Annotated in this window: 43 protein-coding genes and 2 tRNA genes (1 of these 45 running past the window's edge); 16 read left to right on the plus strand and 29 right to left on the minus strand. The window is 63.4% G+C overall.

What is annotated here, in order from left to right; translation table 11 throughout:
- Positions 1-79 precede the first annotated feature (79 nt).
- Complete coding sequence (locus GEV02_RS08035) at positions 80-2,116, minus strand: HAMP domain-containing sensor histidine kinase (protein ID WP_328595755.1); 2,037 nt, start codon at positions 2,114-2,116, stop codon at positions 80-82.
- Between the two features lie 281 nt (positions 2,117-2,397).
- Here GEV02_RS08035 and GEV02_RS08040 point away from each other — a divergent pair, with 281 nt between their 5' ends.
- On the plus strand, positions 2,398-3,051 hold the full coding sequence (locus tag GEV02_RS08040; protein ID WP_152837560.1) for a hydrolase: 654 nt from the start codon (positions 2,398-2,400) through the stop codon (positions 3,049-3,051).
- An 86-nt stretch (positions 3,052-3,137) separates the two neighbouring features.
- On the opposite strand, the gene GEV02_RS08045 is transcribed toward GEV02_RS08040, so the two are convergent.
- From GEV02_RS08045 to ssb, 3 genes are all read right to left on the minus strand, one after another.
- Entirely contained in the window at positions 3,138-3,491 is a 354-nt protein-coding gene (locus GEV02_RS08045) for a hypothetical protein (protein ID WP_152837561.1), read from the minus strand.
- Positions 3,488-4,309 (minus strand): hypothetical protein, encoded by an 822-nt coding sequence (locus GEV02_RS08050; RefSeq protein WP_152837562.1) that lies wholly within the window; start codon positions 4,307-4,309, stop codon positions 3,488-3,490. Before GEV02_RS08050 ends, GEV02_RS08045 begins: the two co-directional genes overlap by 4 nt.
- Positions 4,310-4,618: 309 nt before the next feature.
- Positions 4,619-5,128, minus strand: a complete 510-nt coding sequence (gene ssb, locus GEV02_RS08055; protein WP_008442904.1) for a single-stranded DNA-binding protein — start codon at positions 5,126-5,128, stop codon at positions 4,619-4,621.
- Positions 5,129-5,359: 231 nt separating this feature from the next.
- On the opposite strand from ssb, the gene uvrA reads away from it, so the two are divergent.
- Together uvrA and GEV02_RS08065 are read left to right on the plus strand one after the other, a co-directional pair.
- Positions 5,360-8,206, plus strand: coding sequence for an excinuclease ABC subunit UvrA (gene uvrA / locus GEV02_RS08060; RefSeq protein ID WP_152837563.1), 2,847 nt, complete (start codon positions 5,360-5,362; stop codon positions 8,204-8,206).
- 90 nt (positions 8,207-8,296) lie between these two features.
- Positions 8,297-8,899 (plus strand): hypothetical protein, encoded by a 603-nt coding sequence (locus GEV02_RS08065; RefSeq protein WP_152837564.1) that lies wholly within the window; start codon positions 8,297-8,299, stop codon positions 8,897-8,899.
- 22 nt (positions 8,900-8,921) lie between these two features.
- Here GEV02_RS08065 and GEV02_RS08070 read toward each other — a convergent pair whose 3' ends face one another.
- From GEV02_RS08070 to GEV02_RS08090, 5 genes are all read right to left on the minus strand, one after another.
- Positions 8,922-10,739, minus strand: a complete 1,818-nt coding sequence (locus GEV02_RS08070) for a DUF885 domain-containing protein (protein ID WP_152837565.1) — start codon at positions 10,737-10,739, stop codon at positions 8,922-8,924.
- 125 nt (positions 10,740-10,864) lie between these two features.
- Positions 10,865-11,485, minus strand: a complete 621-nt coding sequence (locus tag GEV02_RS08075; RefSeq protein WP_152837566.1) for an HAD hydrolase-like protein — start codon at positions 11,483-11,485, stop codon at positions 10,865-10,867.
- Positions 11,486-11,674: 189 nt separating this feature from the next.
- On the minus strand, positions 11,675-12,292 hold the full coding sequence (locus tag GEV02_RS08080; RefSeq protein WP_152837567.1) for a TetR/AcrR family transcriptional regulator: 618 nt from the start codon (positions 12,290-12,292) through the stop codon (positions 11,675-11,677).
- A 38-nt stretch (positions 12,293-12,330) separates the two neighbouring features.
- Positions 12,331-13,581 (minus strand): dipeptidase, encoded by a 1,251-nt coding sequence (locus tag GEV02_RS08085; RefSeq protein ID WP_152837568.1) that lies wholly within the window; start codon positions 13,579-13,581, stop codon positions 12,331-12,333.
- A gap of 116 nt (positions 13,582-13,697) precedes the next feature.
- Complete coding sequence (locus GEV02_RS08090; protein ID WP_152837569.1) at positions 13,698-15,566, minus strand: phosphoenolpyruvate carboxykinase (GTP); 1,869 nt, start codon at positions 15,564-15,566, stop codon at positions 13,698-13,700.
- A 287-nt stretch (positions 15,567-15,853) separates the two neighbouring features.
- Between GEV02_RS08090 and GEV02_RS08095 the strand changes: the two genes are divergently transcribed.
- Positions 15,854-16,861: a D-2-hydroxyacid dehydrogenase family protein gene (locus GEV02_RS08095; protein WP_152837570.1), complete on the plus strand. Its 1,008-nt coding sequence runs from the start codon at positions 15,854-15,856 to the stop codon at positions 16,859-16,861.
- Between the two features lie 84 nt (positions 16,862-16,945).
- On the opposite strand, the gene GEV02_RS08100 is transcribed toward GEV02_RS08095, so the two are convergent.
- Positions 16,946-17,713, minus strand: a complete 768-nt coding sequence (locus GEV02_RS08100) for an L-asparaginase (RefSeq protein ID WP_152837571.1) — start codon at positions 17,711-17,713, stop codon at positions 16,946-16,948.
- A gap of 139 nt (positions 17,714-17,852) precedes the next feature.
- Between GEV02_RS08100 and GEV02_RS08105 the strand changes: the two genes are divergently transcribed.
- The gene (locus tag GEV02_RS08105; protein WP_152837572.1) at positions 17,853-18,338 is read left to right on the plus strand and encodes an asparaginase domain-containing protein; all 486 of its coding nucleotides are present in this window, start codon (positions 17,853-17,855) and stop codon (positions 18,336-18,338) included.
- Positions 18,339-18,347: 9 nt separating this feature from the next.
- Here GEV02_RS08105 and GEV02_RS08110 read toward each other — a convergent pair whose 3' ends face one another.
- The 4 genes from GEV02_RS08110 to dinB form a co-directional block, all read right to left on the minus strand.
- Positions 18,348-21,560, minus strand: coding sequence for a hypothetical protein (locus GEV02_RS08110; protein WP_152837573.1), 3,213 nt, complete (start codon positions 21,558-21,560; stop codon positions 18,348-18,350).
- Between the two features lie 127 nt (positions 21,561-21,687).
- On the minus strand, positions 21,688-29,502 hold the full coding sequence (locus GEV02_RS08115) for a hypothetical protein (RefSeq protein WP_152837574.1): 7,815 nt from the start codon (positions 29,500-29,502) through the stop codon (positions 21,688-21,690).
- Positions 29,503-29,674: 172 nt separating this feature from the next.
- On the minus strand, positions 29,675-30,571 hold the full coding sequence (locus tag GEV02_RS08120) for a recombination-associated protein RdgC (RefSeq protein ID WP_070267724.1): 897 nt from the start codon (positions 30,569-30,571) through the stop codon (positions 29,675-29,677).
- An 81-nt stretch (positions 30,572-30,652) separates the two neighbouring features.
- Positions 30,653-31,804, minus strand: coding sequence for a DNA polymerase IV (gene dinB, locus GEV02_RS08125; protein ID WP_152837575.1), 1,152 nt, complete (start codon positions 31,802-31,804; stop codon positions 30,653-30,655).
- 124 nt (positions 31,805-31,928) lie between these two features.
- Here dinB and GEV02_RS08130 point away from each other — a divergent pair, with 124 nt between their 5' ends.
- Positions 31,929-32,762, plus strand: coding sequence for a substrate-binding periplasmic protein (locus tag GEV02_RS08130; protein WP_152837576.1), 834 nt, complete (start codon positions 31,929-31,931; stop codon positions 32,760-32,762).
- Here the strand turns inward: GEV02_RS08130 and GEV02_RS08135 are convergent.
- The 3 genes from GEV02_RS08135 to GEV02_RS08145 form a co-directional block, all read right to left on the minus strand.
- Positions 32,759-33,595, minus strand: coding sequence for a helix-turn-helix domain-containing protein (locus tag GEV02_RS08135; RefSeq protein ID WP_152837577.1), 837 nt, complete (start codon positions 33,593-33,595; stop codon positions 32,759-32,761). The genes GEV02_RS08130 and GEV02_RS08135 overlap by 4 nt on opposite strands.
- Before the next feature lie 88 nt (positions 33,596-33,683).
- Entirely contained in the window at positions 33,684-34,040 is a 357-nt protein-coding gene (locus tag GEV02_RS08140) for a nuclear transport factor 2 family protein (protein ID WP_070267730.1), read from the minus strand.
- 70 nt (positions 34,041-34,110) lie between these two features.
- Positions 34,111-35,391, minus strand: a complete 1,281-nt coding sequence (locus GEV02_RS08145) for an MFS transporter (RefSeq protein WP_235922712.1) — start codon at positions 35,389-35,391, stop codon at positions 34,111-34,113.
- Positions 35,392-35,441: 50 nt separating this feature from the next.
- On the opposite strand from GEV02_RS08145, the gene GEV02_RS08150 reads away from it, so the two are divergent.
- The 9 genes from GEV02_RS08150 (at position 35,442) to GEV02_RS08190 (ending at position 42,160) form a co-directional block, all read left to right on the plus strand.
- A complete protein-coding gene (locus GEV02_RS08150) occupies positions 35,442-37,544 on the plus strand; it encodes a S9 family peptidase (protein WP_152837578.1) in 2,103 nt (700 codons plus the stop codon).
- A gap of 110 nt (positions 37,545-37,654) precedes the next feature.
- A tRNA-Val gene (locus GEV02_RS08155) sits at positions 37,655-37,730 on the plus strand.
- A gap of 23 nt (positions 37,731-37,753) precedes the next feature.
- Positions 37,754-37,830, plus strand: a tRNA-Asp gene (locus GEV02_RS08160).
- Positions 37,831-37,951: 121 nt separating this feature from the next.
- The gene (locus GEV02_RS08165) at positions 37,952-39,112 is read left to right on the plus strand and encodes a hypothetical protein (RefSeq protein ID WP_152837579.1); all 1,161 of its coding nucleotides are present in this window, start codon (positions 37,952-37,954) and stop codon (positions 39,110-39,112) included.
- Complete coding sequence (locus tag GEV02_RS08170) at positions 39,103-39,720, plus strand: ABC transporter ATP-binding protein (protein WP_152837580.1); 618 nt, start codon at positions 39,103-39,105, stop codon at positions 39,718-39,720. Before GEV02_RS08165 ends, GEV02_RS08170 begins: the two co-directional genes overlap by 10 nt.
- Before the next feature lie 64 nt (positions 39,721-39,784).
- Positions 39,785-40,267 carry a cyclic nucleotide-binding domain-containing protein gene (locus GEV02_RS08175; protein ID WP_008442934.1) on the plus strand — a complete coding sequence of 161 codons (483 nt, stop codon included), beginning with the start codon at positions 39,785-39,787 and terminating at the stop codon, positions 40,265-40,267.
- Positions 40,264-41,391 (plus strand): AI-2E family transporter, encoded by a 1,128-nt coding sequence (locus GEV02_RS08180; RefSeq protein WP_152837581.1) that lies wholly within the window; start codon positions 40,264-40,266, stop codon positions 41,389-41,391. Before GEV02_RS08175 ends, GEV02_RS08180 begins: the two co-directional genes overlap by 4 nt.
- A gap of 81 nt (positions 41,392-41,472) precedes the next feature.
- Positions 41,473-41,670, plus strand: coding sequence for a hypothetical protein (locus tag GEV02_RS08185; RefSeq protein WP_152837582.1), 198 nt, complete (start codon positions 41,473-41,475; stop codon positions 41,668-41,670).
- 7 nt (positions 41,671-41,677) lie between these two features.
- Complete coding sequence (locus GEV02_RS08190) at positions 41,678-42,160, plus strand: hypothetical protein (RefSeq protein WP_152837583.1); 483 nt, start codon at positions 41,678-41,680, stop codon at positions 42,158-42,160.
- 46 nt (positions 42,161-42,206) lie between these two features.
- Here GEV02_RS08190 and ahpF read toward each other — a convergent pair whose 3' ends face one another.
- Complete coding sequence (ahpF, locus tag GEV02_RS08195) at positions 42,207-43,802, minus strand: alkyl hydroperoxide reductase subunit F (protein WP_152837584.1); 1,596 nt, start codon at positions 43,800-43,802, stop codon at positions 42,207-42,209.
- Positions 43,803-43,910: 108 nt separating this feature from the next.
- On the minus strand, positions 43,911-44,474 hold the full coding sequence (gene ahpC / locus GEV02_RS08200) for an alkyl hydroperoxide reductase subunit C (RefSeq protein WP_008442943.1): 564 nt from the start codon (positions 44,472-44,474) through the stop codon (positions 43,911-43,913).
- A 256-nt stretch (positions 44,475-44,730) separates the two neighbouring features.
- Here ahpC and GEV02_RS08205 point away from each other — a divergent pair, with 256 nt between their 5' ends.
- Complete coding sequence (locus GEV02_RS08205) at positions 44,731-45,939, plus strand: cation:proton antiporter (RefSeq protein ID WP_152837585.1); 1,209 nt, start codon at positions 44,731-44,733, stop codon at positions 45,937-45,939.
- 37 nt (positions 45,940-45,976) lie between these two features.
- Here the strand turns inward: GEV02_RS08205 and GEV02_RS08210 are convergent, their stop codons facing one another.
- The 10 genes from GEV02_RS08210 to GEV02_RS08255 all read right to left on the minus strand — a co-directional run.
- Positions 45,977-46,963, minus strand: coding sequence for a DUF6708 domain-containing protein (locus GEV02_RS08210; protein ID WP_152837586.1), 987 nt, complete (start codon positions 46,961-46,963; stop codon positions 45,977-45,979).
- Positions 46,964-46,971: 8 nt separating this feature from the next.
- Entirely contained in the window at positions 46,972-48,441 is a 1,470-nt protein-coding gene (locus GEV02_RS08215) for an Imm72 family immunity protein (RefSeq protein WP_174999026.1), read from the minus strand.
- Between the two features lies 1 nt (position 48,442).
- Positions 48,443-48,964: a hypothetical protein gene (locus tag GEV02_RS08220; protein ID WP_152837588.1), complete on the minus strand. Its 522-nt coding sequence runs from the start codon at positions 48,962-48,964 to the stop codon at positions 48,443-48,445.
- 146 nt (positions 48,965-49,110) lie between these two features.
- A complete protein-coding gene (locus GEV02_RS32795; RefSeq protein ID WP_174999027.1) occupies positions 49,111-50,115 on the minus strand; it encodes a PoNe immunity protein domain-containing protein in 1,005 nt (334 codons plus the stop codon).
- Positions 50,116-50,169: 54 nt separating this feature from the next.
- Positions 50,170-51,174 (minus strand): PoNe immunity protein domain-containing protein, encoded by a 1,005-nt coding sequence (locus tag GEV02_RS32800; protein WP_174999028.1) that lies wholly within the window; start codon positions 51,172-51,174, stop codon positions 50,170-50,172.
- Between the two features lie 157 nt (positions 51,175-51,331).
- Positions 51,332-52,336 carry a PoNe immunity protein domain-containing protein gene (locus tag GEV02_RS32805; protein ID WP_174999029.1) on the minus strand — a complete coding sequence of 335 codons (1,005 nt, stop codon included), beginning with the start codon at positions 52,334-52,336 and terminating at the stop codon, positions 51,332-51,334.
- A gap of 104 nt (positions 52,337-52,440) precedes the next feature.
- Entirely contained in the window at positions 52,441-53,445 is a 1,005-nt protein-coding gene (locus GEV02_RS32810; protein ID WP_174999030.1) for a PoNe immunity protein domain-containing protein, read from the minus strand.
- 54 nt (positions 53,446-53,499) lie between these two features.
- A complete protein-coding gene (locus GEV02_RS32815) occupies positions 53,500-54,504 on the minus strand; it encodes a PoNe immunity protein domain-containing protein (protein WP_174999031.1) in 1,005 nt (334 codons plus the stop codon).
- A 1-nt stretch (position 54,505) separates the two neighbouring features.
- Positions 54,506-56,044, minus strand: coding sequence for a hypothetical protein (locus tag GEV02_RS08250; protein WP_152837589.1), 1,539 nt, complete (start codon positions 56,042-56,044; stop codon positions 54,506-54,508).
- Positions 56,041-57,671: the 3' portion of a type VI secretion system Vgr family protein gene (locus tag GEV02_RS08255; RefSeq protein WP_328595756.1), read on the minus strand. It continues 1,570 nt past the right edge of the window; only the last 1,631 of its 3,201 coding nucleotides appear in the window; its start codon lies off the right edge, out of view; its stop codon occupies positions 56,041-56,043. The genes GEV02_RS08250 and GEV02_RS08255 overlap by 4 nt, the downstream gene beginning before the upstream one ends.

Here is a 57,671-nt window from a genome sequence, read left to right on the forward strand (position 1 = left end):
GGCGCGGCGCGCGCGCTGGCCGGCAGCACGGCCGGCCACAGCGCGGCCGGCAGCATCGCCAGCAAGCGGCGACGCCGGTTCATGACGCCTCGCCGTAGGGCAGGCTCAGCGACACGCGCGTGCCGTGCTGCGGCACGCTGTCCAGCGTGACTTGCCCCTTCATCAGCCCGACCACCATGCTGTGCACGCTGGCCAGGCCGAGGCCGGTGCCGGTCCGGCCCAGCTGGGTGGTGTAGAACGGTTCGAACACCTGCGACAGGTGCTCGGGCGCGATGCCGGCGCCATCGTCGATCCAGTCGATGACCACCGCGTCGACGCCGGCGCGCGCCTCGACCACGATGGCGCCGCCGTCGTGGCGGGCGAAGGCGTGCAGCAGGCAGTTGTCCATCAGGTGCTGGAACACCACCTGGCAAGTGCCCGGATAGCCGTGCAGCCACAGCTGCTCCGGCATCTTCAGCGTCAGCGTGATGCCGCGCGCCTGCAGGCCGCGGCGCCAGTTGCCGGCGCAAAAGCGCAGGCGGTCGGCCAGGTCGAACAGGGTGGCCGGCTCCTGGGTCGTCTGGCCGGACAAGCCCTTGAAGCGCTCGACCAGCTGGCCGATCTGGCGCAGCGCGCGGTCGACCAGTTCGCCGCCCTGGGTGACGTTGTCGAGCAAGCCTTCGAGCTGGCTGCGGCGCAGCGCGCCGGCGTCCAGGCCGCGCCGCAATTCCTCGGCCTGGGCCGTGATGGCGCTGGCCGCGACCCGCGCGTTGCCCAGCGGCGTATTGAGTTCGTGCGCCATGCCGACCACCATGCGCGACAGGCCCAGCTGCTTCTCCTGCTGCATCAGCGAGCGCATCGCCTCGCCCAGGTCGGCGGTGCGCTCGCGCACCTGCTGCTCCAGGCGGTCGTGCGCCAGCTGCAGCGCTTCCTCGGTGGCCTGGCGCACCGCGACTTCCTGGCGCAGCGTCGCCAGCGCGCTGTTGAGTTCCTGGTTGCGCTGCACCAGCGAGTTTTCCAGCACCGTGCCGTGCTGCGCCAGCAGGGCGTTCTGGTACAGCAGCTGCGGGCGCTCCATCACCGCGCTCAGCGTCTCGCCCAGCGAGGTGGCCAGCTCGCGCTTGTGGCGGCGCTCCATCGCCACCTGGCGGATGGTCGCCTGCAAGGCTTGCTCCAGATAGCCCCAGCGGCGGCCGTAGCGGCGGATCGCCTGCAGGGTGATCTCGCGCAGGCGCGCGCTGCTCAGCGTGTCGCCGGCCAGGCCGGCGTCGTAGGCCAGCAGCGCCTGCCAGGCGGGCTCGCGCGCGCCGGCCTCAACGTTCGCGTCCGCGTCCGCGCAGTCCGCCAGCAGCGTGCACAGCACCAGCCACGGTTCCCAGTAGCCGTCGCGGCCGAACTTGGCGCGCAGCTGCCGCATGTAGTCGCGGCAGTCGGCGGCGCGCTCGCAGGTGGCCGTCACCATGGACAGGTTCAGCAGCGCCAGGCATTCCTGCGAATCGAGGCCGTGCTCGCGCGCGCGCTGCAACACCAGCTCGCGCCGCGCCAGACAGTCGCGCCACAGCGCGGCGGCGCCGTCGTCGTCGCCCTCTTCCAGCGCCAGGTAGTAGGCGGCCGAGGCCGCGTAATCGAGCAGCATCACGTGGATGGGCGGCGTCAGCTCGGCGGGCTGGGCCAGCATCTGCGTGCAGAACTGCTGCAGCTCCAGATGCATCTCCGCGCTCAGCATGACGCGGCAGCGGGCCGCGCGCATCTGCGTGACCAGGCGCGGCAATGCGCAGCGTTCGTACAGCTCGGCGGCCTTGGCCAGGCTGTCGAGCGCCGCGTGGTGCAGGCGCATGCGCATCTGCACCCAGTGCAGCGCGCGCAGCGCGGCGGCCTGGGCCAGCGGATGCTGTTCGGTCTGGGCCTGCAGCTGCAGGCTCTTGGCCGGCATCAGCAGCTCGTCGGGCACCAGCGTGACATCGGCCGCGCGCGCCAGCAGCTGGAACGCTTCGAGCTCCAGCGCCTGCGAGGCGTTGAGCCGGGCCGACGCCAGCTGTTGCAGGATGGAGGAAAAGTGCGCCATTTCGTGCGCCATCAGGCACTCGCGCAGCGTTTGCAGCTGCTGCTCGGCCCCGGCCACTTCGCCGGCGGTCACGGCATATGAACGTGTTTCAGATGCAGACATCACCCTGCCCCCATAGCGAACTCGCGCGTCGGACCAGTATTACACGAAGTCGCTTTCAGCTGAACAGCCGGCCGGTGAGTGTTGCAAATAGGTAGCGCGGCGGCGAATGATCGAAATTTTCGAAAATACGCCGCAAAGTTTTCCGTTTTAATTTTTGGCGCGGCTGATGGATACTTGATTCCAGCAGCAAGAAACACCGAGATTCGCGCACACAACCCCATCGAAATTATTGAACATCAAGGATGATTACCATGCCAACCGCGATCGCCCAACCAGGCCCTACCCTGCTGGACCCCAGCAACCACACGCTGATCATGATTGACCATCAGTCGCAGATGGCGTTCGCCACCAAGTCGATCGACCCGGTGCAGCTGCGCAACAACGCCGCGCTGGTGGCCAGGGCGGCCAAGGGGTTCCAGGTGCCGACCATCCTGACCACGGTGGCGGAGAAATCGTTCTCCGGCCCGATCTTCGATGAAATCCAGTCGGTCTTCCCCGGCCAGGCCGCCATCGACCGCAGCACCATGAACACCTGGGAAGACCCGCGCATCGCCGCGCGCGTCAACGCCATCGGCAGGGGCAAGATCGTGCTGGCCGGCCTGTGGACGTCGGTGTGCATCGTCGGCCCGGCGCTGTCGGCGCTGGACCAGGGCTTCGAGGTCTACGTCATCACCGACGCCAGCGGCGACGTCTCCGACGAAGCCCACGAGCGCGCCGTGGAACGCATGGTGCAGCTGGGCGCCCGCCCGATGACCTCGCTGCAATATTTACTGGAACTGCAGCGCGACTGGGCGCGCGCCGACAGCTACAACGAGACGGTGGCCACCGCCATCGCCCACGGCGGCGGCTACGGCCTCGGCCTGGTCTACGCCAAGACCATGTTCGGCGCCGCCGAAGGGCATTGATCCGCCATCGGCCCGCCTTATCTGGCGGGCTGGCGTTCGCGCAGCCACGGCGTCGCCGCGCGGCGTCTGCATCTGCGCCGCGCCGCCTACTTGTCGCGCACCTGGTATTTCTTGACGAAGCCGGACGGATCGAACAGCACCGACACTTCGCGTGCATTGTCGCTGCTGCTCATCACCAGACTGAGCCACGGCAGCGAATCGACGATCTTGGGCACGCCCACTTCGTACAGCCACAGCTCGTAGCCATTGTCGAAGCGGGTGATGTGGGCGTCGCCGAGCGCGGCGCGGACGTCGGCCCGGGTCGCCTTGCCGATCACCAGCGTGTGCGCCGCTTCCTCCGTGGTCAGCGACCTGGCCTTGCCGTTGCCGGTGGTGGCGCAGGCCGTCAGCGCCAGCGCGCACCAGGCCGCCATGCCGTAACGCCGCAGCGGCGCCATCACAGCGCCGCTCCCGGCGGGTCGTCGTCCATGTAGTCGAACTGCAGCAGCGTGTCGTCCTGCCAGCCTTGTTCGTACAGGGGCTTGAACTGCATCATGAAGGCCTTGTCGCGCAAAAAATACCAGTCCTGCAAGTCGGTCAGCATGGGCGCGTCCGGCCCGTGCAACTGGGCGGCGGGCAGTATCACGCGCCGCGCGCCTTGCATGAGGGCGATGCTGAACAGGGGGCGCTCCGTAAAATAGAACATATTGATCGACAGCGTGCGGCACGGGTCGGGCAGCTTGGTGATCAGGAGATTGACCGGCGAGGGCACGTAAGCCACCAGGTCCGCCACCATGCCGACCTTACATTCCAGCAGCAGGTCGCCGAGGCGCCGCGTCTTGGCCGGCGTGCCGGGGCTGCGGATCTCGGCCCGCCAGGTCAGGCTGCCGGCCTTGCGGTTGCTCGTCACCATGGCGTCGTCCTGCGCGGCGGCGGCGTCCCTGGGCAGCTCGAAGCTCAGGTCCGCGTCCAGCGGAATGGCGATCCTGGTGTGCGCGCCGCGCAGCTGCATGGTCAAGCCCTGCAGGCTGACGCCGGCCCGGCGCGGCAGCACCTTGAAGCGCAGCGTCGCGCCGGGCGCCAGCGGGCGGTTCCGCTCGAAGACTTCCATGCCTTCGAAGATCTTGCGATAGGATTTTTCATCGCGGTCGCCGCGCGCGCCCGGCACTTCCACGACCGCGGCGGCGGCCTGGCCGTGGTCCTGGCCCGCCGCCGCCACGGGCGGGAATGGACACAGCAGCAGCGCCACCAGCACGGCGCGGGGAATGAAGTGGTTCATCTTGCCCTTAGGTCATACGGAGGCTTGATTGTATGACGCTCAACCTTCTGCCCAGCTTAATATGCGGCCGGGTATCAGCGCCGGCGCGCGGCCGCGTGCAACCGGGGCGCGCTGCGGGCGGCGGCGCCCGGCAGGCAGGCCATCAACAGCAAGTGTCCGCGCATCGTCATCACAATCACAGGCCCGGCAAGGAAGGGGTTCGATATTACGACAGGAGAAAATGATCGATTCGGCGAGCCAAAAAAAAATCCCTGCAACGTCCATGAAGTGCAGGGATTTTTTTACTCACATCGGCGACGTGGCGGATGCTTAGAACGGAATGTCGTCATCCATGTCCGAGAAGTTCGGCGCCGGGCGCGGGGCCGGGCGCGGCGCTGGGGCCGGTGGCGCCATCTGCGGACGCGGCGCCGGTGCCTGGCGCTGCTGCTGTGGCGGGGCGTCGTAGCCGCCGCCGTCGTCCATGCCGGCGTCGCCGCCCATGCCTTGACGGCCGCCCAGCATTTGCATCTGCTCGGCGATGATGTCGGTCGCGTACTTCTCGACGCCATCCTTATCGGTGTACTTGCGGGTTTGCAGGCGGCCTTCGACGTAGACCGACGAACCTTTTTTCAGGTATTGACCAACGATCTCGGCCAGACGGCCGAAGAAGGAAATACGGTGCCATTCGGTGAGCTCTTTCTGCTCGCCGGTGTTGCGGTCCTTCGATTTGTACGATGTCGCCACAGCAATGTTGGCGATCGCGTCACCGCTAGGCATGTAGCGAATTTCCGGATCGCGACCCAGATTGCCGACGATGATGACTTTGTTGACTGATGCCATGTATGAAACTCCTGAGTAACGGCGGCCGCCTCAAGCGGGCTGTTTATGTGATGCGCAAACAGCGATTATAGTCGAACGGGCCAGCCACCCGCCAAAATTTCCATTGCGGCCCTTCAAGAAAATACTGGTATTATATACAGTGCCGCGACGCCCAAGTTCGATCTGGCGCAAGGTCGGCGCATATATTCAAACCCAGCTATAGTAGCGGGTTGACCCGAAAGGCAAAAATCCATGGAACAGATCCGCATCCGCGGCGCACGCACGCACAACCTCAAAAACATCAACCTCGACCTGCCGCGCAACAAGCTCATCGTGATTACCGGCCTGTCCGGCTCCGGTAAGTCCTCGCTGGCTTTCGATACGCTGTACGCCGAGGGCCAGCGCCGCTATGTGGAATCGCTGTCGGCCTACGCCCGCCAGTTCCTGCAGCTGATGGAAAAACCCGACGTCGACCTGATCGAAGGCCTGTCGCCGGCCATCTCGATCGAGCAGAAAGCCACCTCGCACAATCCGCGCTCGACGGTCGGCACCGTCACCGAGATCCACGACTACCTGCGCCTGTTGTACGCGCGCGTCGGCACGCCCTACTGCATCAACCACCCGGACCACGCGCTGGCCGCGCAGACCGTGTCGCAGATGGTCGACGCCGTGCTGGCCATGCCGGAAGCGACCAAGCTGATGATCCTGGCGCCGGTGGTGGCCAACCGCAAGGGCGAGCACTCCGACCTGTTCGAGCAGATGCAGGCCCAGGGCTTCGTGCGCTTCCGCGTGCAGAGCGGCACCCACGACGCCAAGATCTATGAAGTGGACGACCTGCCCAAGCTGAAGAAAACCGAGAAGCACACCATCGACGTGGTGATCGACCGCGTCAAGGTCAGCGCCGACATCAAGCAGCGTCTGGCCGAGAGCTTCGAGACCGCGCTGCGCCTGGCCGACGGCCGCGCCGTGGCCTTGGAAATGGATAGCGGCACCGAGCACGTCTACTCCAGCAAGTTCGCCTGCAACGAGTGCGGCTATTCGCTGCAGGAGCTGGAACCGCGCCTGTTCTCGTTCAACAACCCGATGGGCGCCTGCCCGGAATGCGACGGCCTCGGCCACATCGAATTCTTCGATCCCAAGCGCATCGTCGCCTTCCCGAATCTGTCGCTGGCCTCCGGCGCCGTCAAGGGCTGGGATCGCCGCAACCAGTTCTACTTCCAGATGCTGTCCAACCTGGCGGCCTACTACGAGTTCGACCTCGACCTGCCGTACGAGCAGCTGCCGAAGACCGCGCAGGAAGTGATCCTGCACGGCTCGGGCAAGACCAACATCCCGTTCACCTACGTCAATGAACGCGGCCGCACCGTCATCAAGGAGCATGCGTTCGAAGGCGTGGTCACCAACCTGGCGCGCCGCTACCGCGAAACCGATTCGATGGCGGTCAAGGAGGAGCTGGCCAAGTTCATCAACGAGAAGCAGTGCCCGTCCTGCCACGGCGCGCGCCTGCGGGTGGAAGCGCGCTTCGTCAAGGTCGGCACCGGCAAGCAGGAGAAGGCCATCTACGAGATCGCCGAAAAGCCTTTGCGCGACACGCTGTCGTTCTTCGAGCAGCTCAAATTGAAAGGCGCGAAGAAAGAGATCGCCGACCGCGTGGTCAAGGAAATCATCTCGCGCCTGCAGTTCCTCAACAACGTCGGCCTCGACTACCTGTCGCTGGACCGCAGCGCCGACACGCTGTCCGGCGGCGAAGCGCAGCGCATCCGCCTGGCCTCGCAGATCGGCTCCGGCCTGACCGGCGTGATGTACGTGCTCGATGAACCGTCGATCGGCCTGCACCAGCGCGACAACGACCGCCTGATCGAAACGCTGAAGCACCTGCGCGACATCGGCAACAGCGTGCTGGTGGTCGAGCACGACGAAGACGCGATCCGCACCGCCGACTACATCGTCGACATGGGCAAGGGCGCCGGCGTGCACGGCGGCGACGTCATCGCCCAAGGCACCTTGCAGGACATCCTGAAGAACAAGAATTCGCTGACGGCCCAGTACCTGAAAGGCACGCTGAAGATCGCCGTGCCGAAGCAGCGCCACGTGGCCAACGAAGACAAGCAGCTGGTCATCACCGGCGCCACCGGCAACAACCTGAAGAAGGTCAATCTGCACCTGCCGGTCGGCCTGATGACGTGCGTGACCGGCGTCTCCGGTTCCGGCAAGTCCTCGCTGATCAACGACACGCTGTACCCGGCGCTGTCGCGCCACCTGTACGGCTCGCAGACCGAACCGTCGCCGCACGACAGCATCAGCGGCCTGGAGCACTTCGACAAGGTGATCGCCGTCGACCAGGCGCCGATCGGCCGCACGCCGCGCTCGAATCCCGCCACCTACACCGGTTTGTTCACGCCGATCCGCGACCTGTTCGCGACCGTGCCGACCGCCAAGGAACGCGGCTACAGCGCCGGGCGCTTCTCGTTCAACGTCAAGGGCGGCCGCTGCGAAGCCTGCCAGGGCGACGGCGTCATCAAGGTCGAGATGCACTTCCTGCCGGACGTGTACGTGCCGTGCGACGTCTGCCACGGCAAGCGCTACAACCGCGAAACGCTGGAAGTGCAGTACAAGGGCAAGAACATCACCGAAATCCTCGACATGACCGTCGAAGACGCGCACGAGTTCTTCAAGCCGGTGCCGCTGATCGCGCGCAAGCTGCACACGCTGCTGGACGTGGGCCTGGGCTACATCAAGCTGGGCCAGAGCGCCACCACGCTGTCGGGCGGCGAGGCGCAGCGCGTCAAGCTGTCGCTGGAACTGTCCAAGCGCGACACCGGACGCACGCTGTACATCCTGGACGAGCCGACCACCGGCCTGCATTTCCACGACATCGACCTGCTGCTGAAAGTGATCCACCGCCTGCGCGACCAGGGCAACACGCTGGTCATCATCGAGCACAACCTGGACGTGATCAAGACGGCCGACTGGATCGTCGACCTGGGACCGGAAGGCGGCGCGGGCGGCGGCAAGATCATCGCCGCCGGCACGCCGGAAGACGTGGCGGCCAACCCCGCCAGCGTCACCGGCAAGTACCTGGTGCCGTTGCTGAAGTAAGCCCTCCGTTCATTGCCCCTTGATCAGGGGCAAGTCCTCTCCCCGCAGCCTCAAGGACAATGCAGCGATGCATAGTCCTTGGAGCCTGCCATGGGTATCAATACAAAGTATGTTTGGCCGCTCGCTGCGCTGCTGGGCGCCACCTCGATCGGGACGGCGTCGCTGCTGGCCTACAAGGCCCAGTCCGAGCGGCAGCAGGTCGACTTCATCACGCGGTTTTACCAGGGCTATCTGGCCGATGCGCGGCGCACGCCGCCGCCGGCCGGATCGTTCTATTCGGCGGAACTCGAAGCGCTGCTGGCCGCCAACCACGCGCTGTGCGGCAGGCTGGCGCATGACGACGAAATCTGCGGCTACGACGCCGATGGCGATGTGCTGCTGGACGCGCAGGAAACCGCGCCCGGCCTGGACTTCCAGCAGGCCGGCTTCAAGGCGGTGCACGCCGGCCGGGCGCGCGTCGACGCCTCCTTCAGCATCTTCCCCGGCGCGGGCAACAACTACCAGCGCCAGATACGCTTCGTGCTGAAACGGGAAGACGGCGGCTGGCGCGTCGACAACATGCTGTTCGGCGCCAACGGCGTCTTCACCGAGACGAATGCGATGCGGCCGGACATCCTGCACGAGAACCAGGCGCTGCTGGCCCGCGCACGGACCGGCAGCGGCTCCACGCTCAAGGCCGGCGCGCCGCCTTGAATTAAGCGCTTGCTGCGAGCGCTTACTGCACCGCGGTGACGCGGGTCTGCTTCAGCTTCTCGGCGCCGACCCAGTCCTTGATGTGCGATTCCAGCACATCCATCGGCAACGCGCCCGCGCCCAGCACCTGGTCGTGGAAGCTGCGGATGTCGAAGCCGCTGCCCAGCTCCTTGCGGGCGTAGTCGCGCAGCTCAAGGATCTTCAGCTGGCCGATCTTGTAGCCCAGCGCCTGGCCCGGCCACACGATGTAGCGGTCGGTCTCGCTCTGCACTTCCACTTCCTCGATGCCCGAGTGGTCGTGGAAGAAGTCCACCACCTGCTGGCGGCTCCACTTCTTGTAGTGCAGGCCGGTGTCCACCACCAGGCGGATCGCGCGCAGCATCTCGTCCTGCAGGTGGCCGTAGTAGCTGTACGGGTCTTTGTAGAAGCCCAGCTCCTCGCCCAGACGCTCCGAATACAGCGCCCAGCCTTCGGCATACGCCGTGTAGTTGCCCTGCTGGCGGAAGGTCGGCAAGCCTTCGATCTCCTGCGCGATGGTCAGCTGCATGTGGTGGCCCGGCACGCCTTCGTGCAGCGCGGTGGTCTCGATGTCGATGGTCGAGCGGTGCGCGAAATCGCCGGTGTTGACCATCACGCGGCCCGGACGCTTGCCGTCCGGCGAACCGGTCATGTAGGCCGCGGCCGACGCGCCCTTCTCGCGGAATTCCTCGACCGGCTTGATTTCCACTTTACCCTTGGGCAGCACGCCGAACTGCTGCGACAGCTGGGTGTACATCTGGTCCGTATATTTCTGGTACAGGTCGATGATTTCCTGGCGCGATTTCGGATGCAGCTCCGGCTTGGCGGCCACCGCCTTGTTGAAGCTCTTCAGATCCTTGTAGCCCAGCTTTTGCGCCGTCGCCAGCATCTGCGATTCGATGCGCCTGACTTCGGACAGGCCCAGCTGATGGATCTCTTCCGGCGACATCTCGGTGGTGGTCGAGGACTTGGCCTTGTACGAGTAGCGCGCCACGCCGTCCGGCAGCGACCACATGCCGACGTCCTTGCGGCCGTATGGCGCGTACCTGGTCTTGGTGTAGACGGCCAGCTTCCTGTAGGCCGGGATCACGTCCTTCTGCACCGCCGCCAGCACTTCCTTGCTCAGGCGCGCCTTGTCGGCGTCCGAAAACTCTTTCGGGAATTTTTTCAGCGGCTCGGCGAACGGCGAGTCGGCCGGCTTCATGGCCGCCACGTCCTCGCACTGCTTGACGATTTTCGGGATCAGGAATTTCGGCGGCATCAGCTTGTCCTGCACGCCTTTTTCCATCTGCACGCGGGTCTCGTCGAACAGCTTGGGCAGCGTGTGCAGGCGGGCGATGTAGTCCTCGTAATCCTTGACGGTGTCGAACGGCAGCGCCGACACCAGCTGCGGCGCATCGATGTGGATGCCGGAGTTTTGCGCCAGCGGCATCTCCCAATCCTTGAAGCGGCCGCCTTCCACGCTCTGGCGCAGCTGGCGCACCATCAGTTCGCGGTTCAGCTGTTCCTGCAGCGGGAAGCCGGCGGTGTCCACCGCTTCGAAGCGCTTGAGGAAGTCGGCCGTGACTTTCAGGTCGGCCTCGATGCCGGCCTGCGAGAAGTCGGACCATTTGTCGTTGTAGCGCTTGTCGCCCAGCAGCGACGCCCATTCCGGGCTGGAGCGCATGGTGTATTCCCACTGTTCCTTGATCAGGCTGTTCAACGCTTCGCGGCGGGCGGCCAGGTCGGGCGCGGCGCCGCCGGACTGGGCGTGGGCGCCGCCCAGGATCAGGGAAAACAACAGGGCGCTGGCGACGCCGATACGGGTGGTTGCGGTTGTCATGTTCTAGGCCTATCAGGAAAAAATGGTGAGCATGCACTGTAGGCCGGCGCCCGCCCCGGCGCGCGCGAATTGCGCTGGAATGTTGAAACAAGGGCATGAAATGCATTTTCCAGCGACGGACGAAATCAGTGCTCCAGCAAATCTCCGGCGGCGTGGAACACCCGGCTGGGGTTTTCCGCCATCAGCGCATCGAGCGTGTTGAAGCCCCAGGCCACGGCGCCGAAATCCACGCCGGCTTCGGCCGAGACCCTGGCGTCGCGGATTTCGTCGCCGACCAGCAGCGTGTGCTCGCGCGCGACGCCGGTGGCGGCCAGCACCTTGCGTATCTTCGGCAGCTTGCCGAACAGCGAGGCGCCGCATTCGACATGGCTGAACAGGCCGGCCAGCTCCGGGCCCAGCACGTTAACCACATTGCTGCGCGAGTTGGAGCTGACCACGGCCAGGATCGCGCCGCGCGCCTTGAGCGCATGCAGCACCTCGGCCATGCCGTCGAACAGCCGGATGCGGCCGACGCTGCGCCCCATGGTCGCGCGCATGAAGGTGGCGATGGCCGGCACCTTCCACAACGGGATCTGGTGCACCGCCATGATCTGCCGCGCGTCGAGCCGGCGCAGCGCCTGCGTGCGGCTGCGGTCCATGCGGCGGAAGCCGTATTTGTCGGCGGCCTGGTCGAACACGTCGGCGAACACCGGCAGGGTGTCGGCCAGCGTGCCGTCGAAATCGAAGATGATCAGTTTGCGGTTCAAGCGGTCCTCAGAACAGTACGAAATCCTCGTTGCAGCTGGGTAGCGCACGCAGCACGCACCACAGCGGGCTGCGGTAGGCGAAGTATAGTCCGATCGGGATCAGCATCAGCAAGGCGGCCATCGTAGTTCCTTTTCGCACATGTGTGCGAAACTGGTTGAAAGAAAACCGCAGGCGGGCTGCGGCCGGGTTTATTCCATGTCGTTGAAGCTTTTGTAGGTCGAGATCAGCCGGCTGAAGGCGCGCTGCATGTGGCGCCTGGCCTGCCCGTCGCGCAGGAAACGGGTGTCGTGCATCAGGCCCACGATCAGGCTGTAGATTTCGTAGACCAGTTGGCCGGCGTCGGTGTCGGGCCGCAGGTGGCCCAGCTCCATGGCTTGCAGGATGGTCTTGCGCAGCGATGCGCGCCAGGCCATCACGCCCTGCTGCAAACGGTCGCGCAGCGGGCCGGCCTGGTCGTCGAACTCGAAGGCGCCGGCGCTGTACAGGCAGGCGTTGTTCAAGCCTTCGTTGCAGGCGCGCCGCGACCAGGCGCTGACCATGGCCATCAGGCGCGGCAAGCCCTTGGGCTGCTGCAATGAGGGCAGGAAGATGTCCTGCGAAAAGCGGCGGTCGTACTCGTCCAGCACGGCGGCCTGCAAGGTCTCCAGCGAGCCGACGCGGGAAAACACGCCGCTCTTGCTGATGCCGGTGCGCTTGGCCAGTTCGCCCAGCGACAGCTTGCCGATGCCATCGGCCGCCGCCATGTCCAGCGCGGCGTCGATGATGGTGGCGAAAGTCGCTTCGCTCTTTGCGGTCAGGGTGTCCATGCATCGAACTTTAGCACACCCGTGCGAAATAGCCAGCGTTATTTTTCCTTCTTGCCGTCCAGCGTGGCGATGGTGGCGGTGCTGGCCGGGCGTTCCCGCTGCAGGCGCCCGGCGACCCGCTCGGCCTGGCCGAAAGTGCGCAGCATGTTTTCGCCGGCCAGCTTCTTCAGGTCGGCGTCGCTCCAGCCACGGCGTATCAGTTCGGCGAACAGTGCGGGATATTTGGACACGTCTTCCAGCCCGACCGGCGTGGTGCCGCCATAGAAATCGCTGGCGATGCCGACGTGGTCGTGGCCGGCTGTCCTGGCCACGTAATCGATATGGTCGGCCACATCCTTGAGCGTGGCCTTGGGTGACGGGCCATGTTCCCTGATGTAGGCCTCTTCTATGCGCTTGAGCTCGGCTTCGCCGGCGATGCCCTTGCTCAGTTTCTCCAGCCCGGCGTCCCAGGCCATGGCGTCGCGGTTGACGAATGGCGGCACGAAAGTGACCATCGCCACGCCGCCGTTGGCGGCCATGCGCTTGAGGATGGCGTCCGGCACGTTGCGCGGGTGGGGGACCAGCGCGTAGGCCGAGCTGTGCGAAAAAATCACCGGCGCGGCGCTGGTGTCGAGCACATCGCGCATGACGTCGGGCGACACGTGGCTGATGTCGACCATCATGCCGAGCCGGTTCATTTCACGCACCACTTCCTTGCCGAACGGAGTCAGGCCATGGTGGCGCGGTTCGTCCAGCGCGGCGTCGACCCAGTCCAGCGTGACGTTGTGGGTCAGCGTCAGGTAGCGCGCGCCGAGGCTGTAGTAGATGCGCAGGGCGCCCAGCGAATTCTCCAGCACGTGGCCGCCCTCCATGCCCAGCAGCGACGCCAGCTTGCCCCGGGCGGCGATGCGGCGCACGTCGGCCACCGACAGCGCCAGCTCCATCGCCTCCGGATATCTGGCGATCATGCGGCGGGCGATGTCGAACTGTTCCAGCTGCACTTTGGCATAGCCCTCCTTCGTCTCGCCCGGTACGTAGATCGACCAGAACTGCGCGCGCAGCTGGCCTTGCCTGAGCCGCGCCACATCGGTTTCGCCGCTGGTGGTCTTGCGCAGGTCGTAGGCGTCGACATCCATCGGCGCCTGCGGGTCTTCGCGTATGGTCCACGGCAGGTCGTTGTGGCCGTCCAGCAGGATGGTGGTTTTCAGCAGCGCCCGCGCGTGCCGCAGCGCGGCATCGTCGACGGCGCTGGCGGTGGCGCTGGCAAAAGGCAGGATCAGGAACAGCAGCAGGGCTGGCAGACGCGACATGAATATCCGATCAGGAGGAGAGGTCGGCCGATACTAGCATGCTGGTCCGGCGCGCAAAAAAAACGGCGCGCATGGGATCACCCACGCGCGCCGCTTTCGGTCTCCTCCAGGCCGGCTTATCGTGCCAGGCGCTTCTCCAACTCAGCCTTGACGGCGGTCAGTTCGGTAGGCAGATGGTAGGCCAGCTTGGCGAACAGTTCATCGTGCAGTTTCAGCTCTTCGCGCCAGGCGTCCTTGTCGATCGAGGTGATCGTTTCGAACTCTTCCGGCGAAAACGGGATGCCGTCCCACTTCAGGTCGCCGAAGCGCGGGGTGGTGCCGAAGATGTTCTCGACGCCGCCGGCCGTGCCTTCGATGCGTTCCAGCATCCACTTCAGCACGCGCATATTGTCGCCGAAGCCAGGCCAGACGAAGTGGCCCTGCTCGTCGGTGCGGAACCAGTTGACGCAGTAGATCTTCGGCAGCGTGGCGGCGTTGACCTTGCCCAGCTTCTCGCCCAGGTTCAGCCAGTGCTGGAAGTAGTCGCTCATGTTGTAGCCGATGAAAGGCAGCATCGCGAACGGATCGCGGCGCACGATGCCCATCTGGCCGGCAGCGGCGGCGGTGGTTTCCGAACCCATGGTCGCGGCCATGTAGACGCCTTCCACCCAGTTGCGCGCTTCAGTGACCAGCGGCACGGTGGTCGAACGGCGGCCGCCGAAGATGAAGGCCGAGATCGGCACGCCGGCTGGATCGTCCCAGGCCGGATCGATCACCGGGTTCTGGGTCGCGGCCACGGTGAAGCGGGCGTTCGGGTGGGCGGCCTTGGTGCCGGAGGCCGGCGTCCAGTCCTTGCCCTGCCAGTCGATCAGGTGCGCAGGCGCTTCCTTGGTCAAGCCTTCCCACCAGATGTCGCCATCGTCGGTCAGCGCGACGTTGGTGAAGATGGTGTCCGAACCCAGCGACGCCATGCAGTTCGAGTTGGTGCGGGTGTTGGTGCCCGGCGCCACGCCGAAGTAGCCGGCTTCCGGATTGATCGCATACAGGCGGCCGTCGGCGCCCGGCTTGATCCAGGCGATGTCGTCGCCGATGGTGGTGACTTTCCAGCCGTCGAAGCTCGCCGGCGGGATCAGCATGGCGAAGTTGGTCTTGCCGCAGGCCGAAGGGAAGGCCGCCGCGACGTAGTGCTTCTTGCCCTCTGGCGATTCGACGCCCAGGATCAGCATGTGTTCAGCCAGCCAGCCGGTGCCGCCAGCCTGGGCATCTTGATGGCCCATGTTGGAAGCGATGCGCAGCGCGAAGCACTTCTTGCCCAGCAGCGCGTTGCCGCCGTAGCCCGAACCGTAGGACCAGATTTCGCGGGTCTCAGGGAAGTGCACGATGTATTTGGTGGCGTTGCACGGCCAGGCCACATCCTGCTGGCCGGCGGCCAGCGGTGCGCCGACGGTGTGCACGCATGGCACGAACTCGCCATCGGTGCCCAGCACGTCGTACACGGCCTTGCCCATGCGGGTCATGATGCGCATGTTGACGGCCACGTATGGCGAGTCCGACAGTTCCACGCCGATGTGGGCGATCGGCGAACCCAGCGGGCCCATCGAGAACGGCACCACGTACATCGTGCGGCCGGCCATGCAGCCGTCGAACAGCGGGTTCAGCGTGGCGCGCATTTCCGACGGCGCCATCCAGTTGTTGGTCGGGCCGGCTTCTTCCTTGGTGTTGGAGCAGATGAAGGTGCGGTCTTCGACGCGCGCGACGTCGGTCGGATCGGAGCAGGCGAGGTAGGAGTTCGGACGCAGTTCCTGGTTCAGCTTTTTCATGGTGCCGGCGGCAACCATTTCGCCGCACAGGCGGTCGTACTCTTCCTGGGAACCGTCGCACCAGTAAATGCGCGCCGGCTTGGTCAGGGCCGCGATTTCCGCTACCCAGTTGATCAACTTTTGCTGCTTGATGTAAGCTGGGACGTTGAGCAGTGCTGCAACGCCACCCATGACGGGTTGATTCATACTACCTCCAATGCTAATTAAAATTCTGCTCTGCATGCGGCAGGATCGTCGTCAGCTTTTGGCTTGCGCTCAGATGCCCATTCGAAATGGGTCGGCGGTATCACGGCGGTCTTGCGCGGCCCGGATTCATGATCGACAGGCCTGTTTTTTGAGGCGATTGTACACCCGTCAATAGCTGTTCCAGTCAAAAATGTAGGAGAATTAGTTGAGTAAAGTAGTAAGCTATTCAGGTTCTTTTGCAAGCCGTTATTTCCCTACGAAATTCCTCATAAAATCGGTTATCTTCCATGAAAATTGCGATTCTCGACGATTATCAGAATGCCACGACCACACTCGCCTGCTTAGCTTTATTGCGCGGACACGACGTTAAAGTGTTCAACAATTCGACGCGGGGGCTGGGCCAGCTGGCGATCCGGCTGGCGCCTTTCGACGCCCTGGTGCTGATCCGCGAACGCACCGCGCTGAACCGGGCGCTGCTGTCCAAGCTGCCCAATCTGAAGCTGATTTCGCAGACCGGCAAGCTTGCCGGCCACGTCGATGTCGACGCCGCGACCGAGCTGGGCATCGCGATCGCCGAGGGCGTCGGCTCGCCGACCGCGCCGGCCGAGCTGACCTGGGCGCTGATCATGGCGGCGGCGCGCAAGATCGTGCCCTACGCGTCCAACCTGAAGGATGGCTTGTGGCAGACCGCGTCCATCAATCCGCAATTGAACGGGCTGGGCGTGGTGCTCAAGGGGCGCACGCTGGGCATCTGGGGTTACGGCAAGATCGGCCAGATCGTCGCCGGCTACGGCCGCGCCTTCGGCATGCAGGTGGTGGTGTGGGGCAGCCAGTCCAGCCGCGACAAGGCGGTGGCCGACGGCCATGCGGCGGCGGCATCGCGCGAGGCACTGTTCGAGCAATCAGATGTGCTGAGCCTGCACCTGCGGCTGCATCCGGACACGCGCGGCATCGTCAGCGCCGACGACCTGGCGCGCATGAAGCCAAGCGCGCTGTTCGTCAACACCAGCCGCGCCGAGCTGGTGCAGCCCGGCGCGCTGGAACAGGCGCTGCCGCAAGGCCGGCCCGGCTACGCGGCGCTGGACGTGTTCGAATCCGAACCGCTGGCGGCCGACAATCCGCTGCTGCGCATGCCGACCGTGCTGGCCACGCCGCACCTCGGCTATGTGGAGCAGGATAGCTACGAGCTGTATTTCCGCCACGCGTTCCAGAACATCGTCGATTTCGCCGCGGGCGGCTGCGACAAGATCAACAACCCGGGCTATGTCCGTCATTCCCCCCACCGGGGGAAATGACTTCCCGCGAAAGCGGGAATCCATAGGACGCTAGCCGGCCCGCTCAGCATGGATTCCCGCTTTTGCGGGAATGACCTGCCGGCGCTAATCCGCCTGCTCGGGGATTTCCGGCAGGCCGGTCAGGTTGATGCGCGGCGCGGGCATGGCGTGCACCTTGCTCCACAAGCCGGCCCAGCCGGGCGGCCAGGCGATGTCCGGCCCGGCGTACGGCGGCAGCGAGGCGCGCACCGGCACCACCGGCACCGGCGGCATGTCGACCAGCGGGCCGCCGTCCGGACGCTGCATGTCCAGGCTGTACATATACCCGGGCAGCAGGGCGTCGCACACGCCGGCGAACCAGGCCGTGTGGTCTTCGTCGCGCCCCAGCGCCTGCGCCAACCCCTGCGGGTCGAAGCGCGCCAGCGCGTGGATCAGCTCCTCGGTGCTGGCGCCCGGCGTGTCGCCCCAGCCCATCACCGGATTGACGTTGTAGTCGGCGCCCGAGCCGTACCAGCCCTCGCGCCACGAGCGCTGCATCCAGTCGCGCCGGCCGGTGAACAGATGCCAGCGCCAGTGCAGGCCGGACGGCTTGGGCCAGGAATACAGGTAGAGCCGCTGATAGCCGGCCTGGTGCAGCGCGCGCACCACCGCCATCAGGCGCGCGTGCGGCATGCGGTCCGGTGGGGCGCGGCGGAACAGGATCGCTTCGCCGTCGGCGAACTGCACCTCGTCGATGGACAGGTTCAAGTCCAGCGTCCGCGCCTCGCTGCCGAAACGGGCCGAGATCCAGCCGGTCAGCAGATTGACCGACGTGATGACGCCGTAGCCGCGATGGCGGTGGAAAATGACGGTTCCGGGGGCGAGCGCTTTCATGGTATCGAAACGAACAAAGAAACCAGTGTAGCCATAGTATGCCCAAGTTTCCAGCCCGCCGACGGACTGTTTTCGCGTTCTTGGGCGGCTGCGGTTTGGGTTATGATGCAGATCATTTTAATCTGCCTGAGCTTTCATCATGACCCTGCGCATCCTCGCCACCGGCGGCACCTTCGACAAACACTACAACGAACTGAACGGCACCCTGGGCTTCGCCGACAGCCACCTGCCGGCCGTGCTGGCGCGTTGCCGCCTGACGGTGGACGTGGCGCTGGAACAGTTGCCGCTGATGGATTCGCTGGACATGGTGGACGCCGACCGCGAGCGCATCCTGGCCTCGTGCCGCGCCGCCGGCGAAAAGGCGATCGTCATCATCCACGGCACCGACACCATGCCGCAGACCGCCGCCGTGCTGGGCCCTGCCGGCCTGGGCCAGACCATCGTGCTGACCGGCGCCATGATCCCCTACGAGATCGCCAATTCCGACGCGCTGTTCAACCTGGGCTTTGCCGCCGGCGTGGCGCAAACCCTGCCGCCTGGCGTGTACGTGGCCATGAACGGCAAGATTTTCGCGTGGGATAACGTGCAGAAAAACAAAGCGGCCGGAGTGTTCCAGCCGCTGTAACGCCAGCCCTTACCTGCGCGGAGGCGCCAGCAAGTCTTTCGCCTCCGGCAACAGGGTAGTCAAACGCAAGCTGTCCGGCGCTGCCAGCATGCCGGCCGCCTCCTTCAGCCCGCCCGGCATCGTCAGCGACGACGCCCCCGCGGCAGCCGGCTGCCCGTCCGCATTGAAGGCCGCCAGCGCCTCGACCATGCCGCCCACCTTGATACGCAACGACGATGGCGCGCCCTGCGCCACCAGATGCGGCAGCTTGGCCGCCGCCAGCGCCGCCAGCTGCGCCGTGTTCAGGCCGGCCGTCTGCGCCGTCGTGAACACCACCGCCTGCGCCGTCGTCAGCGCGCTGATCTGCGCGGTCGACAGCACCGCCAGCTGCGCGCTGCCCAAGGCCAGCAGGTCGCGCGTCTCGATCGCCGCCAGGTCATCCGAACCCAGCGCCGCCAGCAGCGGCTTGCTCAAGGCCCCCACCTGGCTGGACGTCAGCGCCACCATTTGATCGGTGGTCAGCACGTCGTAGCCGGCCAGGTGCGCCGTCGGCAGCGCGCTGATCTGGCGCAGCGTCAGCGCGGCGATCTGCGCCGTGCCGAGCGCCTGCAATTGTCCCGGCAGCAGCTGGGCGATGACGCCGGTGCCCAGGCCGCCGACCGCCGACGTGTTCAGCGCCGCCAGCGCCTCGTTGCCCAGGCCGCGCACCTGCGCCGCCGCCAGCGCGGCGGTCTGCGCCGCGCTCAGGGCGCCGACCTGCGTGGTCGACCAGGCCGCCAGTTGCGCCGTGTTCAGGCTGGCGATCACCTGCGACGACAGCGCCACCAGCTGGCCGGTGCCGACCGCCGCCACTTCGTCCGCGGTCAGCGCCTGGTACTGGCGCGCGCTGAGCGCGCCGAACTGCAGCGGGGTCAGGCCGAGGAATTGCTCGATGCTCAGGCCGGCCAGCGCGGCGGTGGTCAGCGCCGCCACCTGGCGCCCGGCCAGCGCGCCGATCTGGCGCGTGGTCAGCGCCGCCAGCGTGGCCGCCGACAGGCCGGCGATCACCGAGGTGTTCAACGCCGCCAGGTCGCTCAGTTGCAGGTTGGCCACCACGTCGGCCGACAGCGCGGCGAACTGCGCGCTGCTCAGCATGGAGACCTGGACGCCGGTCATCGCGTTGATCTGGTCGCTGTTCATCGCTTGCAGCTGGTCGGTGCGCAAGCCGTAGATGGCCATCGGCCGCAGCGCGGCGATTTCCGCCGTCTGCATGTGGCCCAGCACGTCGGCCGACAGGGCGGCGATGTGCTGGCTGCCCAGGCCGGAAGCCTGGGTGGTGGTCAGGCCGAGGATCTGGTCGTTGCCCAGCACCGCCAGCTGCTCGGTGCGCAGGCCGTAGATCGCCGCCGCGCTCAGCGCCGCGAAGTCCTGCGACTCCAGCGCCGCCACCGCCTGCAAGGACAGCGCCGCGATCTGCGCGCCGCTCAGCGTGGCCGCCTGCAGCGTGGTCAGGGCGACCGCCTGCTCCACCGTCATGCCGGCCAGCGCGGCCGCCTTCAGCTGGACGATCTGCGCCGTGCTCAAGGTGCCGATCTGGTGTTCCGCCCCGCCCAGCACGGCGAACTGCGCCGAGTTGAACGCGCCGAACACCGTGGCCGGCAGGGCCGCCAGCGCGGCCGGCGTCAGCGCCGCCAGGTTGTTGGTCGACAGGCCGCCGGCCGCGATCGGGTTGAGCTTGGCGATCTGCGCCGTGCTCAGCGCCTGGAACTGGTCCATGCTCAGCGCGTTCAGGCTGGCCGAGCTCAGCGCCGCGATCTGGCGCGGCGCCAGCGCGGCGATGCGCTCCGGATCCAGCACCGCCAGCAGGCGGGTCGACAGGCCGGCGATGGCGTTCAGGCTCAGCGCGGCCAGGTCGGTGGTCTCGATGACGGCAAAGGTGTCGTTGCTCAGCGCATTGATCTGGCTGCTGTTGAAGGTCGCCACCTGCGCCGTGCTCAGCGCGGCAAACTGTTCGCCGCTCAGCGCCGCGATCTGGCGCGTCTTCAGCGCCGCCACCGTGGCCGGCTTGAGCGCCGCCAGGTCGCCGCCGTCGAGCTGGGCGATCGTCTGGGTCGACAGCGCGCCCACCTGCAGCGCGCTCAGCGCGGCGGCCTGGGCGCTCGTCAGTTGCGACGCCTGCTGCGCCGTCAGGCCGGTCAGCGCGGCGCTGCTGAGCGCCGCCACCTGCGCCGTCGTAAACTTGCCGAAATCGCCGTCGCCGCCGGCGCCCAGCGCCGCCAGCTGGGCCGAGTTCAGGGCCGCCATCACCGCCACCCGCAGCGCCGTCAGGTTGGCGCCGTCCAGCGCCTTGATGTCATCGAGCGACAACACGCCGAACTGGCGCGCGCTCAGCGCGCTGAGCTGGGCGCTGCTCAGCGCGTGCAGCTGCTCGGCCTTGAGCGCGTGGATCTGCGCCGTGCTCAGGCCGGCGATGACGCCGGTGCGCAGCACTTGCAGGCGCTCCGCATCGAGCGCCTGGATCTGGGCGCTGCCCAGCGCCGTGATCTGGCGGCTCTGCAGCGCGTGCAGCTGGTCCAGGCTCAGCGCCAGCAGCTGCGCCACGCTCAGCACGCCCATCTGGCGCGAGCTCAGCGCCGCGATGTCGGCCGTTTCGATGGCGCCCAGTTCGGCCACGCTCAGTTGCTTGATCAGCGCCGTGCTCAGCGACGCCATCTGTCCGGTGGTGAAGGCCGCGATCTGCCCGGCGCTGAACATGTCTTCCCCGGGCCGGCGCGTCAGCGGCAGCGCCGCCACCTGGCCGGCCTTGAGCGCGGCGATCTGCGCGGCGCTCAGGCTGTGCACCTGGTCAGGCGACAGGCTGCCGATCACCGTCACCGCCAGCCGGCTGACCTGCTGCGTGCGCAGCGCCGCCAGCGCCTCGGGCGCCAGCCCGCGGATGCCGTTGGCGCTCAGCATGGCGGCCTGCGCCGGCGTCATCGCCGCCAGCTGTTCCGGCGACAGCGCCGCCATGAAACCGGTCGACTTCGATACCTGGTTGAGCGCGTATGCCTGCAGCGCCGCGAAGTCCTGCGTCTGCAGCGCGGCGACGCTGGCGGCCGGCAGCGCCGACAGCTGGGCGCCGGTCAGCGCCTGGGCCTGGGCGGTGGTCATCGCCGCGATGTATTCGACGCCGAGGCGGGCGATGTCGGTGGTCGTCAGTCGGGTGATCAGGCGGGTGCCGCCGGCGGCAAACTGCGCCGGGGTCAGGCTGCTGTCGAAGGTCATGATGTTTCCTTTTCGATGAAGTGGTCACGCATACGAGTTGAGGGTAAAGGAAATATTGAGGAAATGCTATCTGGCGGCAGCAAAAAAAGCCCGCACACAGCGGGCTTTGCTGGCGCGATGGCCGGGCCTATTTGGGCACCGCCAGCACGGCGTGGCCGCCGGTCGCCTGCAAGGCCTTCAGACGCAGGGTGTCGCCATCGGCCTGGCCGGCGGCCGCCGGCCGGCCCGGCTCATGGAACTGCTGCAGCACATCGGCCATGCGCGCGGCGTTGGCCGCCAGCGGGCTGGCCGGCGGCTGGCCGCCGAGGTCCGCACCGGGGCGCGGCGCCGGCTGCTGCTGCGTCGCGTCGAACGCGGACAGCGCCTGCGCCAGGCCGCTGACCTGCGCGCTCAAGCCCTGCTTGAACCAGACGTCGGCCGCCGCATGCTGGCTGCCGTCGGTGCTGGTGTAGCTCGATGTCAGGCCGATGAGGTTGCCGTGGTCGATGGTGCTGGCCTGCTGCACATCCAGGTTCAGGCTGGCGATATGCAATTCGGCCAGCGTCTTGAGCTCGCCGGCCTGGCTGACGCCGTCGGCATTCGCGTCGACCCACACGCGCAGATCGCCAAAGCCGGCGTCGAGCGCGCTGACCATGCCGTCGTGGTTGCTGTCGAGTTCCGCCAGCGCCTGGTAGCCATTGTCGGCGGTGCCGCCGCCGGCCAGCCTGGTGGACGAGCCGAACAGTTCGCTGCCGTCGTTGATGACGCCGTCGTGGTTGCGGTCCAGCGCCAGCAAGCCGTCGCCCGAACCGACCCAGCCGGTGGCGCGCTTCTGACCGCTGGCCGCCAGGTCGAACTGCACGCCGGCCTCCAGCCCCAGCGTGCGGATGCCGTTGTCGTCGAGGTCCAGCACCAGCGGCGTGTCGAACGGCATGGCGTGCAGCTGGGCCGAGCTGAACGCGGCCTTCTGCTCCTGGCTCATGCCGTTGTACTGGGCCGTCGACATCGCATGCGTCTGCGTGGTGGTCAGCGCCGACAGCTGGGCCGGCAGCATGGCCTGCATCTGCTCCGGCGTCAGCGCGACGATCTGGCGCGTGCTCAGGCCGGGGATGTCGCGGGTTTCGATGGCGGCCAGGTTGGCCGCCGTCAGGCCCTTGATCAGCGGCGTGCTCAGCGCCCCCACCTGGGCCGACGACAGCGCCACCATCTGCGCCGTCGTGAACTGGTCGATGCCGGAAACGCTCGGCCGCAAGGCCGCCACCTGCGCCAGCGTCAGCGCGGCGATCTGGCCGGTGCCCAGCGCATGCACCTGGTCATCCTGCAGCGCGCTGATGGTGGCGGTGGACAGCGCGGCGATATCGGCCGTTTCCAGCAGGCCGATCAGCGAGGCCTGGATCTGCACCATCGACGCCGAGTTCAGCGCCGCATACTGCGCCGTCGTCAGCGCGCGCAGCTGGGCCGAGTTCATCGCCGCCAGCAGATTGCCTTCGCGCGCGGCGGCGTTCAGCAGCAGCGGATTGATCGCGGCCAGGTCGGCCGTGCTCAGCGCCGCCACCTGGCTGGCGCCGAGGATGCTCAACTGGTTGCTGCTGAACGCGGCCATCTGGCCGGTGCTCAGCGCCGCCAGCTGGCCGCCCGTCAGGGCCAGCACTTGCTGGGTCTTGAGGCCGGCGATGGCCGAGGTTTTCAGCGCCGCCACGTCGGCCGTCTCCAGCGCCGCCACCACCGTCAGCTGCAGCGCGCCCAGCTGGGCGCTGCTCAGCGTTGCGGCCTGGGCCGTAGTCAGCGCCACCGCCTGCGCCGCGCTCAAGCCCTGCAGCGCGGCGGTGCGCAAGGCCGCGATCTGCGCCGTGCTCAGCAAGGAAATCAGTTGCGCGCCGCTGCCCAGCGGGTCGGCGCCGAGCGCCGTCATCTGGTCCGACGTCAGGCCGGCCAGCGCGGCCGTGCTCAGCGCGCTGAGGTTGGCGGTGCGGATGGCGCCGATATCGGCCGCCGACAGGCGCACCAATTGCTGCGAGGTCAGCGCGTGGATCTGCAGCGAGCTGAAGCCGTTAATCTGTTGCGTGACCAGCGCGTCGATCTGGGCGCTGCGCAGCGACGCCACCTGGGCCGAGGTCAGGCCGGCCAGCTGCATCGACGTCAGGGCGCCGATATCGTCGCCCGACAAACCGCCCAGCGCAGTGGTGCTCAGCGCGCCGAGGTCGGCGCTTTCCAGGCCGGCCAGCGCCGCGGCGCTGAGCGCCGCCACCTGGGCGCTGTTCAGTACAGCGGCCTGGGCCGTGGTCAGCGCGGCCAGCTGGGCGCTGCTCAATACCGCGGCCTGGGCCGTCTTGAGGCCGGCGACGGCGGCCGTGCGCAACGCCGCCACATCCGCCGCCGACAAGCTCGTCAGCAGCGCCGGCGACAAGGACGCCAGTTGCGCGCTGCTCAGCGCGCCCGCCTGCTGGGTGGCCAGCATCATCACCTGGGCCGTGGACAAGCCCTGCAGCGTGCTGGTGCCCAGCGCCGCGATCTGCGCCGTGGTCAGCGCGGCAAAGCGCGACGGGAAGCCGAAGATGTCCATGCCCAGCGACGGCAGCTGGTCCGAGCTCAGGCTGGCGATCGCCGCCGTGTTGAAGGCGCTGACGCGGGCCGGGTCGAAGGCGCCGAAGTCGGTCGCCGACAGGCCGGCCATCTGGCGCGAACCGAAGGCGCCGATCTGCGCCACCGTCAGGCCGCCCAGCTGGTCGCTGCCGAGGGCGGCGATCTGCAGGCTCGACAGGGCCGCCACCTGGCGCGTGCTCAGGCTGTTGAGCTGAACCTGGGTCAGGTGGGACAGCAGCGTTTCGTCGAGACCGGCAATCGCCTGCGGACTCAGCGCGGCCAGGTTGGCGGTGGTCAGGCCGGCCACGGTCTGGCTGCTGAGGACGGCGATTTGCCGGCTGCTCAGCGCGGCGAACTGGGCCGTCGTCAGCGCTGCGAACTGGGCGCTGGTCAGCGCGGCGATCTGGTCGGTGCCGAGGCCGGCGATGGCGGCGGGCTTCAGCGCGGCCAGGTCGGCCGTCTCGATGGCGGCGATATTCTGCGTCGACAGCGCGGCCACCTGCTGGCTGGCCAGCGCGGCCGCCTGCATGGTGCTCAGCGCGGCCACCTGGCGCGTGCTCAGGCCGGCCAGCGCGGCGCTGCGCAGCGCGGTGATCTGCGCCGTCGTCAACACATCGATATGGCTGGCGCCGGCGGCGTCGTTGCCCAGCGCGGCCAACTGGTCGGAGCTGAGCGCGGCGATGACGGCGGTGCGCAGCGCGACCAGGTCTTCCCCTTCCAGCGCGGCGATCTGCGCGCTGCTGAACGCCGCCACCTGGCGGCTGCTCAATGCGGCGGCCTGGGCGGTGGTCAAGGCGATCACTTGCGGACGGGTCAGGCCCTGCAGGGCGTCGGTGCTCAGCGCGGCGATCTGCGCGGTGCGCAATGAGGCGAACTGGGCGCTGGCCAGGCCGCCGCCGATGGCGGCCAGCTGGGCCGCCGTCAGCGCGGCGACGAAGGCCGTGCTCAAGCCCGGCAAGCCGCGGCTGTCGAGCGCGGCCAGGTCGGTGGTCGACAGGCCGGCGATGTGTCTGGAACCGAGCGCGGACAGCTGCGTCGAACTGAGGGCGACCAGCTGCTGGGTGCTCAGCGCGACCAGCTGGTCGCTGCTCAGGGCCGCCACCTGCTGCGATTTCAGCGCCGCCAGTTGCGACGGCGTCAGCTGCGAGATCACGCGCGTGCTCAGGCCGGCGATCGCGGCCGTGGTCAGCGCCGACAGGTTGGCGGTCGACAGCCCCGCCAGCGTATCGCTGGACAGCGCGCCCAGCTGCTGGCTGTTGAGGGCGGCCAATTGCTGGGTGGTCAGCGCGGTCAGCTGCGCGGCGGTCAGCGCCCGCATCTGGTCGGTCGACAGGCCGGTCAGCGCGGCCGTGCGCAGCGCCGTCACATCGGCGCCTTCGAGCGCGGCGATATCGGCGGTGCCGAGCGCGGCGATCTGCGCGCTGCTCAGCGCGGCCGCCTGGGCCGTGCTGAGGGCGACGATCTGACGCGTGCTCAGGCCAGCGAAGGCGGCGGCGCGCAGGGCGGCGATCTGCTGCGTGGACAGCAGGTCGATATGGCTGGCGCCGCTGGCGTCGTTGGCCAGCTGCGCCAGCTGGGCGGCGCTCAGCGCGGCCAGCGCGGCGGTTTTCAGGCCGGCCACGGCGGCCGCGTCGAGCGCGTCGATGCCGGACGGCGACAGCGCGAGGATCTGGCGCGAGCCGAAGGCGCCCAGTTGCGCCGACCCCAGCGCGGCCAATTGCTGCGCGCTCAGGCCGGTCAACTGGTCGGTGCTCAGCGTGGCGATCTGGCGCGTGCTCAGCGCCGCCACCTGCGCGGTGCTCAGGCCGGCCAGCACGCCGGCCGGCATGGCGGCGATCACCGCCGTGCTCAGCGCGCCGATGTCGTTGGTCTGCAGGCCGGCGATGGCCGACGATTGCAGCGCCAGGATCTGGCTGCTGTTCAGCGCGGCGACCTGGGCGCTGGTGAGCGCCGTCACCTGGTCGCTATTGAGCGCGGCCACTTGCTGGTTGCTCAAGCCGGTCAAGGCATTGGTCTTGAGCGCGGCCAGGTCGGCCGTTTCCAGCGCGGCGATATCGTTGGTGGACAGCGCGGCCAGCTGGCTGCTGCTCAGCACGGACGCCTGCGCGGTGGTCAGCGCCACCGTCTGGCTGCTGGTCAGGCCGGCCAGGCTGGCCGGACGCAGCGCGGCGATCTGCGCCGTGCCCAGGCTGCCGAAGGCGCTGCCGGCCGGATCGTTGGCCAGCGCGGCCAGCTGGTCGGCGCGCAGCGCGGCCAGCGCCGACGTGCTCAGCGAGCGCAGCGTGGCCGAGTTCAGCACGGCCAGGTCGGCGCTCGACAGGCCGGCGATGTTGCGCGAGCTCAGGCCCAGCACCTGCTGCGCGGCCAGGCCGGCGACCTGCACCGTGCGCAGCGCCGCCAGCTGGTCGCTCGACAGTACGGCGAACTGTTGCGAAGTCAGGCTGGACAATTGCAGCACGCTGAGGTTGCCGACCGCGGCCGGGCTCAGCGCGGCGATATAGGCGGTGCCGAAGGCGGCCATATTGGCGCTGGAGAAGCCGGCGATGGTGTCGGACGACAGCGCGCCCAGCTGCGCGGCATTCATCGCCAGGAACTGGCTCATCGTCAGCGCGGCCAGCTGGCTGCTCGACAGCGCGGCCACCTGGGCCGAGCTGAGGCCGGGGATGGCGGCGGTGCGGATCGCGGCCAGGTCCAGCGGTTCCATGGCGGCGATGGCCTGCGTGCTCAGCGCGCGCAACTGGCTGCTGCTCAGGGCGGCGACCTGGCCGGCGGTCAGCGCCACCGTTTCGGCGGTGCTCAGGCCGGTCAGCGCGGCGCTGCGCAGCGCGGCGATCTGCGCGGTGGTCAGCAGTTGCACCATGCCGACGCCGCCGTCGGCGGCGCCCAGCACGGCCAGCTGGTCGGAATTGAGCGCGGCAATCGCGGCCGTGCGCAGCGACGACAGCGTGGCCGACGCCAGGCCGGCGATGTCATCGGTCGTCAGGCTGCCCACTTGCAGCGAACTCAGCGCGCCGATCTGGGCGGAAGTCAGGCTGTGGATTTGCGTGCTGCTGAGCGCGTTCAACTGGGCGGTGCTCAGCGCGGCGATCTGGCGCGTGCCCAGGCCCGACAGCTGGGCCGTGGTCAGGCCGGCGAAGCTGGCGGTATCGAGCACGGCGATCGCGCCGGCGCCCAGCGCGCCGAAGTCGGCCGATTCCAGGCCGGCCAGGCCGGCGCTGGTGAGGGCGTCGAACTGGCGGCTGCTCAGCGCGGCGATCTGGGAGGTCGTCATGGCGCGCACTTGCGCGCTGCTCAGCACGGCGACCTGCTGGGTGCTCAGCGCGGCGATGGCGGCGGTTTTCAGCGCCGGCACGTCGTCCGTCGCCAGCCATGAGATCTGGTCGGTGGACAGGCTGCCCAGCTGGGCGGCGCTCAGCGCCGATGCCTGCGCCGTGGTCAGTGCCTGCAACTGTCCGCTGCTCAGGCCGGCCAGCGCGGCAGTGCGCAAGGCGGCGATCTGGCCGGTGGTCAGCGCCGCGATGTCGCTGCCGGAATGTCCGGAGATCGCGGCCAGCTGCGCCGACGACAGCGTGGCGATCACAGCCGTGCTCAGCGCCCGGCTGTGCAGCGGGTAGGCGAACAGCGCGCCCACGTCGTCGGTCGACAGCGCGGCGAACTGGGCCGTGGAGAGCACGCCCAGTTGATTGGTCGTCAGTCCGACCACCTGGTCGCTCGACAGCACGGCGATCTGGGCCGTGGTCAGGCTGGCGAACTGGCGGGTGCTCAAACTGCTCAGCTGTGCCGTGGTCAGCAAGGCCACCACGGCCGGGTTCAGCCCGGCGATGGTGCCGGCGCTCAGGGCCAGCAGATCGGCCGCCGGCAGGGCGGCAATCGCATCGCTGGTCAGCACGCTGATCTGGCGGCTGCTCAATGCGGCGAACTGTGCGGTGGTCAGCGCGCCCAGCTGGGCGGTGTCGAGCGCCGCCATCTGCTGCGTCGTCAGGCCGGCGATGGCGGCGGTCTTGATCGCCTTCAGATCGGCCGTGCTCAGCGCCGCGATCAGCGCCGTCGACAGGCTCGCCAGCTGCGCGCTGCTCAGCGCGGCGGCCTGCGCGGTCGACAGATGCGCCAGCTGCGCCGCGTTCATGCCCGCCAGCGTGGCGGTGCGCAGCGCGGCGATCTGCGCCGTGCCCAGGTCGGAAAACACCTGGTCGACATTCTGGACGGCGCCGGTGCCCAGCGCGGCGAACTGGTCCGACGACAGTGCCGCCATGAAAGCGGTGCTCAGGCCGGCCAGCGCGGAATAGTTGAGGTCGGCGATATCCTGGGCCGACAGGCCGGCCACCTGGCGCGAGCCGAAGCCGGCGATGCGGGCCGCGCTCAGCGAGTGGATCTGGTCGGACGTCAGCGCCGCCACCTGGTTGCTGCTCAACACGCCCAACTGGCCCGAGCCGAAGCCGGCCAGTTGCGCGGTGCTCAGCGCAGACAACAGGCCGGTGCCCAGCGCCGGCAGCGCGTTCAGGCTCAGCGCGGCCAGGTCGCGGCTCTCCAGCCCGGCGATGCCGGCCGCCGACAGCGCGCCCAGCTGGGCGCTGTTCAGGGCGGCGAAATCGGCGGTGGTGAAGGCGGTCAGCTGGGCCTGGCCCAGCGCGGCCACCTGGCGCGTCGACAGCGCGGCGATGGCGGCGGTTTTCAGGGCGGCGATATCGGCCGTCTCCAATGCCGCGATGGCGTCGGTGGAAAAGGCGTTCAATTGCGCGCCGCTCAATGCGGCGGCCTGGGCCGTGCTCAGCGCCACGGCCTGGTCGGAACTCAGCGCGGCCAGCTGCGCCGTGGCCAGCGCGGCCACGCCACGCGTGCCCAGCGCCGCGATGCCGCGCGTGCCGATCGCCAGGATTTCATCGGCCGAGAAGGTCGCCAGCTGGCGCGTGCTGAGCGCGCCCAATTGCGCCGTGCTCATCAGGGCCACCTGGTCGGACGACAGGCTGGCGATGTTGCTGATGCTCAGGACGGCCAGGTCGGCCGTTTCAAACGCGGCGATGGCCTGCGTGCTCAGACTGCTGAAAGCCTTGGTGCCCAATGCGGCGACCTGGGCGGTGGTCAGCGCGGCGATCTGGGCGCTGTTGAGCGCGCCCATGAAGCCGGACGGCAGCGCGCCGACAGCGTTCAGCACGGTCGCCTTGATCGCGGCCAGGTCTTGCGTGGTCAATACCGCGACATTGCTGGCGGCCAGGTAGGCCAGCTGCTGGCTGGTCATGACGGAAACGTGATCGGTACGCAGGGCGGGAACTTGGAGCGAACTCAACGCCGCGATATCCTCGCTGGTCCAGCTCAAGACATCCTGCGTGGTCAGGATGGTGGCGATCTGGTCAGTGGAAAGAATGGGGACGAAGGTGCTCATTGCGAGTTCCTAATTTGATAACATCTTTCACTATAGCAGAAATCGCGCTAATTTCTACAAAGCAACGAAACTATTTTCCCTGCTTTTTATCAAAAATTACATGAAAAAAGCCGCAAAATCAAAGACTTTGCGGCATCTTTAACCAACAGGCAACGGCTTTGTTGTAGTCCGATCAAGCCTTCGCTTCGCCGCCCAGGGCCTCGACCACATCGGTCATCAGCTTGGCCAGTTCGCCGGTCATCAGCATGAAGTCGCCGTCGAAACGCTCGTCGTCGTTCTTGGTGCTCGATTCCTTTTCAGCGATGACATCCAGCGGCTTGATGCCCTTGATCGCCAGCGACTCGGTCAGCACGAAGGAAATCTTGCTGTCCCAGGTCATCGCCAGGCGCGTGCACTGCTTGCCGGCCGCGATGTGGCGGCGCACTTCGTCCGCTTCCAGCGTGTGGCGCACGTAGCGCACGGCCGCCTTGCTCTCGCCGGTGGCGCGCAGTTCGGTGTCCATGTCGACCGTGAAGCCGGCCGGCGCATCGTCGGCCTGCAGCCATTCGGTCATCACGCCCACCGGCGAGCGCTGCACGCGCAGGCTTTCCAGCGGCAGCTTGTCGACCGCCTTGAGCAGCAGCTTGATGACTTCGTCGGCCTTGGCCGGGCTGGCGGCATCGACCACCAGCCAGCCGTTGACCGGATCGATCCAGGTCCAGACATTGCTGCGGATCGAGAAGGCGCGCGGCAGCAGTTCGTCGGCGACGCGCTCCTTCAGCTCCTTCATCGCCTTCTTGCCGGGGGCGAAGCCTTGCGCCTCTTCCATCTCGGCGGCGCGGGCCTTGGCGACCTGGTTGATGACGGTGTTCGGCAGCAGTTTTTTCTCGGTGCCCAGCAGGATCAGCATTTGCTTGTTGACCACGTGCACCAGGCCGCCGTTCGGGCGCGGCGTGTCCCAACCCTGGCGCAGCAGCTCATTGCTGCTTGCCGGGACGAAGGCGTGAGGGGCCAGCGCTGCTTCCAGTTGTTCGGGGGTGAAGGCCCAAGGGGCCGGCAGACGGTAAATCTGTAGATTCTTGAACCACATGTATTGAGCCTTGTTTCAGTAATGCCAGGGGAGCGCCATTTTACACGGTGATGGCGGCGCCGGACCGAATCTGTTGCTGACCTAGGCGAACAATTCGCCTTGCCGCGGCAAGCTGACCTGCTGGCCGGAGCCGGGCGGCTCCAGCGTGCTGGCGCGCACGCCCAGCAGGCGCAGCCGGCGTTGCAGCGGCACCCGCTTCAGGCACTCGCGCGCGGCGTGCAGGATGCCGGTGGCGTCGGCCACCGGCTGCGGCAGCGTGACGTTGCGGCTGACGATCTGGAAATCGTCGTAGCGCAGCTTGATGCTGATGGTGCGGCTGACGTAGCCCTTGCGTTTGAGATCGTCCGCCAGCCGCGCGCACAGCTGGGTCAGGATGCCGGACAGCGTGTCGCGGTCCTGACGCGCATGCAGGTCGCGCTCGAAGGTGGTTTCGCGGCTGATCGACTTGCTCTCCGAGCTGGTGGAGATTTCGCGCCGGTCGATGCCGCGCGCGGCCTCGGCCAGCCAGGCCGAGTAGTGCGCGCCGAAATGGTCCTGCAACAGGCCGGCGTCGGCCGCCGCCAGCTGGCCTATGGTCTCTATGCCCAGCGCCGCCAGTTTCTCGGTGGCCTTGGGGCCGATGCCGTTGATCTTGCGTACGCCCAGCGGCCAGATGCGCGCCGGGATATCGTCATAACCGAGGATGGTCAGGCCATTGGGTTTTTCCAGGTCCGAGCTGATCTTCGACAGCAGCTTGTTGGGCGTGATGCCGATCGAGCACGACAAGCCGGTGGCGTCGCGCACGGCCTGCTTGATGCGCTGCGCCAGCTCGCGCGTCTCGCCTTCCACATGGGTCAGGTCGATATAGATTTCATCGATGCCGCGGTCTTCGAAATCCGGCGCGATGGCGGCCACGGCATTCTTAAACAGCCGCGAATAATGGCGGTAGGAGTCGAAATTGACCGGCAGCAGGATGGCGTCCGGCGCCAGCTTGGCCGCCTTCATCATGCCCATGGCCGAACCCACGCCCAGCGCGCGCGCCTCGTAGGTGGCGGTGGTGATGACGCCCCGGCCGACATAATCGCGCAGCCGGGCGAAGCTGTGGCTGCCGTCCGCCTGCACCACCGGCTGGGCGTCGCGGCCGCCGCCGATGACCACCGGCAGGCCGCGCAATTCCGGGTAGCGCAGCAGCTCGACCGACGCGTAGAACGCGTCCATGTCGAGGTGGGCGATGCGGCGCAGGTCTTCAGCCATGGTGCGGGAACGATTACTGTGAATACATACAGTATCTACGGAAATCCCGCAGTCTGCAAGCATGCACTTTTCCGCGTGACCAAGTGTTACACTGAGACAACTACACCGACACCGCATCGCCGCCATGACCGAAAGACTGAGCACCGTTTTGCTGGCCATCCTGCTGCTGGCCGCGCCTGCGGCCCGGGCGGCGGCCGCGCCGTGCGCGCCGGCGCGGGCCGGGCTCAGCGACCTGGGCTACTCGGCCTACCGCGAGGGCGGCGTCATCCACGGCAGCACGGTCGATGTGCTGGAAGAGATGCACCAGCGCAGCGGCTGCGCCTTCCAGCTGGCGTGGTATCCGCACGGCCGGCTGTACGCGCAGTTCTTCAACGGCAGCCTGGACATCACCGGCGCCTCGCTGCGCACGCCCGAGCGCGACCGCCATGGCCTGTGGCTGCCCTACACCTACACCCACTTCGAACTGCTGCTGCTCAACAAAGACGCCGGCAAGTTCCGCAGCCTGGCCGATTTCGTCGACCACAGCAGCGCGCGCCTGAACGTCACGCGCGGCATCTCGTATTCCGCCGCGACAATGGTGCAGATGGAGCGCCTGCAAAAGCTGGGGCGGCTGGAATACGTCAACGACTACGGCGTGGTGTTCCGCAAGATCCTGGCCGGGCGCGCCGAGGGCACGCTGGCGCCGCCCGCCATCCACGTGCTGCACCAGCGCCAGTTCCACATGCTGGGCAAGATGACCGGCACGCCGTTCGCGGAATCGCCGCGCGCGATGGTGGGCATGTATGTGTCCAAGCAGGTGCCGGCGGCGGCGCGGCGCCGCTACATCGACGCGCTGCGCGCCATCGTCGGCGACGGCACGGTGCAGAAAATCTACGAGCGCTACCTGGGCGAGGAAATCACCCGCCGCATCTTCAGCGGCGGCGTGCGCGACATCCTCGACGCGATGCCGGACAGCTAGCAATGGCGGGCGCGGAACCACGCCGCGCTGGCCTCGTCGGCCGGGAAAAACGATTCGACCCGCAACTCGTGCACGGTCACGTCATGCGGCGTGCCCAGCGTGGCGATGGTGGTGAACAGATTCAGTTCCACGCCATCCTTGCGTATCGTCACCGGCAGGAAAGGCAAGGCGCGGCGGTCCAGATTGGGCGCCAGATGGCCGACGCCCTGCATGCCGGCGACGCCGGGCAGCGCCAGCAGTTCGCCCAGCAGCACGGTGGCGGCGCTGCCGGGACCGTCGCTCATCGCTTCGCGCTGTATCCAGTGCAGCAGGTCGGCGCCGACTGCCTCCCAGTTGTGCAGGTACTGGCGCGCGCCGTGCGGATCCAGCATCAGCTTGAGCACGTTGACGGAGCCGTCGGTGGGCAGGGCCGCATCGTCGGGCAGGCCCAGCAGCCAGCGCATCATGCCGGCCGCCGGCGCGTTGGCCATCGCCAGGTTCCACAGGCGGTCCACCACCAGCGCGGGATACGGCGCCTGCTGCGCCAGCATGAAGTCCAGCGCCTGCCGCACCGCGCCCAGCTCGGGATCGGACAGCTTGCGCTCCTGGTAGGCCGGCGCGAAGCCGGCCGACAGCAGCATGACGTTGCGCTGCCGCAGAGGGATTTCCAGCACCATGCCCAGCTTCAGTATCAAGTCCTTGCTCGGCTGCGAGCGGCCGCTTTCCAGGAAGCTGATGTGGCGCTGCGAAATCTCGCTCTCGGTCGACAAACGCAGCTGGCTGTAGCCGCGCTTGCCGCGCCAGTACTTCAGCGCGGCGGCGAAGTCGCTGAAGTAATCGGCCGCGCCGCTCATGGGCATTCCGCCAGGCCGAGGCCATTGTTGCTTGTGCTGGGTGCAGGCATGATGATCTCCTTGAACGGCAATGATAGCCCGACTGCAATCAGGGCGCGTTCAGGAAGCCGGTGACGCGGGTCAGGCGGCCGTCGGCGCCGAGTTCGGCGACATCGGTGCCGTGCGCCACCGGCGCGCTGCCGGGCACGGCCAGCGTCCACGAGAAACGCACCACGTCGTTGTGGCCGTCCGGCGTGCCGTCCAGTTCGAAACGGTAGCCGGGGAACTGGCCTTGCGCGCCGGCGATCATGGCGTCGATGCCGTCGTGGCCGGCGCCGCGCATCATCGGATCGAGGTAGCTGGCGTCCAGCGCGAAGGCACGGGCCACCAGCGCGCGGCGGGCGGCGGCGTCGCGTTCGTTCCAGACGGCCAGGTATTGGGTAGCGATGTGGGATGGGGTGGTCATGGCGATCTCCTTGAGTGGGTTATGTCGTAGCGACAGAAACCATTCTCCGGAAATCGCTGCGCGGCGGCGATTACGTCCCAGGTAATCGCCGCGTGACCACCAGCACCGCGCCGGCCACCAGGCTGGCGGCCAGCAGGTAGATGCCGTTGGCGGTGCTGCCGCTGGCGTCCTTGATCGCGCCCACCAGATACGGGCTGGCGAAGCCGGCCAGGTTGCCGACCGAGTTAATCAGCGCGATGCCGGCCGCCGCCGCCGTGCCGCCCAGCAGCGCGGTCGGCAGGCTCCAGAAGATCGGGAAGGTGGTGAGGATGCCGGCCGTGGCCACGCTCAGCGCGGCCATCGCCAGCACCGTGCTGTCGCTGTAGATGGTGGCGGCCACCAGGCCCAGCGCGCCGGCCACGGCGGCCGCCGCCGCATGCCAGCGCCGCTCGCCGCTGCGGTCGGAATGGCGCGCGGCCAGCACCATCACCACCGCCGCCACCGAGTACGGAATCGCCGTCAGCAGGCCGATGTCGAGCACGTCCTTCACGCCGCTGTTCCTGATCAGCTGCGGCAGCCAGAAGCTCACGCCATACAAGCCCATCACGAACAGGAAGTACACCAGCGCCAGCAGCCACACCGTGCCGCTGAGGAACACCTGCGCCAGCGGCAGGCGCTGCTGGTGCTGGCCGTCTTCGGCGATGGCGCGTTCCAGTTGCAGCTTGTCGTCCTCGCTGAGCCACTTGGCGGCGCGGATGCCGTCATCCAGGTAGAACAGCGTCCAGACGCCGATCAGCACCGACGGCAAGCCTTCCAGCAGGAACAGCCACTGCCATCCGCTCAGGCCATAGCGTCCGCCAAAGGCTTGCATGATCCAGCCCGACAGCGGCCCGCCCACCACGCCGGCCACCGCCACCCCGCTCATGAATAGCGCCACCATGCGCGCGCGGCGCCGCGCCGGATACCAGTAGGTCAGATACAGGATGATGCCGGGGAAGAAGCCGGCCTCCGCCGCGCCGAGCAGGAAGCGCAGCAGGTAGAAGCTCGCCACGCTGTCAACGAACATCAGCGCCGACGAGATCAAACCCCAGCTGATCATGATGCGGGCGATCCAGATGCGGGCGCCGGTGCGCGTCATCAGCAGGTTGGACGGCACCTCGAACAAAAAATAGCCGATGAAGAAGATGCCGGCGCCGAGGCCGTACACGGTATCGCTGAAGCGCAACTCGGCCAGCATCTGCAATTTGGCGAAGCCGACGTTGACGCGGTCCAGGTAGGCGGCCACGTAACACAGGAACAGAAACGGCATCAACCGCCAGCTGACGCGGCGGTACAAGGGGGCGAGCATGGCGTCGGAAATAGTTGTTTTCATTTGCTTAATTTGCAATACAATTTGCGGCTGACGATCAGCCCGGATTACCCATGATACGCATCCTGCCCGCTTTGCTTGTCCTGCCCGCCGTTCTGGCGCTGGCCAACCCCGCCGTGCCGCCGGTCGCGGCACAAAAGCCGTGGAGCGATCGCTACCACGGGCAAGCGCTGGCGGACGAATACCACTGGCTGCAAAACCGCAACGATCCGGCCGTGCTCAGCTATCTGAAAGCGGAGAACGCCTACACCGAGGCCGCCACCGCCGCCATCGCGCCGCTGGCGAAAAGCCTGGCGGCCGAGATCACCGGCCGCACCACGGCCAGCGACCTGACGGTGCCGTGGCGCCAGGGCGACTTCTACTACTACGCGCGCATCGACGCCGGCCAGCAATACCCGCTCAACTGCCGCCGCCGCGCGGCCGTCGACGGCAGCTACGACGACAGCGCGCCGGAACACATCCTGCTGGACCAGAACCGCCTGGCGCAAGGCAAGAAATTCTTCGCGCTGGAAGGCATGATGCCCAGCCCCGACGGCCAGCTGCTGGCCTACCGTGCCGACACCAACGGCAATCACCAGTTCCAGCTGCACGTCAAGGACTTGCGCAGCGGCCGCGAGCTGCCCCTCAGCGTAGCGCGCGTGACATCGATGGAATGGGCCGCCGACAACCGCACCATCCTGCTGACGCAAGCCCATCCATCCACGCTGCGCCCCGACCGCCTGCTGCGCGTGTCGACGGCGGGCGGCAAGCCGGTGGAAGTGTACCGCGAGCGCGACGGCAATTTCCTGCTCGGCATAGGCCGCACGCACGACGGCCGCTTTCTGCAGCTGATGGCCCTCAGCTCCGACACCAGCGACACCTGGCTGCTGCCGCGCGACCAGCCCACCGGCGCGCTGCGCCTGCTGATGCCGCGCACGACCGGCCACCGCTACGACGCCGATACGCACGGCGATCAGCTCTACCTGCGCACCAACAGGGACGCGCCCAACTTCCGCGTGGTCCGCGCCCCGCTGGCCGCGCCGCAGGATTGGAGCGAGGTGATGCGCCCCGAGGCCGGTACGCTGATTGAATCGCTGGACGTGTTCCGCGATTTCCTCGTGCTCAGCGAACGCGCCAGCGCGCTCAGCCGCCCGCGCATCCTCGACTTCGCCACCGGACAGTGGCGCAGCGTGCAGTTCGACGACGAGGTCTACCTGCTCCAGCAGACCGGCAACGCCGGCTACGACGACCGCAGCTACCGGCTGCAATACCAGTCGCCGGTGGCGCCGCCGATGGTGCTGGAAATCGACATGGCCAGCGGCGCGCGCAAGGTGCTCAAGCGCCAGCCGCTGGCCGGCGTCGACCTGCAGCGCTTTGTCACGCGCCGCATCTGGATCACCGCGCGCGACGGCGTCAAGGTGCCGGTGTGGCTGGCCTACCGCAAGGACGTCAAGCTCGACGGCAGCGCGCCGCTGCTGCTGTACGGCTACGGCGGCTGGGGCTTCCCCAGCGAAGCCGACTTCAGCCTGCGCCGCCTGAGCCTGATGGAGCGCGGCGTCATCTACGCCGAAGCGCAGATCCGCGGCGGCAACGACCTGGGCGAACAATGGCACGACGACGGCAAGCTGATGAAGCGGAAGAATGTGTTCAACGATTTCATCGACAGCGCCGAGCACCTGGTGCGCGAAGGTTACACGCGGCCGGAGCGGCTCATCGCCGAGGGCGGCAGTTTCGGCGGCATGGTGATGGGCGTGGTGGCCAACGAGCGGCCCGAGCTGTTCCACGCGGTGCTGGCGTCCGTGCCGCAGGCCGACCTGGTGCACGAGATCACCGATCCGACGCTGCCGATGGTGACCTACGAATATCTGGAGTCGGGCGATCCGAAGCAGAAAGCCGCCTTCGAATACATGAAGAGCTACTCGCCGTATGACAACATCAAGCGCCAGGCCTACCCGGCGATGCTGGTGACGGCCGGCTTCAAGGACACCCAGGCGCAGTACTGGCCGGCCGCCAAGTACGTGGCGCGGCTGCGCGCGCACAAGACCGACAGCCGGCCGCTGCTGCTCAAGACCGACTTCACTTCGGGCCATTACGGCGCTTCCGGGCGGTATGACGCCATCGGCGGCACGGCGTTTGAGCTGGCCTGGATGCTGTCGCAATGGGGCATCAACGAATAATTTTCTAAATTATTTTCAAAAACCCTTGCGGAACGGATAAACCACCTTGTAGAATACGGCCTCGTTCAGCAGTTGTGACAAAGTAGTGAAGCAAAGCTGATATGTTTTCTGGGTGCTTAGCTCAGTTGGTAGAGCGGCGCCCTTACAAGGCGTAGGTCGGGAGTTCGACCCTCTCAGCACCCACCAAGAAAACAGAGAAAACGAAATTTGGAGCGGTAGTTCAGTTGGTTAGAATACCGGCCTGTCACGCCGGGGGTCGCGGGTTCGAGTCCCGTCCGCTCCGCCAAATTCCTTTAAGGGCCCGATTCGTCGGGCCCTTAATCATTTCTGCGCCGCTTAGTGCCACTAGTGCCAGTATTAATGCCAGGTTAAGCTTAGGCCCACGCCGCGAGTGTTATTCTCCCGGCATGATTCTCTCCGCAAATTCTTTATCCCCCTATCTGCGTTTCCGCGTTCGCATGGCGCACCAGGCGATGGTGCAGTTCGTGGCTAGTTTCGCTTCTTCGCTGGGATACATCATGCTCGGCTTCGGCCAGGTGCTGGTCGGCCTGATCGCCTGCCTGGCCTTGCCGGGATTGTTCGCGGCGACGCGGCCGTGGCCGCAGGCGCTGGGCCTGTTCGCCGGCCAGGCGCTGCTGGCCAGCGCGCCGGTCTGGCTGCTGCGCAAACGGCTGCTGCCGGAACAGGTGCTGCTGTGGTGCCGCCCATTGCCGATACCCGCGCGCGGACAGTGGATCGCCAGCATCGCCGTGGCCGGCATCATCATCGTCCCGCTCAGCATGGCCTACGCCCTGTCCACCGCGATCTGGCTGTATCAATGGCCGGACTGGCTGCGGCCGGTCGCGCCGCAAGCCGTGCTGCTGACCGCCGGCTCGCTGCTGCTGGGCTGGATCGTCTCGACGCTGGTGCTGGCCCGACGCTGCCGCATGCCGGCCGCCGCCAGACTCCATGCCCACCGTCCGCCTCCCGCTCCGTACGTGCCGCGCGTGCCCAGCCTGCAGCGCATGGCCGCCGCCAGCCTGCCGCGCCGCGCCTGGACCGCGCTGCATCACTGGCGCCAGCTGTTCTGGCTGCCGTTCTGGCGGGCCGAGAACGTGGTCGGCATCCAGCAGACCGTGCTGCTGCTGGGCGCGCTGCTGAGCATCGCCGTGTGGCTGTGGCGCCCACCCTCAGTACCGCCGACGCTGTGGGCCGCCAACGCCGCGCTGCTGTTGATGCTGCTGACCGACCGCGGCGACAAGGCCGTGACCGAACAGATCGCCCTGCTGCGCCCCGTCGCTGCGGCGTGGCCGGTGCCCATCGAAAACCTGTTCCGCTTTGCCCGCATCTCCGCGCTGCTGCCCGGCCTGGCCGTGATGGCGTGGTTCGCCTTGCTGACGCTGGGCCACCTGGGCCGCGCCAGCAGCGCCGGCTACAGCACCACCGTCGCCACCGTCTGGCTGTGCTTTGCCGGCGTCGCCCAGGTCGCCGTGATCTCGCTGCGCCGCCTGAGCGTGAACGGCCGCGTGGGGCTGGTCATCAGCTCCATCATCATCCTGATTGCCATTGGAAGTGAACTATGGAATTGAACCCCGTGCTGCGCATCGACCAGCTGACCTTTGAATTCGCCAGCCATCCGCTGTTCCGCCGCTTCGACCTGCACCTGGGCGCCGGCATCACCTGGCTGCGCGGCGAAAACGGCGCCGGCAAGACCACGCTGCTGAAGCTGGCCGGCGGCGCGCTGACGCCGCATGGCGGCAGCATCACACTGGACGGCGTCGATCTGCAAGCCCAGCCGCTGGCCTACCGCCTGCGATGCTGCTACTGCGGCGGCGACACGCCGCAACTGCCGTGGCTGACCGTGCGCGAAATCCTCGACCTGCATCTGTCGCTGTATCCCCACACCGACCCGGCGCTGCTCAACGCCGAGCTGGAAGCCTTCCACCTGCTGCACACGCTGGACCAGCCCGTCACCACGCTGTCGCTGGGCCAGCACAAGAAGATGCAGCTGTCGCTGGCACTGGCGCTGCCGGTGCGGCTGCTGCTGATCGACGAACCCTTCAACGGCCTCGACGCCGAAGCCATGGCCTATCTGCGCCGGCGGCTGTCGGCGCCGGAGCGGCTGGCGCGCCAGTGCATCCTGCTCACCAGTCACCTCGACCCGGCCTTGCCGCTGGCCGGTACCGTGCAACTTTAAGTTATCATTGGAACGATAAGCCGAGCCGGCCCGGCCGGCCTGCCCAGTCCTGCACGGAGTTCCCTTGATCTTTGGTTTCCTCAAATCGCCCGCATTGTCGCCGCGCCTGCTGCGCCTGAAGGAATCGGCGCTGTTCGCCACGCTGACCCCGCTAGAACTGAAGATCGTCGACGGCCTGATGCACGAACGCCGCTACCTGGCCGATGAAATCATCTTCGACGAAGGCGAGGAAGGCCAGGCGCTGTACCTGGTGATGTCGGGCCGCGTCATCATCAGCCGCAAGCTGGGCGCCACGCGCGAGGTGGTGGCCGAGCTGTCGGCCGGCTCCTTCTTCGGCGACCTGGCGCTGCTGGACAACACACCCCGCAACGCGCAGACGCGCGCGCTGGACAACTGCGAACTGGCGGTATTCTTCCGCGCCGACTTCATGGGCCTGATGGAGACCGACGCCGTGATCGGCTACAAGATCTCGCTGGCCCTGGCGCGCCACATCGGCAGCCGCCTGCGCGACTGGATGACCGGCAAGCCGCAAGTCGAGGCCTTATGAACCTGCTGCCTACCCAGCAGCGCGCCGGGCCGGTGGTGTGGAGCGGCATCATCGCCGCCACCTGCGTGCTGTTGTTCCTGTTGCAGCAGATGCTGTTCCTGGCCATCCCCTTCCTGCTGGGGATCGTGCTGTACTACATCCTGCAGCCGCCGATGCAGCGCCTGATACGCATGGGCGTGAGCCACAACGCCGCCACGCTGATCGTCGGCGGCGTGTTCCTGATGCTGCTGGTGGCGGCTTGCCTGGTCTTCATCTACTGGGACGCCGGCCCGTCCGATTCATGGCAGGACATGCTGGGCAAATACCTCAGCGGCGGCCTGGAGTTCGTGCGCCACACGATGCTGTCGCTGGAGCAGCAGTTCCCCATCCTCAAGCAGATCAAGCTGGCGCGCACGGTCAACAGCCGCGTCAGCGCCTTCACCGGCACCTTCGTGCAGAAGCACCTGACCGACATCCTGGTGTCGGTGGCGGCGTGGCTGCCGTCGCTGCTGCTGGCGCCCTTCCTGACCTTCTTCTTCCTGCGCGACGGCCTGCGCTTCAAGAAGTTTTTGGCGCGCGCCGTGCCGAACGCTTTCTTCGAACGCACGCTATACCTGCTGCACGAAGTCGACCAGACCGCGCACCGCTACTTCCAGGGCCTGATCAAGCTGACCGTGCTCGACACGGCGGTGCTGGCCTTCGGGCTGTGGGCGATCGGCGTGTCGTCGCCGCTGGTGCTGGGGCTGATCGCGGCGATGCTGGCGTGGGTGCCGTACGTAGGCTCCATCGTCGGTTGCGTGCTGGTGGTGATGGTGGCCTCGACCGACGCGCCGGCCGATCCATCCGTGGCCTACATGGCGATCGGCGTGTTCATCACGGTGCGGCTGCTGGACGACTTCGTCTTCATGCCGCTGACCTTGGGGCGCAGTCTGCACATCCATCCGCTGATTACGGTGCTGATGATTTTCATCGGCGGCTCGGTGGCCGGCGTGGCGGGGCTGATGCTGGTGCTGCCGCTGCTGGGCGTGGTGATGGTGATCGGCGAAACGCTGGGCCGCCTGATCACCGACCCGCGCCTGCGCGCGCGCCACCGCAACGCCATGGAGCTGCGCAGCAGGCAGGCCAGCACCGATCTGGTAGCCTGAATCAGGTCGCGACTTGCGTCAAAAGTGCGCTATCGACAGCGCAGGGAAGCCGTCGGATAATTGGGCAAGGAGGGCTAGATCATGTTCAACGATATCAGCTCGGAAGAACTGCGAGAAATCTGCCAGCGCGTCAGCGACCGTATGAGGGCGGAGCTTTCCGTATCGCCCCCGAAGAGAGAGAAATATTTCTTTCATGACTGGCCATGCGCGAAATTCACCAGTGAGGAAATTCGGGCAGCGCTTAACGCCGCTTGGAAAAAGACGTTCGAGCATAGTTGAGCATACTATGTCCGGCATGTACCCACTTCTGGCCCAGGATTGCAGCGACGCGCTGGCCGTGTTTGCATATGCCGTCTATAAGCAGCATAAAGCAGAGACGCTGAGAGCCATCTTGGCGGCGAAGGGGAGTCCGGCAACCGCAGCCGATCTGGAAGCTTTTTATCTGACCGCCAATACCTCAGCAATGAGAGCGATGTATATCCAGCGCGCTGAGTTTATGATGCAGAATTTTATAGGCGAGACGCTTGAGTTTCGCAAGCGCGAGTTGGAGCATAAATTCCTAACGACAAAAATCGGCGAGCAATTACAGTCCATTCAAAGCGACCAGCATCAGAAACGAAGCTGGAAAGGCTGGGCTGCCGATGTCAGCGGCAATCTCGCGGTCAACTTTGTCACGATCCTGGTCATCGCCGCGCTGCTGTTCGGCTTCCGCGGGCTGGACCAGATGCTGAACGAATTCGGACGCAACTCCGGCGTGCTCAGCAAATAAAAAACCGGGAGACACGCTCCCGGTTTTCATTTGACGCTACCTCAGCTTACGCAGTCATCGCCTGCTTGCCGGCGGACTCGGTGACGACTTCCTCGTCGTCGGAGCGGATCAGGTGATCGAAGGCCGACAGTGCCGCCTTCGCGCCGTCGCCGGTGGCGATGATGATCTGCTTGAACGGCACCGTGGTGACGTCGCCGGCCGCGAACACGCCGGGAATCGAGGTCTGGCCACGCGCATCGACTTCGATCTCGCCGTGACGCGACAGCGCCACCGTGCCCTTGAGCCACTCGGTGTTCGGCACCAGGCCGATCTGCACGAACACGCCCTCCAGCTCAACCTTCTTCGCCTCGCCCGACACGCGGTCGTTGTAGCTCAGGCCGTTGACGATCTTGCCGTCGCCGTGAATCTCGGTAGTCTGCGCCGAAACAATCACGGTCACGTTGGCCAAGCTGCGCAGCTTACGCTGCAACACCGCGTCGGCACGCAGCTCGGCGCCGAACTCGATCAGCGTCACATGCTTGACCAGGCCGGCCAGGTCGATCGCCGCTTCGACGCCGGAGTTGCCGCCACCGATCACCGCCACTCGCTTACCCTTGAACAGCGGACCGTCGCAGTGCGGGCAGTAGGCCACGCCGTGGTTGCGGTATTCCTTCTCGCCCGGCACGTTGATCTCGCGCCAGCGGGCGCCGGTCGCCAGAATCACGGATTTGGCTTTCAGGGTCGCGCCGGTGGCGGTCTGCACTTCGATCAGCTTGCCCGGCACCAGCTTGGCGGCGCGCTGGGTGTTCATGATGTCGACTTCGTATTCCTTGACGTGCTGCTCCAGCGCCACGGCGAATTTAGGACCGTCGGTGGCCGTGACCGAGATGAAGTTCTCGATCGCCAGGGTGTCGAGCACCTGGCCGCCGAAACGCTCGGCCAGCACGCCGGTCTTGATGCCCTTGCGGGCGGCGTAGATGGCCGCCGCCGCGCCGGCAGGACCGCCGCCGACGATCAGCACGTCGAACACGTCTTTCTTGCTCAGCTCGGCTGCCTGGCGGGCGCCGGCGTTCTTGTCCAGCTTGGACAGGATCTCTTCGACGTTGGTGCGGCCCTGGCCGAAGTGCTCGCCGTTCAGGAACATCATCGGCACCGCCATGATCTGGCGCGCCTCGACTTCTTGCGGGAACACGCCGCCATCGATGGTGGTCACTTTGATGCGCGGGTTAATCACCGACATCGCGTTCAGCGCCTGCACCACTTCCGGGCAGTTGTGGCAGCTCAGCGAGATGAAGGTTTCGAATTCGTAATCGCCATCCAGGTTGCGGATCTGCTCGATCACGGCGTCGTCGAACTTGATGGTGTGGCCGCCCACTTGCAGCAGCGCCAGCACCAGCGAGGTGAATTCATGGCCCATCGGCACGCCGGCGAAACGCACGCCGATATCGGTGCCCGGGCGGTTGATGCTGAACGACGGTTTGCGTTCGGCATCGTCGGTGCGCTTGACCAGCGTGATCTTGTCGCTCAACAGGACGATTTCCTGGAGCAGTTCCTCCATCTCGCGGGCCTTGGCGCTGTCATCGAGAGAAGCGACGATCTCAATCGGTTGCACCACTTTTTCCAAGTAGGCTTTCAACTGGGTTTTGAGAGTTGCATCTAACATGATTTTTCTTCCTTTTTACAAATATTTAGGCGTATGCCGGGCCGGACGCCCGGACCGGCATCGCGGTATTACTTGTGTGCTGCGGTCTCTTTCAAGACGTGCTCAGACTTAGATCTTGCCGACCAGGTCCAGCGATGGGGTCAGGGTCGCTGCGCCTTCGGTCCATTTAGCTGGGCAAACTTCGCCTGGGTGCGATGCCACGTACAGAGCGGCTTTCACTTTGCGCAGCAGTTCGGAAGCGTCGCGGCCGATGCCGTTGTCGTGCACTTCCAGCACTTTGATGAAGCCTTCCGGATTGATGACGAAGGTACCGCGCAGTGCCAGGCCTTCTTCTTCGATCATGACTTCGAAGTTGCGCGACAGGGTGCCGGTTGGGTCGCCGATCAGCGGGTAGTTAACTTTTTTGATTGCATCCGAGGTGTCGTGCCATGCTTTGTGCGCGAAGTGGGTGTCGGTCGACACGCCGTACACATCCACGCCCAGCTTGGCGAATTCTGGCTGGTGGTCGGCCAGGTCTTCCAGTTCGGTAGGGCACACGAAGGTGAAGTCGGCTGGGTAGAACATCAGAACGGACCACTTGCCTTTCAGGGATTCGTTGCTGACGTCGATGAATTTGCCGTTAGCGTAAGCGGTTGCCTTGAATGGTTTGATTTGGGTATTGATCAGGGACATTGTGGTTTCCTCGTTGGGTTGTGAATCATTGAGACGCCAGTTTAAGGGCTTTCGCCTCATTTGCAAAATTGATTGTTCCAATAGTTTCAATAGCTACTAGCTATAGAACAAGCAAAGCGAATAGCTATTATCCCCGTTTCGGGCAGCCTGGCGCAGCAGTGCACACTGTGGAAACGTTACCACACTCCTTTATTCCGATTGCACCATGGCTGGAGAGTTGGATAACATTGCCGGAATAACAGCAGGAGACCTTCCCATGAACACCACAGAAATCTTCCTGATCGCGATGCTGCTGATCTTTACGGTGCCCTACCTGGTATGGCGGATCTTCAAGACCGATTATTACGCGCCGCTGGTCATCATCCAGATCATCGGCGGCATCTTGCTGGGGCCCGGCGTGCTGGGCGCGGCCTTCCCCGAGTACCACAAATTTGTCTTCGCGCCCGACGTGGTGAAGGCCCTGAACGGCATCGCCTGGTGGGGCGTGATGCTGTTCGTGATGATCGCCGGCATCGAGCTGGACCTGAAAAAAGTCTGGCAATACCGCCGCGAGAGCGCGACCACGGCCAGCTTCGCGCTCGGCATGCCGCTGGTGTTCGGCTGCGCCGCCGCCGTGCTGCTGCTGGGCTACCAGGGCTGGAAGGGCGCCAAGGGCCTGGACTGGCAATTCACGCTGGGCGTGGGCATGGCCTGCGCCGTGACCGCGCTGCCGGTGCTGGTGCTGCTGCTGGAAAAACTCGACATCCTGCGCCAGCCCATGGGCCAGCGCATCCTGCGTTACGCCAGCCTCGACGACGTGGCGATCTGGGGCGTGCTGGCGCTGATCCTGCTCGACTGGGAACGCGTAGGCCGCCAGCTCAGCTTCATCCTGGCGTTCGGCGTGCTGACCTTTGTGTTCCGCCGCATCATGGCGCGTCTGCAAGAGAACGACCGCTGGTACGCGGCGCTGATCTGGCTGGTGATCTGCAGCTTCGGTTCCGACTGGGCCGGCCTGCACTTCATGGTGGGTGCCTTCCTGGCCGGCGTGGTGATGGACGCGGAGTGGTTCGACCGCGCCACGCTCGACACGCTGTTCAAGCATGTACTGCTGATCCTGATGCCGGTGTTCTTCCTCAGCACCGGCCTGCGCACCAAGTGGGAGCTGGGCGGCTATTCGGTGTTCTTCGTCGGCGGCTTATTGCTGCTGGCTTCGGTTGGCGGCAAGCTGGTCGGTGTTCACATCGCCGGCAGGATGCTGAAGTGGAAATCGGGCGAAGCATCGATCATCGGCTGGCTGTTGCAGACCAAGGGCCTGATTGAAATCATCTTCGCCAACATCCTGCTCGACAAGCAGATCATCACCAACGAAACCTTCACAGCCCTGCTGCTGATGGCGGCCACCAGCACCATGCTGACTATTCCGGTCGTGCATCCCAAGCTGAACCGCTCGGCGCATGCGGGGCTGGTGCAGCAGGCCAGTTCCTGAGCCGGCTTCAACTACATCGCAACGCCAGGGCGGCCGTTCATCGTCGCGTCCTGGCGCTGGCCATGCGTTCGCCGGCGGGGTCGCCTTCGATGGCATGCGGATCGCCCGGTTCAAGGACACTGCCGACCTCAACTTCCTGAGGCCATTGCGGAATCTTGCTGGTACGCATAGCCACGAAACGGAACAGGCTGACAACAAGGCAAACCGGGAAGAGCAAACAATACAGCACCACGTTGGCAGACGCGATATTGGCGAATACCCGTTCCGCACCGACCCTGAAACTCTCGCGCCGCTCGGCGATCGGCATGCAAAACTGCACTTGCCCGGCAACCGCCTGCGGGCCGTCCTCCATGTAGCGGCGGATGAATTCCCAGTGTCCCCGGACGTAATCCTCCACCGAAGAGTACGCGCGGGCGGGATTGATGTCATTGGCGTTCAGCGAGCCGACATAGCTCAACGCAAAAGACTCCTGCACCGTTTCCTGGTCCGGCGCCAGCACATGTCCACGCACTTCCCACTCGTCCCATTGCGCCATATGCCCTAGCGTGAAAAACAGCTTATCCCACGGCACAGTCAACACCGTGCCATCGGGGCGGAAGACATGCACCATGCGCGTCTTGCGGTTGAAACGCATCGGATAGTGGGTATAGGCAAACGATTCCTTGAGCAGCAACCATCCGGCCGCAGCCAGCAGCGGCAACATGATCACCCCTACAATCGTCAACAGCGTCGCATCATCGGTTTCACCGTGAAAATCAGGCGGCCGCGTCAACGCCAGATGCACCATCGCGAAAAAGAGCGCGGCACACATGCCGATAATGACCAGCGTGATCGCCGTGATCATGCCTTTCCAGGCGAACCATTTGTCCACCGACTCCAGATAAGTGGAATTCATCTTGATGACGCTGAGCTGATAATGCGGCTCGACATTTGCGCGCACCTGTTGCTTGAGCTGATGCGCCCGCTCCTGATCAGTCAGCGCCCGATGCGCCCGGTATTTCGTAATGAGACCTGAAAATTCCATGAGCAACCCTACTTGAATCCACACCCAATACCGGCCTGCGCAGCAAGCGGGAAGTACAGGCGCTCTTCTGCCGGTATCGTGCCATCCCGGTAGCGGCGGTCTTCCCAAATCAAACGCCAGTTGACGCTGAGTGCATTGCCGGTACTTCCCGCGCCGTCGGTTTCCCATAATGTCGGCGCAGGGGTGCCGCCCAGCAGATAGTTCATGCAGCCATCCTGGATGTGCGGCTCATAGATCCCGAACACAGGTACCTCGGTGCCGCTGCGTACCACCGTCTCGCCGGCAGGCAGCGGCACATCGTCCAGCTGTGCGGGCAGCGGCAACTGCGCATACAACGCAGGCCAGAAGCTGTCCCATGCCTCGGGTGCCGGGGTGTCCGCCATGCGCGGCTGCAAATAGCCGCGATCGGCGACCGCCAAAACAAATTCACGCATCAGATCTTCCATCGCCGGCACGTACTTGCCGGAGTAAGTATGGTCGCCCCGTGGGCCGTTGTTGATCAATTCGACGTACCAATGTTCCGACAAGATCGTCGCATCAACCATCGCGCCTCGGCTGTTCTGCAGAAAAACGGTGCGGTCGCCCTGCCGCAGACGGTCCAGCGCTTGCTCATACGAGGCCTGAGCCTTGACCACCATGCTCAAAAAAGGCGTCCAGTTCGCCTCAAACATCGAGCCCGCAACGATGGGTTGCTCACGCACCTGCTTAGCGAATACATCGGCAAAGCGGTCGAAAATTTCCGCCTCGCGCGACCATGCCGTATAACTGGTCTTGCGTTTGAGGTACCAGAAGATCTTGCGGCGGTCATCATCTGTCATACCGGTACTCAGCGTCGTCTTACTTTGCTGGTCGGAGTATCGATAGCTCCAGGGCGTGACCAAGGGAGGCAATGTATTCGTCGACGCAGCCAACGCCTTCTGCGCCTGCTTATGCAGCTGCCACAAATCGACCATCTCGGGGTGCTCATAACCAAAAGCCCGCAGGACTTCGGTTGTCTGACGCGCAAAGCCCTTGAAGCGCAGGCGTATCATCACCGTAATCGCCAGCGTCACGAAAAAGACCAGGGAATAGAAGAGGAGCTCGGCAGAGAAAGCATGCGTTCCAAAGTCTGGATCGACAAAGAACTCGGAGATGCCCACCAGGACTACCGCCGTTGCGGGGTACAAGAAACTCCATCGGATGTCGCATAGCTTCTGTGCGGCATGGCCACGAACCTGATGCGGTGGCATCCAGAGCATGCGTGTGCCGGGATTTCTTGCGGCGTGGACTGTGGAAAATTCTCCCTCCGGCTCCACGATAAATTCCATGTAGTCGCCGTCGTGGAATTCCACTTTATGAAAGGCGCCGCGCAGCTCCACCCCATCGACCGAGCAAGCAAAGAAATCCATTCTGATCTCAGCGCCAGCGCTGGCATATTCAATGCGCAAATTTTCGACGACACCGTCAACCCTCTTCAACGGGCGTTCGAAATTTTTCATGCTATTTTTTTGAGGCCGGGTCATAAAGTTCCCCGGTAATTTTTGGCGTGAAATTCAACTTTACGGCGGGCGGATAAACATCGTCCGGATCATCAAACTGCAAGTTGAAGTTCGCCTCTTGCTTGAACGGACGAATGCCGCCGGGCTTGCTGAAGGATAGACCTATGCCAATTTCATAGGTGGTCGCATTGCGGCAGCTTGCCGCGACTTTCTTCAATTGAACGCACATATTGCATTCGACTGAGCTGGCCACGATTTTGCGGGGGATCAGCAGCAATCTGTAAGGCGTTGCAGCGATCTCATAGTCGCTAACGCGATCGGGAGGCGCAGCGTAACGTCCGAAACTGACCGGGCCATTGACCAGTTCACCTTTTTGATCGACAAGGAAAGCCGCCGGACCTTTTTCTTTAGCGAGCTTCGCACATACCTGCCCCATCCCGCTCGCCTGCGCACCAGCAGCGGCCAGTACAGCAGCCGCCATCACGCATGACAAAAATCGATTCAAATTCACCTTGGTTTCCAATCAGTTCTTTAAGAAACTCGTTGTACCTGAATCCGAACTCAAGCCTGCAGAATTCGACGGGAAACGAAATAAACAATATAAAACAATAGGCCAGCGTCAGCGCTGCTACCAATTTTTGAGGTATCGTCCAGGACCAGGCCGAAACATCAATCGCCCATGTACCTCCACACGGTTATTCCGTAGCTGGCATCCTCAGCTTGCATAATTTCTCCAACAGCAAACTTGCGCTGTTGCAGAGGGATATCCAGTGTCTCCCAGGTTCCGCTCTTCGGACACGTCTGCCCGGATTTCATGCGCAGTTCCTGATCTTCAGGCTTTGCTCCGCTGGAGCGAGGAGCATCAATACTGCGGGCAAAGGCGACAAGGTCAGCAGGGTAGAATTCGGCGTCTCGATAGGAGCTATCATCAATATCGAGCAAATAGGTAATAGCGGCCGCCTCCCACGCCCAATAGCCCTTAAATTGATCACCTCTTTTATGACTGTCATAATAAGGTTCACGCTTGCTCGCATGGTACCAATCGCCCAAGTATTCCTTCATGAGTTGAGCTCGCGCTTCACTTGGAGCCGAGAATATTTTTAACGTTTTAAAGTATGGCAAATGACGGGGACAGTCATCAGGTAACTCTCCTCGATTGTCTAAGTACGGTGCAAGCAAACGTTCCAGCATGCCATCTTTGCGAGGATTGTTAAAGTCGACAATAGGAGAAACTCGCTTAAGTAGCTTACCCCACCCAAATAATATTGCAAAACAGATCAACTGATTTGCGAATATGAAATGCGTGTCAAGCAAAGGCAACGCTGCAACCGTGCCTGAAGAGCTTTGGCCTGATTCCTGAAAGATTCGCCATTCTTCGGCATAGCCTTCCCAATACTCCAAAATTGTCGGATAAATTTTTGCCAAGTCTTCAATGGCATGTCCACCGCTATAACAATTAGCGAGATAAACTAATGAGTCCCAAGCCCTCTGCTCAAGTTGAGCCGCTGAATCATAAAAAATTATAGACTGCCCTTCGGGCATCGACACAGACCTAGATTCACGTACGACACTAAAGCCTTCGATCATTTCATCAAAATTATATTTATATACCTTATAATTTAACAAAGGATCACGCTTCTTTAATAGAAAAGCGTCTAAAGTAAATTTATTCATTTCATCAATGAAAAGCCAGCAGGTCGACGGAAAGTGCATGTTTTGCAATTGGCCTTAAGTGCTTAGATATCTCCAGACAGTTAAACCATAAGCTGCATCTGTGGCCTGCATGATTTCCCCCTGCTCAAACCTTCGATGCTGAAGCGGGATATCAAGCGTTTCCCACATGCCAGCCTTGGGGCACGCAGTGCCAGACTTGGCTCGAAGTCCAAAATTTTCAGGAGCTGGTTGAGCTGCCAGAGGAGCATTGATGCTCCTGGCAAAATCCACTAAATCAGCGGGGTAGAACTTTGCATTACGATAACTTGTGTCATCAATCTCAAGAATATAGGTAATTGCAGCAGCTTCCCATGCCCAGTATCCGGTGAATTGGTCCCCTCTTTTATGGCTATCATAATAAGGTTCACGTCTACTCGCATGATACCAGTCGTCTAAATATTCAGCCATCAGTTGAGAACGCATTTCGGCAGGTGCGGAAAATATTTTTAACGTCTTATAATAGGGGAGATGACGCATACACTCATCCGGCAATTCGCAGCGATTATCGACATAGGATTTCAGCATGCGTTCCAGCATTCCATCTTTACCTGGATTATTGAAATCGATAATAGACGAAATCTCTTTTAACTCATTTGAAAATCCGAATAATATCGAAAAGCAGACAAGCTGATTTGCACAGGGAAAATCAGTACCTAACAAAGCGACGGTCGCAACCTTGTTAACAGAACCTTCTTCTGACTCTTGGAATATAATCCAAGATTTAGAAAATTCTTTCCAATATTCTAAAATTGTTGGATAAATCTCAGCTAAATCTTCAACAACATGCCCTGCACTGTAACAGTTTGTCAAAAATACTAACGAATCCCATGCCCTTTGCTTCAATTGAACAGCCGCACCATAAAATGATATCGGCTTTCCCGCTGGAATTGGTTTCGCTAGAGATTTTCGAACTATATCAAATCCCTCAAGCATTTCATCATAGTTATATTCGTATGCTTTATAACTCAAAAGAAAATCACGTTTTCTTAAGGAAAAATCGTGTGAAGTAAATTTATCCATTCTAAATTTTAGTGACTTCCAATTGAGCAATTTTACATCGTGATTGCTTGTTTATTATTTTAATAACCATCCATTCATCATCTCACACCCAATATGGCGGCGCTGATGATGTGTGAAGGTGAACTGTCGGAACTTGTGGTTAATCGCTTGCACATTGTCAATCGCCGATGTATCTCCACACCGTTATGCCGTAGCTGGCATTCTCGGCTTGCATAATTTCTCCGGCGGCAAACTTGCGCTGTTGCAGAGGAATATCCAGTGTCTCCCAAGTTCCGCTCTTCGGACACTCTTGCCCGGATTTAACGCGCAGCTCTTGCTTCTCGGGCTTCGCCTCACTAAAACGGGGAGCCTGAATACTACGAGCGAAATCCACAAGATCGACAGGGTAAAACTTTGCATTCCGATAAGAACTATCGTCAATATCCAGCAAATATGTGATAGCGGCAGCCTCCCACGACCAATATCCTGTAAAAGCATCATCGCGTTTATGACTGTCGTAATATGGTTCGCGACGGCTAGCGCGATACCACTCCTCCAAGTATTCACGCATTAGCATTGATCGATCTTGAGATTCTGCATCAAATATCTTTAATGTTTTGAAATATGGTAAGTGCCGCGTACATTCGGTAGGAAGAGGGATTGAACCACTAACGTAAGGGGCTAAAAGTCGCTCCAACATTCCATCTTGTGTGAAATTATTTAAATCGATAATTTTACGCAATCGATGTAATTCTTTCCCCCATCCAAATAGTATTCCGAACGAAGCTAGTTGATTTGCATAAACGAAGTCTGTATCGAGCAACGCAAGTGCTGCTACTGGATTTTCTGAACTTGTATCCCACTTTAAGAAATTTACTAAATATTCAAGATAAATTTCCCAATATCGTAAGATGCTCGGGTAGATTTCTTTTAATTCGCTTATAGAATGGCCACCACTAAAACAATTTAGCAAGAAATCTAATGAATCCCAAGCACGCTGCTGCGTGGAGGCCATCAACTTATACGGATTAATTTTTGAGATTTTCTCATCAGATTTTGAAAACCCTTCACGCACTATATCGAATCCATCCATTCGATCTTCAAATATCATGTCGTAGATTGAATAATCGAGAAGTATTTCTCTTTTCTTCGAAATAAACTCAGATTTTGTGAATTTTTTCATTTGCAAATAAACTGTCTAACAGCGCATGGCGCCGCGCCGAGGATGCCGGTGATGATGGCATCCGAGACGAGCTGCCGGATTCGGAGGCGTCGCCAACCAAGCCCTCAATCCCCGATATATCTCCAAACCGTTATACCGTAGCTGGCATTCTCAGCTTGCATAATTTCTCCGACGGCAAACTTGCGCTGTTGCAGAGGGATATCCAGTGTCTCCCAGGTTCCGCTCTTCGGACACGCCTGCCCGGATTTAATGCGCAGTTCCTGATCTTCAAGCTTTGCTTCACTGGAACGAGGAGCATCAATACTGCGAGCAAAGGCGACAAGATCAGCGGGATAGAACTCGGCGTCTCGATAGAAACTGTCATCAATATCGAGCAAATAGGTAATAGCAGCCGCCTCCCACGCCCAATAGCCCTTGAAGCTAGTTCCCTTCTTATGACTGTTGTGATAACGCTCACGTCTGCTGGCGTGATACCAGTCCTTTAGATAATCTTTCATCATCTCTGCTCGTAATTCTGGTGGCGCAGAGAATATTTTTAAAGTTTTAAAATATGGAAGATGTCGAGTACTTTCATTGGGCGGTTCTTCCCTGCCAGGAATATATGGTGCCAGTAGCCGTTCAAGCATACCATCGCGACGAGTGTTATTGAAATCAATAATAGGTGGAATATGACGTAACTCCGCTCCCCAACCTAGCAATATTCCAAAACAGATCAATTGGTTTGCATTAACAAAATCTGTATCCAACAATGGTATTGCCGCGACAGTATTATTGGAACATTGATCTGATTTTTGATAATCTACCCATTTCTCCACATAAGAAATCCAATATGATATTACAGTCGGATAGATTGCTTTGATTTCAACAATGTTATGCCCTCCGCTATAGCAATTTAACAGAAAACTCAAAGAATCAAATGCCCTTTGCTCTAAAGGCATAATTAAGTTATACAAGGGGATAGAATTGAGTTCGGCGAGCGGAACAGACAGCGTTTGGCGAACGATATCAAACCCTTCGATCATTTCATCGAAATTATACTCATATACTTTATAACTTAACAAAGGCTCTCGCCTCTTTAATAAAAAAGCATCTAAAGTAAACTTATTCATTCCACTAATGAAAAAATTAAGCCTCGGCGGGGAAATTCGCTGTTCACAATTTTCTTAAGCGCTTAAATATCTCCAAACAGTTAAACCATAAGCGGCATCGGTAGCTTGCATGATCTCCCCCTGCTCAAACCTTCGATGCTGAAGCGGGATATCAAGCGTTTCCCACACGCCAGTCTTAGGACATGCGGTGCCAGACTTGGCTCGAAGTCCAACATTTTCCGGAACTGGTTGAGCAGCCAGAGGGGCATTGATGCTCCTGGCAAAATCCACTAAATCTGCGGGATAGAATTTGGCACTACGATAACTTGCATCATCAATCTCAAGAATATAGGTAATTGCAGCAGCTTCCCATGCCCAGTATCCTGTGAATTGATCCCCTTTTTTATGACTATCATAATAAGGCTCACGTCTACTGGCATGATACCAATCGTCTAAATATTCAGCCATTAATTGGGAGCGCGTTTCGGTTGGCGCAGAAAATATCTTCAGCGTCTTAAAGTAGGGCAAATGACGCATGCACTCATCCGGCGGTTTGCCGCGATTATCGACATAGGACTTAAGCAATCGCTCCAGCATTCCATCTCTACCTGGATTGTTAAAGTCAATAATCGACGAAATTTTCCCTAATTCATTTGAAAAGCCAAGCAATATCGAAAAACAAATAAGTTGATTAGCATATATAAAATCTTCACCTAACAAAGGCACGATCGCAACCGGATTTGAAGAACCTTCTTCTGACTCTTCCAAAGCAACCCAAGCTTTAGCGTAGGCCGCCCAGTACTCCAGAATTGTTGGGTAAATTTCAGCTAAATCGCTAACGGGGTGTCCAGCACTGTAACAGTTAGTGAAGAAAACTAAAGAATCCCAAGCTCTTTGCTCTAGTTGAACTGCTCCATTATAGAGTGACTTAGGTTGCCCAGACGGAATTGACTTCGATAAGGATTTTCTGACTATTTCAAATCCCTCAAGCATTTCATCAAAATTATATTTGTATATCTCATATCCAAGCAAAGGATCTCGTTTTTTTAAAGAAAATTCTTTTAAGTTAAATTTGTTCATTTTATTTGTTAAGTATTTTTTCTGGTAAATCGATAATTATTTGAACTTCATGATTTGCGCCATTGGACTTCCTATGTTTTTCGAGCTGGCGACCTGTAACGAGAGAAATCCAACGGTTATACGGATAAGACACAGAATCATCCTCACCAGTAGACAGTCTCAGTCGCCGCAGCTTTGACTTCAATTCAAGGCCAGCCAAAGTGAGATCTTCAGTTTTAATTTTTGAAAATATCCATTTATGGCTCATTTGCGTGGCCAACCCTGTCGGCTTACCGTCTTTATCTTTACCAGCGGGATTCACTCCACGTCGAACATTCTGATCATCTTGCTCGGTACCGCCAATCGGCACTCTTTTTCCTGCCAGCGCATCCCGATCAGCATTCTGGAACGTGTTCGGCTGCCCGCTGGGTGTCGGATTGCTGGCTTCTGAAGCTCGCAGTACAGCGAATTGCTCCTTAAACTCTCCAGGCAATGCGGCAATCAAAGTCAGTGAATCAAAAATGCTGGATTTTGTTTCGCCCACAACAAACGGATGAACTGGATTTGTCTTGTTAGACCATAAATGGTCCAACCCATTATGCGGCAGCGTATGTTCCTCAACCAGCTTGCCGCCGAAATTGGCTTTTTTGAAGTTCACATGCTTGCGTTTGACGAAGTAATCCGTGATGTGCTCGGCGGGGATGCCGCTGCGCCAGCTTTGCTTTTTCTTCTGGCCTTTTTTCTTGGTCGACGTGGTCGTTGAATTGGTCTTGGCGCGCGCGGCCTTCATATCGCGGCTCTTGCGTTCGATGAGTTTTCGCTCCGCCCTGGCCGTTGCGACCGCCTTCTTCGATGCCGCTTGCGCCGCCTCTTCCGCCGCATGCACGGTCGCGCGGCTGCTGGTGCCGGCCACCGCCGCAGTATTGCCCGGCAAGGCGTGGCCCATCATCTTGCCATGCAGCTGCTTCAACTCCGCAAACGCGTCGTCGATCATCTTCGGCGCCGATTTCTGGATGCCCTTCAGTTCGGCAATGATCTGCTTGACCTCGGAACGCCCGGCGACCGCCTTGACGACCCAGCTATCGATGCCGTCGACGAAGGCTTCAATGGTCTTGTTGAACAAGCTCTTGCTTTCGCTCCCAAGCATGCCCCAGTCGATCTTGCGCATGAACTTCTCGACGTTGCCACGCAAGGCCGGCGATACAGCCTCCAGCACCCGGCCGAAATTGTGGCCCTGCTTCATCAGCTTGAATCCGACCTTGAGCGCATCGCCCACCGCCGGCACGCAGCCCACCAGCGTGATCGACAGTTCGACCCAGCCGCCTATCGCGGCGGGCGACTTCGAGATCGCGATGACGCCGATGACCAGATCGCGCGCATCCATCGCCTGGCCCACGCCGGGCACCACGCCCAAGATGCCGGTGATGATGATGTGCGACGGGGAGCTGCCGGATCCGGTAACCAGATCGGTCAGCCAGGTGGTGATGCTGTCGTCCGCCTTCCTGATTGCGTGCGCGGCGGGCGTCGCGCCGGGAATTCCTCTGGAGACTGCGGTGTTCATGCCTCGTTCTCGCTTTCATGTTTGTCGCGATAGGACTGCTCCGCCTCGCGATCCGCCTGCTGCTCCTCGTCCACATACTTGTAGTCGTCGTAGTGGAAGTCGTATTCCAGCTGGCTTTCGCCGCCGTCGGCCATGGCCGCCGTCATATCGTCCAGCTCATCCGGGAAGAAGTTGTCCTTGTAGTAGGCCTCTTCCTGAGCGAGATATGCCGCCAGCACCTGCGCGGCTTCTTCGTGGGTCTTGGGTTTCGCGCCTTGCACCGCGTTCGGCTTGAGCGGCTTGCGCAGCACCGCATCCCGTTCGTCTTCTCCGTAAGTCACTATGCCGCCACCCGCCGGCACATTGTCGAGACGGGCGAATCCATTTGCGTCGAGTTTGCCTTGAATGCTGGTGCCGTTATCGAACAGCACTTTATAGGGCGCGCCGACCATGGGTTGCAAGTCATCCCAGCGGTAGTTCAGTTCCATGAAATTGTTGACGTCGCCGGTTTTCGGCAAGGCCGGCAAGGCCACGTCCGCGCTCGCGGGACCGGTCAAATCCTTCATCGAGGCCTTGAACGTCATCGTCCCCGGCCCGTGGATCATGATGTTGCCGCCTTCCAGTTTGAGGAAGGCGCCCTGCGCCGTCAGCATCACGTGCTCCTTGGCGCCAACCGTGACGCTCTTGCCGACGCTGTCCACGGTGACCAGCTTGTCGGCCGTGAGCTTGCTCGCGTCCGACTGGCTCTGCACGCTGATCTTGCCGCTGGCCGCGTGCAGCTTGATGCCGGTTTCCTGGTTGGGCTTGTCGGTGCTGCTGGCTTTGCCGTAGGTGAACAGGCTGATGCCGTCCTTGACCACGCTGAAGGCATTGCCCTGCGCGGCGAAATTGATGTCCTGCCCGGCGCTCAGGCTGCTCGTGCTGCCCGCCGCCAGGATCGCGCTGGCCGGCGTGACGGCCGCGATGCCGGCCGGGCTCGACAATTGCAGATGCGGCTCGCTGTAAGCTGTCGCATTGCCGCCGTCGCCGGCAGTGGTGGCCTGCACCACCTTGCCGCTGTTCTCCATCTGCGCCAGCGCGCCCAGCTTGGCCGGTTCCGCCTCATCCTTGAGCTTGGCGTTGTGCTTTTGCGCGGTCTCGGCCAGCGACAGCTGCAACTCCCAGCTCTGGTCGATCTGCGCCTGCGCCTCGCGCGAGTCGAGCTGGCCGCCGTTGCCGCCGTTGCGGACATCGGCCGACAGCAGCAAGCCCTGGCCGGCGCGCAGCGCGGCGCTGTGCGCGGTCTTCAGCTCGGCGCCGAAGCCGGCCGTCTGCAAACGCTGGTTGTCGCTCTGGTGGCGCAGATGGCCCAGGTTCAGCTCGTCCGTGCCGGCATGCGGCGACGCGTGCCGCTGCAAGGCCACGCGCGGCTCGCCCGGATGGTCGTCGAACACCAGCTGGCTGTAGGCGCCGGCACCGCTCTGGCTGGCGTTCATGGCCTGCGACTTGATGCCCGACAGCGCGGCCGGATGCGCGTGCGCACCGCCCTCGCCGGGGAACCAGGCCGGGGCGTTGCCGGTCGCCACGCCGGCGCCCTGGCCGACCTGGTTGCTCTGCGCATCGCGCGCGCCGCTGCCGTTGTAGACGCTGCCGATCACCACCGGCCGGT

The organism is Rugamonas aquatica (assembly GCF_009380215.1).
GTDB classification, from domain to species: Bacteria; Pseudomonadota; Gammaproteobacteria; order Burkholderiales; family Burkholderiaceae_D; genus Rugamonas; species Rugamonas aquatica_B.

Coding starts and splice junctions, on each gene's coding strand:
- GEV02_RS08115 (WP_152837574.1), bottom strand. CDS start 29,502: ATGAGCACCTTCGTCCCCATTCTTTCCACTGACCAGATCGCCACCATC.
- GEV02_RS32795 (WP_174999027.1), bottom strand. CDS start 50,115: ATGAATAAATTTACTTTAGACGCTTTTCTATTAAAGAAGCGTGATCCT.
- GEV02_RS08130 (WP_152837576.1), top strand. CDS start 31,929: ATGACCGAAAGACTGAGCACCGTTTTGCTGGCCATCCTGCTGCTGGCC.
- GEV02_RS08080 (WP_152837567.1), bottom strand. CDS start 12,292: ATGGACACCCTGACCGCAAAGAGCGAAGCGACTTTCGCCACCATCATC.
- GEV02_RS08085 (WP_152837568.1), bottom strand. CDS start 13,581: ATGTCGCGTCTGCCAGCCCTGCTGCTGTTCCTGATCCTGCCTTTTGCC.
- GEV02_RS08210 (WP_152837586.1), bottom strand. CDS start 46,963: ATGGAATTTTCAGGTCTCATTACGAAATACCGGGCGCATCGGGCGCTG.
- GEV02_RS08185 (WP_152837582.1), top strand. CDS start 41,473: ATGTTCAACGATATCAGCTCGGAAGAACTGCGAGAAATCTGCCAGCGC.
- GEV02_RS08050 (WP_152837562.1), bottom strand. CDS start 4,309: ATGAACCACTTCATTCCCCGCGCCGTGCTGGTGGCGCTGCTGCTGTGT.
- dinB (WP_152837575.1), bottom strand. CDS start 31,804: ATGGCTGAAGACCTGCGCCGCATCGCCCACCTCGACATGGACGCGTTC.
- GEV02_RS08090 (WP_152837569.1), bottom strand. CDS start 15,566: ATGAATCAACCCGTCATGGGTGGCGTTGCAGCACTGCTCAACGTCCCA.
- GEV02_RS08140 (WP_070267730.1), bottom strand. CDS start 34,040: ATGACCACCCCATCCCACATCGCTACCCAATACCTGGCCGTCTGGAAC.
- GEV02_RS08100 (WP_152837571.1), bottom strand. CDS start 17,713: ATGAAAGCGCTCGCCCCCGGAACCGTCATTTTCCACCGCCATCGCGGC.
- GEV02_RS08145 (WP_235922712.1), bottom strand. CDS start 35,391: ATGAAAACAACTATTTCCGACGCCATGCTCGCCCCCTTGTACCGCCGC.
- GEV02_RS32800 (WP_174999028.1), bottom strand. CDS start 51,174: ATGGATAAATTTACTTCACACGATTTTTCCTTAAGAAAACGTGATTTT.
- ahpC (WP_008442943.1), bottom strand. CDS start 44,474: ATGTCCCTGATCAATACCCAAATCAAACCATTCAAGGCAACCGCTTAC.
- GEV02_RS08190 (WP_152837583.1), top strand. CDS start 41,678: ATGTCCGGCATGTACCCACTTCTGGCCCAGGATTGCAGCGACGCGCTG.
- GEV02_RS08135 (WP_152837577.1), bottom strand. CDS start 33,595: ATGAGCGGCGCGGCCGATTACTTCAGCGACTTCGCCGCCGCGCTGAAG.
- GEV02_RS08040 (WP_152837560.1), top strand. CDS start 2,398: ATGCCAACCGCGATCGCCCAACCAGGCCCTACCCTGCTGGACCCCAGC.
- GEV02_RS08095 (WP_152837570.1), top strand. CDS start 15,854: ATGAAAATTGCGATTCTCGACGATTATCAGAATGCCACGACCACACTC.
- ahpF (WP_152837584.1), bottom strand. CDS start 43,802: ATGTTAGATGCAACTCTCAAAACCCAGTTGAAAGCCTACTTGGAAAAA.
- ssb (WP_008442904.1), bottom strand. CDS start 5,128: ATGGCATCAGTCAACAAAGTCATCATCGTCGGCAATCTGGGTCGCGAT.
- GEV02_RS32815 (WP_174999031.1), bottom strand. CDS start 54,504: ATGAACAAATTTAACTTAAAAGAATTTTCTTTAAAAAAACGAGATCCT.
- GEV02_RS08065 (WP_152837564.1), top strand. CDS start 8,297: ATGGGTATCAATACAAAGTATGTTTGGCCGCTCGCTGCGCTGCTGGGC.
- GEV02_RS08250 (WP_152837589.1), bottom strand. CDS start 56,044: ATGAACACCGCAGTCTCCAGAGGAATTCCCGGCGCGACGCCCGCCGCG.
- GEV02_RS08205 (WP_152837585.1), top strand. CDS start 44,731: ATGAACACCACAGAAATCTTCCTGATCGCGATGCTGCTGATCTTTACG.
- GEV02_RS32810 (WP_174999030.1), bottom strand. CDS start 53,445: ATGAATAAGTTTACTTTAGATGCTTTTTTATTAAAGAGGCGAGAGCCT.
- GEV02_RS08170 (WP_152837580.1), top strand. CDS start 39,103: ATGGAATTGAACCCCGTGCTGCGCATCGACCAGCTGACCTTTGAATTC.
- GEV02_RS08070 (WP_152837565.1), bottom strand. CDS start 10,739: ATGACAACCGCAACCACCCGTATCGGCGTCGCCAGCGCCCTGTTGTTT.
- GEV02_RS08165 (WP_152837579.1), top strand. CDS start 37,952: ATGATTCTCTCCGCAAATTCTTTATCCCCCTATCTGCGTTTCCGCGTT.
- GEV02_RS32805 (WP_174999029.1), bottom strand. CDS start 52,336: ATGAAAAAATTCACAAAATCTGAGTTTATTTCGAAGAAAAGAGAAATA.
- uvrA (WP_152837563.1), top strand. CDS start 5,360: ATGGAACAGATCCGCATCCGCGGCGCACGCACGCACAACCTCAAAAAC.
- GEV02_RS08120 (WP_070267724.1), bottom strand. CDS start 30,571: ATGTGGTTCAAGAATCTACAGATTTACCGTCTGCCGGCCCCTTGGGCC.
- GEV02_RS08105 (WP_152837572.1), top strand. CDS start 17,853: ATGACCCTGCGCATCCTCGCCACCGGCGGCACCTTCGACAAACACTAC.
- GEV02_RS08150 (WP_152837578.1), top strand. CDS start 35,442: ATGATACGCATCCTGCCCGCTTTGCTTGTCCTGCCCGCCGTTCTGGCG.
- GEV02_RS08110 (WP_152837573.1), bottom strand. CDS start 21,560: ATGACCTTCGACAGCAGCCTGACCCCGGCGCAGTTTGCCGCCGGCGGC.
- GEV02_RS08215 (WP_174999026.1), bottom strand. CDS start 48,441: ATGAAAAATTTCGAACGCCCGTTGAAGAGGGTTGACGGTGTCGTCGAA.
- GEV02_RS08180 (WP_152837581.1), top strand. CDS start 40,264: ATGAACCTGCTGCCTACCCAGCAGCGCGCCGGGCCGGTGGTGTGGAGC.